Below are 43290 nucleotides of genomic sequence, written 5' to 3' on the forward strand. Positions count from 1 at the left end.
GGCTCTCCCCCAAATGTAGGGGCACTTTAATCGGATTAAAGTAATCTAACTCTTTGATTCCGCAATCAAAAGAGGGTTAAAGTGCCAAGAAAAGATATTATCCTAAATTTACCTGGCTACTCAATAGTCAAGGTGACGGGAAACAATCCTGTTTATATACAAGTGAGTTATAACCGAGTAGTACGATGTATTTACTGCAATGAAAAGCGTTTAAGAAAGAAGGATAGCTTTGAACGCAAGATACGTCATGAATCGATAGGATTGCGTTATAGTTATTTAATTATCAAGTCACATAAGTTTCAATGCTATGGGTGTAAGCGCTATTTTAATCAGCGTTTTCCTGGAATAGGTAAATACCAGCGAGCGACAGAAAGCTTGCGTAAAGAGGTGTTTCATCATCACACAGAGGGCGTTAGTCAAAAGGATTTAAGCCGTCATTTTCATACAGGCAAATCAACGATAGAACGCTGGTATCATTATGGATATGAACGACAAGAGAAGCGAATTACCTCCCCTTTATGCCCTAGGGTCTTAGGTATCGATGAACATTCATTTACAAAGAAGCAAGGCTATATCACCACGTTGTGTGATTTAGGTAAACATAAAGTATTTGATATTGTTAAGGGTCGTTCAGGGCGTGATTTGGAGGGTTACTTTAAAGCATTGGAAGGTAAAGAGAGAGTGCGAGTTATCTGTATTGATTTAAGCAGTAGTTACCGTGCGCTAGTGAAGCGGTACTTTCCTAATGCCAAGATTGTAGCTGATCGCTTTCATGTCATCCGATTAATTAACCAACTGAGCATGCAAACCTTTCATCAGATTGATCCGACCATGAGGTATCAAAGAGGCACGCTAATGGCATTGAAGACAAAGCCAGAGAATCTAACATCATTACGCCTAAGCAAGCGCGACCGTTATCTGGAACAACAACCCGCGATTGCTGCCATTTATGATTTTAAACAACAGTTACATGAACTATTAACTCGGAAGCATTGTACAGCCAAAGAATGCAAACGCTTATTACCGCAATTCTTGGAAATGGTTAAAGAGCTAAGACAAAGTGCTTTTCAATCGCTTAGAACTTTAGGAAATACATTATTTAAATGGAGGGAGGAAGTCGTTAGAATGCTTCGTTTTACGAAGAACAATGGAATAACCGAAGGGTTTCATCGAAAAATGAAATTGATTCAACGAAGGGCTTATGGTTTTAGAAATTTTGAAAATTATAGATTAAGAGTTAGAGTGCTTTGTGGATAAGTGAAGTGCCCCCGGATTTGGGGAAGACCCGATAAAACCAGATGAATAAAGGGTTTTCTTGTGGACGAACCATTGAAAAATAGACTCGAAATCGTCTAGTATGACGTCAGCCATGATTTACTCCCGTGTAAATTGTGGTTAGCTGGTAGCGGGGGATTGCCGTCCCTCCTATCAGCGCTTGTACAACTGCATTGAAATGTCGCAAAATGCCTAATAATCTTATGGTATTCCGTGGTGAGTTGCAACTGAAAATTTAGCGTGTTTTCAGGAACTCACTACAGGAAATACTTTTCAATCCTGGATTTCACCTAAACTTTTACTTATCGCGGAGAGTGGATAAGAAGAGCAAATTGGTTTTTATTACTAATTCGCCTGCGATTCGGTGTAGGTACCTGAAATGGTTTTGGAGTAAACGCACACTGAATCAACGGAAACGCTATCCTCAAGACCCTTTTGTTTAAGTTGCTTTGCACAGTAAAGAAAAATATCCTTCGCTATATTTTCGTACGAGATGACATACTCTGTCGCGTAAATCTTGATCCTGTGCTTTTCAACCAGTACTTCTATATCAGCATAAAGCGGATCCAGTTTATGCAACAGAAAAGAGTGATCTAACGCTTTAATTTTCTCTTTCATTAAATTTTTTAATATGTCTGTATCCAGGATAAACCCTGTTTCATCTAACTCATGACCTTTTAAACTAATATCAAAATGCAAGGTATGGCCATGTATTTGAAATTCGGGACACATGTCATTCAGGTCATAATGATCTTTTCCACGCGTCTGCGCACGTCCTTTCTTCCAATTTCTCTCTGCTACATCTATCTTAAATGTTTTAGTAATAATATAGGTCATGATTGCACCCCAAACAGCCAGGTTATTGCATGATAGCGACTTACTTATTGACTCCTTTATGGAAATCGCTTGCATCGATATGTTTAGAATATAAAGAACCCCAGCAATATTGATTATCCCAGTACCCTATTACTGTTTCTTTGGTATGATCAAAAAAAACAACTTCATTTAATTTTGTTTTGATTTCTTTACCATTGAGAACAAAGGTTTGCTGAGCCACCCCTTCAAAAATACTAATGTTTTTATTAGCAGTAGGCACAGCTCGTTTTATTTGATAATCACTGACTTTATGATTGTCTTCTTTACCTGCAGACATTTTAATGTTTGAAGGCATATTCTCTACTGTGGCCTTATTGTCATAACTAAGATAGAGGGGCTTCATAATGTCTTTGCATTGGTCCTTAGTCATTACTTTCTCATTCGCTGTATGTGTATGGCTAAAAACGATCTGTTTATAAAATGTTTGAGAATAACCAGGCACTACGATTAAGCTAAGGGTAATGGTAGTGAACAATCCTGTTATTTTTTTCATTTATACACTCCTTGTCCAATGAAGAGTAAGGATAGGCTGCCCGTGTCCAGAACCAATTTGATTCTTGAAAGGTGCTCTGCCCTGTCAAATTCGCTTTACGAGTCTATTGTTAAAATATAGTCTAATTTTTCAAATTAGCGCCCCAGTGCGGGTTTGAAGAAGCCGGGTAGCCTGGTCACCTGGGTTGCAGGCAACCAGGTTGCTTTACGCTGGTTGGGGAAGATCTTTGGTTCGATTACGCGAGTTAATTAATAAGCGATGATCTCTTTGATAGACATCATCCCAAAAATGTAACACACCCTCCTCGTTGACCCAGGCTGTAATATAAGTCACACGAATAGGAATAGGATTTGCCAACTTAAAACTGACCGTACGTCCAGACTCTAATAGTTGTTTAATATCTGGCAATTGAACCTTAATCGAATCCTCATGTTTAGCAATTTTTTCAAAAAGAGTTAACGGGTTTTCCAAACGGACACAACCTGAGCTAAAGAAGCGCTTTTCCTTGTTAAATAATTCTTTTGCAGGCGTATCGTGCAAATAGACCGAGTGAGAATTAGCGAAGTGAAATTTAATTTGTCCCAAGGCATTTTTTGAGCCGGGATCCTGGCGAAACAAATAGGTGCTTGGGTTAATAGCGACATCAGACCAGCGAATTTTATTTAATGGAATTTCATTTTTTAATGAATCCCTATGAAAAACCCGAATATGATGTTCTCCCAGATAGCCTGGATTAGTCAGTGCTTTTGGTATCAGATCTTGCCTGACTATGGTGGGCGGTACATTCCAATAGGGATTGATAATAATGTGAGTTATTTCAGAATCTATTTCCGGCGTTGCCCGTGTAGGCTTACCCACAATAACACGTGAGGTTATTTTGGTTTTATGCTTACTGACATAACGTAAACGATAGTCTGGAACATTAATCCATATGTATTTGGGGGTAACCTGTTTACTAAATGTTTTCCAGCGCTCGATGTTAATATAAATCTGCTGCAAACGCTTTTGTGGGGAAATATTTAAGGCGTTCAATGTATCCTTCCCCACAATACCATCAGCCAAAATACCATGCCTTTCCTGAAATACCTGGACAGCCTTTTCCAATTCTTTATCAAAATAGGAATCATTCATCGAGGCAGAGGTTGGGAGCTCCCCTGTCTTTTGTAATCGCTTGCGGAGGGTGATAACCGCATTATCTCGAGAACCAATTCGTAATGCCTTATCCGTTACAATTGTCTGCCAAGGCTTCTTTACCGCTTCAAGATAAAGAGGAATAAATTTTTCCAATTGCTGATAAGGTGTATCCTGGGGTAGATTAATTTTTTCTGCATATACGTTGATGCTTGTTAAAACCCATGCAAAGCAGGCTAGTCCACCCCCCTTTAGCCAGTGCCGCTTACCAAACTTAACCATCGGGCTTATCCTCTTATACTTACATTCTGATATTCGTTAAGACAGGGATTTTGCGAGGGCGCCAGGGGATTGTCAAACAAAATTGCAGTGAATAGCCTGTGATTTACGTAGCCTGGTTGCTTGCAACCAGGATTTCAATTAATCCTCTCCCTTTACTCACCAAAATGACAAGCCAGTGACTCATCCCCCCAATTTTTTGACAGCAAACCTTCACGACGCCCTCCAAAAGAAAATGCTCACTCAGTAAACCTGTTTCCTGCGGCAGAATCTATATTTTTCCTTATTTATTAAATGCTTTTATATAAATCACAATGGATTATTAATGAACTAAATGATATGATGCGCAATTTATTCACTTTGATCTAAATATGGCAAATACAAAAGAGCTTCTATTACTTGCTCAAGCAAAAAATTATGAAAAACTTCGTGAGCTGATGACAACGCATCAAAATACCGTGCACCAAATAGCTCTAATCTATGCCTTAGACGGAAAGCATGACAAGGTGGAAGAATATCGAATTGTGCATCAGGCTTCAGTCCATGAAATCGCCAAAGGCTATGCTGAGGCTGGTAACCATGACAAAGTGGAAGAATATCGGACCAAGTATCAGGCGTCCGTGCATGAGATAGCCCAAGGCTATGCTCAAGGAGGACACCATGATAAAGCGGAAGAATACCGGATCAAGTATCAGGCCTCAGTGCGATTAATTGCCAGAGAATATGCTCTAGCCGAAAACTATGACAAAGTGGAAGAATACCGAATTCGGCATCAGGTTCCGGTGCACTACATTGCTCGAATCTATGCCATAGCCGGAAACCATAGCAAAGTAGAAGAGTACCGAACCAAGCATCAGGCTTCAGCCCATGATATCGCTCTGGGTTATTCTGAAGCCGGGAATCATCGCAAAGTGGAAGAATACCGAACCCAGCATCAGGCTTCAGTCAATGTAATCGCTCTAGGTTATGCTGTGGCTCAAAACCATGACAAAGTGGAAGAATACCGAATTCAGCATAAGGTTTCGGTGAGCTACATTGCTCGAGTCTATGCCTTAGCCGGAAATCATAGCAAAGTGGAAGAATACCGCACCAAGCATCAGGCCTCAGTCCATGAAATTGCCCAAGGTTATGCTGTTGCTCAGAACCATGACAAAGTGGAAGAATACCGAACCCAGCATCAGGCTTCAGTCCATGATATCGCCCAAGGCTATGCTTTGGTCGGCAATCATGCCAAAGTGGAAGAATATCGAACCAGGCACCAGGCTTCAGTCCATGCAGTCGTCCAGGGCTCTGCTTCGCTCGGCAATCATACCAAAGAGGAAGAATACGGGCTTAAAAATCAGGGCTCTATCGCTTCTAGCGGTGAGAGTTATACAGAGATAAATAATCAAAAAATTTTTGTTTACAACAAATTTTCAGATGTCCTCGCCCCCCAAAACATCCCGAGTATCCAGGGCGGCATCCATACCAAGTATACGACAGGCACTCCTCATGGACGCTTGCCTAAATCACAAAGAGCAGCTAGTGATATTAGCTCTACGCATCACCAACTGCAATTGACGCCGGTCTGCGACATGAGCCCGGCCTCCGGTTCTTTTTACACCCACTCTATTGTGACTCCTGCTTTCGGTGCAAAGCTTATCACTCAAAAGAAAGACATGGAATTTGCTTCACCTACCCTATTTATTTGTGCTGGCCGCACACTGAATGCACTTGTCCCCCTTACTCAAAAGACTCGTTGTACGTTAATTTGTACTGAAGAAGAGAGCATCCAGTTATTACCTTACCTCTCCAGCCAGATTGATTTACTGGTAATCAGTAAAATTGAGAGTAAATACTATGGTGTGTATACCGAACCAGGAAGTATCACAGCGCGAAGGCTTGCGGCCTTTTTGTTTGCTTATTACGCCCACAGCCCTCAGTTTGCCCTTTTGGACGATAATATTGCCAGCCTATCTTTCTCACCGGAAATAATCCCCTCTGGCACCTGGGATTCAGTAATGGATTTTTTAGGGCTTCAAGCGGCACAACAAGCAAGCCTGAGTGTTGGAACCTTAGGGGGCCATAAAAAGAGACCTGGGGAACTGGGTTCCAAATTCTTTATGGTCAATATGCAAATCATCCGTCAAAAGCTTCAAGAGGAAGAAGATTTATTCTGCCTCTTTCCTGAAGCAGCACAAGCAAAAAAATGGGGTGAAGATTATTATTTCCAGATTGTTCTACATTATCTCTTTGCAGAACAAAATATTGCTGGCTATGGCATTCTCCCTTTAGAAAAAATCGGTTTATTCCGTTCCAAACAGCAGAAAAATTTATTTGCTGCCACAGGAAAAAAAGCGGAGCTATTTGAACTCCCCTACCCAATTAGGGCTGATACCTCCCCGTTTTACGGAATTATTGAAGCCGCTATTAAAAAATTAAATCAGATTATTGAAGAAAACTACAGGCATCATGAGGATTATGAAGGCTCCATGCAGGAGGTTGATTTATTAAGCCTCCATGCTAAAGCCAATGGGCAGCATCTTGATTTAGTGCCGTCAAGACCTTCATGGGTTCAAAGTGCCGCTGAGTTTAAAACCTGTTTTGCTCAATTCATTCATGGGTATGATTTTGCAAGTACCACCCTGCGCAGCTACCAAGTTGAAGCCATTCAAGCAGCAGCAAGCTATACAGGCCCTTCAAGGCTTGTCATGGCGACAGGAAGTGGTAAGAGTCTTATTCAATCTACACTGGCATTGATGGCTTATCATGCCGCAGCCGCAAATCAATCCGTCTTTATTGTCACCCCGCATATCGAACTCGTCATCCAGTTCTATCAGGATTTACTCCGGTATAATAACGCTTTGCAACAGGAGAATAATCCTCTTTCAATTCCACAGCAGCATATCATCACCGTTTCCAGTCATATGAAAAGTATCAGCGCAATAGCGCTGCTTAAAAACCAGCGCATTCACCAACAAAGAGCTATCATTATTTGCTGTGAAGATAGTTTTAAAAAGCTTCTGGAAAGCCAGTCCATGATTCATCAGGCAGCTTTAATTCTGTTAGATGAATATCATGAGTACACCGCAACTGTGAAAAACTTGATTGCAGAGCTTCCCTCTGACGCCCCAATGGTCATTGCCAGTAGTGCCACTCCTCCCACCCAGGATTTCATCAAAAATACGTTGTATTCATTTAGTCTTCAACAAGCACTTAATAGTCATTTTCATGCGCCCTTAATTGTAGATACCATTAATATTCCTTACTCACTGGCCAATCTAAACCTTATCATTAAATGGCTGCCGCAAATCCTGAGAAATCAGTATCACCCGGGATTTCAGGAGGGAGTTACTTTGGCTGAAACCAAAGGCCTTATTTATTTAAAATCCATTGAGTTGTGTAACAAGGCACAAAAAATATTGCGCGAGGCAGGGTTAAATGCTTATGCTATTCATAGCGATAATGCGCTTTCTCTTGAAGAGGTAAAACAATTTGTCCAAAGCAATCAACCAGGCATTCTACTCGCAGTAAGAAAACTTCGCTTTGGATTTGATTGTCCTGACTTGGCATGGGAGTTTATTTTACGTCCTCCCTCTCAACAGACAGCACGACAAGACATTGAGCAAATGCTGGGACGAGTGATTCGCCACTATCAAGACAAGCTTGGCTATGTGGTCACCTTTGAGGATATTTACAAGCAATACATCCATCCCCTTATCCAACAACAGGAGAAATTACCTGCACTTTCCACGGATTATCTAGCCAATGCTGATGCCAAGGAATACCATCTTCAAGATGATAGCTGTGTGGTGGTGGATAACGACCTTGTTGAAGCCCAAAAATATTCCGCCAGATTCTTCCAAACTTGCTCACCACAGACGCGAAATGATAACAAATCATGCTCTGGAGGGGTGTTAGAAGCCGTGGATGGAAAGCCACCTGAAATTGAAACCGTACAAATAGGTTCTTTTAGTCTTCCTATGTTGGAACTAAGGCCCAAAAGCCCTACTTTCTTCAGTACTCAAGCCCAGTCCAATTATTCGATGATGAGATTACTTGCTGAGTTATACCAATCGGGTAACGCTAAAATCGAGGGAACAAGCTTAATTTTTTCAATTGATGAAAATATCCGAGAACCAATGTATCAAGCCCTTCAACAGACTAAAACACTGGAGGCATTTGATTTTGAAATAATTCCCCAAAAAGAAACCATTATACTAAACCTGAAACATGGTAATACGGATGCTAAAACCCAATTTTCTCTTTTCAGTGCAACGCTCGTTCATGACTACCTTGAGCATGACAATGAACCAAGGCCTTCTCAATCAAAGCGTACTGCAAGTCCTCTTGGCAACACCAAGAAAGCTAGAATGGAAGAAGATGAGTCGATGGTAATGGCTTTTCGCACCCATTTGAACTTACGGGTTCGAGATAAAGAGAACGAAATGGTTGAGCCTTTCACTATGCCAGATGACCGCCCTTATTTAACCCGTTGTTCTTAAAAAGCCGAAGTTTAAAAATTGCCAGACCAAGGTGTGTTTACAATCATCCTGGTCAGGAGTAGAAAAAATAATTGTAAAGAGATAGAGGCCAAGGGATATTAATGTCTGGCGATCAATATCTGGAGGCCTCTATGCATCTCGAAGTACTATACGGCTAGTATTCAAGCTCTTATACCTTGCTTCATCCCCATTGCTATTGGTAATTGATTGGCAGCAGCCGTACCGATATTCTTTGCCATACGCTCAAATACACTTTGCTTATAGGTATAGTCAATTACCTGGTCAATCTTGACGATATTACGAGCAATCTGGCCGCTGCTGGCAAAACCATCAATTAATCCACGATCTTTTGCCTGTTGGCCTGTCCAAAAAAGCCCTGAGAAGGTCAGCTCATCAATTTTAAGACGACTGCCACGCCCTTCTTTCACTTTTGCGATAAATTGCTGATGTACATCATCCAACATCGTTTGCAGAAGTTGTTTATCGCCAGGAGCAACTGGTGAAAAAGGATCTAAAAAGCCTTTATTAATCCCTGCTGTCTGCAAGCGCCGGCTAACGCCAATTTTTTGCATGGCATCAGTAAAACCAAACCCGTTATACAGTACACCAATCGAACCAACCATACTGGCAGGGTTAGCATAGATTTCCTCCGCTCCCGCAGCAAGGTAATAAGCAGCCGAAGCACACATATCAACACACACAGCGTACGTTTTAATATCAGGGTATTTTTGGCGGTAGTATTGCAGTGTATTGTACATATAATCAGCTTGCACCGCGCTGCCGCCTGGGCTGTTAATCCGTATGATCAGAGCCTTCAAACCCGTATTTTTATAGGCATCGTCCAAAGCCTTCGCAAAATTCTCAGCGTTACCACTGTCTGTGTCGAATATCGTGCCATTCACATCAATCAAACCGACATGCGGTTTGGCACGTAAAACTTTATCCTCATCTTTATAAGTGGCAATAAGATAAATGACAAAGGCAAATAAGAATAAGTAAATGACTCTCTTCACCCAGCGCCAACGGCGTTTACTCTTTTGCTCCTTCATAAATTCAATAACAATCTGGTTTAACAAGGTTTGGGAATCTGGATTCTCAGTCATCGGATTATTATTCATAGTTAATACTTGATATTGTCAAAAGAGCCCTCATTTTACGGGGTACTGCATCATTTAAACAATCATTTCCTGAAAAAGAGAGGTCTTTTATGAGAATGGACAAGCTTACCTCAAAGTTCCAAATGGCTTTAGCCGATGCCCAATCACTGGCGTTGGGGAGAGATAATGGTTTTATCGAACCGGAACATCTCATGAAAGCACTGCTTGATCAGCAAGGCGGTAGTTGCCGGCCTTTGCTAACCAAGGCTGGCGTTAATTTATCACAACTGCGAACCTTAATAGACCAAGCTCTCGATAAACTGCCTAAAGTCTCAGGTACGGGAGGCGATATTCATATTTCCAACGCTCTCGGACGCTTGCTTAATCTCACCGATAAATTATCTCAACAAAGAAAAGATAGTTATATTTCCAGCGAAATATTTATCTTAGCGGCTATCAGCGAGGAAGGTACTCTTGCAAAACTATTAAAGCAGGCTGGTGCCGACAAGCAAGCGATTGAAAAAGCAATCAATGACATTCGTGGTAACGAAACAGTGAATGATCCCAACGCCGAAGAACAACGGCAAGCACTGGAAAAATATACGCTTGATTTAACGGAGCGTGCAGAACAGGGTAAGTTGGATCCAGTAATTGGTCGCGATGATGAAATCCGCCGTACTATCCAGGTGCTGCAACGGCGTACAAAAAATAATCCCGTCCTCATTGGGGAGCCCGGAGTAGGAAAAACAGCCATCGTGGAAGGCTTGGCACAACGAATTGTTAATGGCGAAGTACCCGAAGGATTAAAAGACAAACGTTTACTGTCTTTAGACATGGGCGCACTCATTGCTGGCGCTAAATTTCGTGGTGAATTTGAAGAGCGATTGAAAGCCGTCTTGAATGATTTGGCGAAGCAAGAAGGGCAAATCATTTTATTTATCGATGAACTTCATACCATGGTTGGTGCTGGGAAAGCAGAAGGCGCAATGGATGCAGGTAATATGTTAAAACCGGCTCTAGCCCGGGGTGAATTGCATTGTATTGGTGCCACAACACTGGATGAATACCGTCAATACATTGAGAAAGATGCAGCGCTTGAACGCCGGTTCCAGAAAGTGCTGGTTAACGAACCAAGTGTTGAAGATACCATTGCTATTTTACGCGGTTTAAAAGAACGTTATGAAGTCCATCACGGCGTTGAAATCACCGATCCTGCTATCGTTGCAGCCGCCACACTCTCTCATCGCTATATCAGTGACAGGCAATTACCGGATAAAGCCATTGATTTAATCGATGAAGCAGGTAGCCAGATCCGTATGGAAATTGATTCCAAACCGGAAAGCCTGGATAAACTTGACAGACGCCTCATCCAGTTGAAAATTGAGCGGGAGGCACTCAAAAAAGAACATGATGAAGCTTCCAAAAAACGCTTAGACGATTTACAAAAAACAATTCAGGAATTGGAAAAAAATTACGCTGACTTGGCTGAAATCTGGAAAACAGAAAAAGCCACCTTGCAAGGCGCAACTCAAATCAAGGAATCCCTGGAACAAGCCAAAATTGAACTGGAAACAGCAAGAAGAGCTGGCGATCTCGCGCGCATGTCAGAATTACAATACGGTCGCATTCCCGAACTGGAAAAGCAACTGAATCAGGTTTCAACCTCGGAACCCAGTGAAACAAGACTGGTACGTAACAAAGTTACCGAGGAAGAAATTGCTGACGTTGTTTCCAAATGGACAGGCATTCCCGTTTCTAAAATGCTGGAAGGTGAAAAGGAAAAATTGTTGCACATGGAGGAGGCCTTACATAAACGACTCATTGGTCAAAATGAAGCCGTTGATGCAGTAGCCAATGCCATTCGTCGGTCACGAGCCGGCCTGTCTGATCCGAACCGCCCTATCGGTTCCTTTTTATTTCTTGGTCCAACAGGGGTTGGTAAAACAGAGCTTTGTAAAGCCTTGGCTGCTTTTCTGTTCGATACAGTAGACGCCATGGTACGCATTGATATGTCTGAATTCATGGAAAAACATTCCGTGGCCCGCTTGATTGGCGCCCCTCCTGGCTATGTAGGTTATGAAGAAGGTGGTTATTTGACTGAGGCTGTACGCCGTCGCCCTTATTCAGTGATCTTGCTGGATGAAATTGAAAAAGCGCACAGCGATGTATTTAATATCCTTTTACAAGTACTTGATGACGGGCGTTTAACGGATGGCCAAGGTAGGACGGTTGATTTTCGTAATACCGTGATTGTTATGACCTCCAACATCGGCTCCTCTCTGATTCAAGATATGGGCGCCAAACTGAATTATGATCAGATTAAAACCGCTGTTATGGATTTAGTCAGTCAGCATTTCCGCCCCGAGTTCATCAATCGAATTGATGACTCCGTGGTATTCCATGCTTTAACGAAAGAACAAATTGCCAATATAGCAACTATCCAAATTGGTTATTTGCAACAGCGATTACAGCAGCAAAATATTACCTTGCAGGTGAGTCCCGATGCATTGGCCCACTTGGCTGAGGCAGGTTTTGATCCAGTCTATGGGGCAAGGCCATTAAAGCGGACTATTCAACAAAAATTGGAAAATCCATTGGCTCAGGCTTTATTAACAGGCCAATTTAAACCAGGTGATAAAATAAATGTCATCTGGAAAGATGAACAATTGCAGTTTACCTGAGTTTGACAAAAGCAAGGCGTCTCATGCGAGCACGCCTTGCTTTTGCATTAGAAAGTCTATTTACGTAACCAATATGAACTCAAGCCTATTTGCCTCTTTCAATTCATCCCATTGTTTCAGTAAATCAGCTTTCATAGCCTCAGCATCTCCCCAGGCATCATACTTAATCGTGGCTTCTCCAGGTAAGTTGACAAAAAAATTCAGAGCATCAAAGGCAAGGTCATGGGTCTTGGTATCCAGCGAATTATTCAAGCGCTCAATAACATGACGGATTGCACTATCAAGAGCAGGATAAGGTACAGTTTGACAAGCTTTTAAGGGTAAGATATGAGCGCCTAAAAGAACGTGTTGATTGTAGATAGTCAATCTCTCTATCATTTTTTCCTCAAAATCAACACTGCTTTCTTCATCAATAACTAAATCACGAGGCAAGAGTTTCTCGATATACCGCGTGGTACCACTTTCTAACTCCAGAGATTGTAAACACTTAATAATTTCATCTCGTTTGATGGATTCTTTAGTGGCCAGTTTTGTTTTTAATAGTTTATCTAAAGTCTTTAAACCGTCTCTAACCTCTTCATCATACTCTTTTAATGATTTAGCTACCGATTGGATAAAACTAACATAGTGTAGTTGCTCCTGTATCGGCGCTGCCACCAATTTAGCTTTAGCAATGATAAGATCAAGATTGGAAAAAAAATCAGTATCTTCTCTTATGTAGGTATATCGATCACTCACACCCTCTTGCATCAAATACTGCTTATAAGCCCCGCAACAGACAGCAACAGTTTGAGCATCAAAAACATTTCCTTTCTTGATAAGTGCTTCCCTCAAGGTAGTGTGTAAGGCGCAAGAATTGACAATAGAAATATTAAAATAATCCTCAATGCGAGATGCTTTGAAAAATTCATAAAGATTGATCTGTTCATGTTCGAGACGCAATAAGCGATACATGAAGGCTCCCATCAAGATAGAAACAGCCTTCTTTACCTCAGCCTCCGTGCGCGGCTTAAGATCATTTTTTAATTGGCTAATACAAGCAATTTGGGAAAGACGTAACTCCTTAGGTATAGGAGTAAAAACCCAGGATGTTTTCTTTTTGACGTTTTTACAATACTCGTCCTTTAACGTTTCAGCGATACTGCACAGGGCAGAATAACTAGCAACAAAATAGCGCGATGCAAATTTATTAAAATCACCTTCTAATTGATCTGTTGCTTTGCATAGCTCTTCAAAAGATGGTGGCTCATACCCCATATATTCTCCTTGGCATTTCTTTGTCCATCCACAGCCACTGTCCATTTATTTAGTGGAGCTGCTCCCAATTCCTTGCGCTGGGAGCTTCTATTTTTATAACAATCTGCCAAAGAATTTGCAATCAACGAATGCTTTATTTGCTATTTGTTAAAGCGCAAATCAATCTGTGAAACCAGATCTTGATGAATATTACCAAAGCCACGGTTAGACATAATCAATACAGCATCACCAGGCTGTACCGCATCAACCACAGCATTAACAATTGCATGGGTACTAGGTAACACCTGATGGGGACAAATCCAATCTTTCACCACATTCGCCAGACTAAATTGCTCGGGGTTCAACACAAAGGCACCATCTACAGGTGCTAAAGCCTCTGACATAGCACCAACGTGCACGCCTGTTCGCATGGTATAAGAGGCAAATTCAAGAACAGCGAAAATACGCTGATGCCTTCCACTCTGTTTAAGTGCCTTAATGGTCTTGTTTATTGCGGTAGGGTGGTGTGCAAAATCATCATAAACCGTGATCCCATGACGATTGGATTTTACTTCCAAACGCCGCTTAACCGGACTAAATTCTGCCAAGGCTTTCGCTGCTGTTTCTGCATCGACACCGGCAAAAGAACTTGCTGCAATTGCTGCCAAGCCGTTTTCAACATTAAACTGACCAATCAACGGCCAGTTTACTTCCGTCACGACCTTCCCCTGATGCCATACCCGGAAAGTCTGACCGCTATCATCAAGCAACTCAGCCCGCCAAGTCGCATTCCCACTAAAAGCCAACTCATTAACAGTGGAAAAAACGCCCCGTGCAAGAACTTCGTTTAAGGCAGCATCATCACGAGGCTTAATAACCACCCCTTTGGCAGGAATAGTCTTTAAATAATAATGAAATTGCTGCTGAATAGCAGCGAGGTTTTCGTAGATATCAGCATGATCAAATTCCAAATTATTCAAAATCGCCACTTCAGGCCGATAATGCATGAGTTTAGGTCGTTTATCAAAAAATGCACTATCGTACTCATCCGCTTCAATAACAAACCACTCCCCTTCTCCCAAATTAGCACTGGTATTAAAATTAGGTGCTACCCCACCGATTAGGAAACCAGGTTGTAAGCCTGCCTGATGCAAGATAAAAGCAAGCATGGATGTTGTCGTTGTTTTGCCATGTGTACCAGAAACAGCCATTACGCGATAACGAGGCAAAATATTTTCAGCTAACCACTGCGGACCTGACGTACAATTCTTACCGGCATTAAGTACTGCTTCCAGAACAGGCATGCCTCTTTTGATAGCATTACCGACAATCACACAATCGGCCTTCAATGCTTGTGTACTGTCCTCATAACCTTCGGTCCATTCAATACCTTTTGCCTGCAACAAATCACTGACTGGTGGATAACAATTCGCATCACATCCTGTCACTTTAAAACCAGCATCCCTCGCTAATAAAGCAAGAGCACTCATAAAAGTTCCGCTAACACCCAAGATATGTAAATGCATAAATAGTCCTATCACCAAAATGAAACAGTTAAAATATTACAAGCCAATAAACCAACACTTGCTAAAATTGAAGCGAGATTATCCACTTCCAGAGCATGTTTATAGATATGAGCTGTGATTAAAAATTGCCAAACAGTTAATACCAAAGTAAGAATCAAATACAAAATTCCAAAAAATAAAACGAATGTTGGATTGATAGTTGAATTAAAAATTGGTGCCACCAACAATAAAGGCATAGCAAATATATGAACAATTAAATGGCTTACCAAAAGCGCAGTTAACGTTTGGGCAAACCGATTGGTTTTCCGATAAACTTTTAATAATACAAAAGTATAAATAAAATAGGAACAAAGCAAACTCAGGCCAGCAAAAATTGACGTGATTAACTTAAATTCCTTTTGTACATCGGTGATGTACCATTGCAGAATAATCAAAGCAAGGAATAAAAAAGAAACCAGCCCCAGTAAAAAATGAGAATAAGGTGTGTTTGCCGGTGTTTCCTTAAAAATGCAAACTCTCCAATAACGCTTAAAAAGCATGTCCCACATACCTGTGTCCTATCAATAAATTTAAATACCTTTCCAGGCTCTGTTGACATTTTATTATCCTGGCCGAAATGCATTCATCTCCGCCTTTCGCTGCTCATTACTATTTCAACTCAAGCTAGCGAAATGTCAACGGACCCTACTATCTTAAAGTGAAAGAAAATCATCAAGTCTGGCGTTTCTTGATAATACTCACTTGTTGTACGACCGGTTGTCGCCAGGGACCGGAAATCTTGTAAGTATAGCCACTGATTCTCTGCATTCCCTGATTAATAATTTTAGAGGCTACCCAGGTGGCTATTCCTGCTATTGGGCCACCTGCAATTGTTGCAACAATGGGTAAACTTGCTGTTATGTGAGGAGAGACTTTTAAATTAAGATCATACAGTTGTCTTACTACATCAAGGTTTCCTTTCATACTGGCATAAGCGACAGGACCATCGATATAACTATCTTGTGTAGTCAGGACACCTTTTGCCAGAGTAAAACTTCCACTAAATTCATCAAAACTGTAACCTGCTTGTGAAAGATCACTGAAATCCAATTTCAAGCGTCTGGGTATAGTTTGTAAACTAAGAATACTTAACAGCTTTCCTAAGCCAAGTTTTTCCTCCGTTTCCGGGCTTAAATTGGTAATGCGACCATTTTTAAAACCGATCCCCATTTGCCCAACGACATTGACTAAGGAAAAATCATGAAAAGCACCAGGCCAGCTCCCTTGAAATCTTACATCTCCTCGATGCGCTTCTACCACTGGGCTAATTTCCCAACTGACCAAACTTTTTGCCAAATCATTAATGTGTAAATCAGCACGAAGTCTCGTTGTATTTATTTTGCCTTCGCGCTGCCACTGCCCTTTTGCGCTTAGTTGATAGTATGGCGATTCCATTTTAAAGGATTCAAGTTGCCATAAATTATTTGCTCTGGTTGTTTTTAAGGTGACGTCGCCTAGATTTAAACCATCAAATTGAAAAGAATGAATACTCAGATCAAGATTTGGCATCTCGGCAGGTTTAAGAGTCCAGGGAGTCGCTTCTCCTAATTTATTTGCGTCAGCCTGTTTGGTGAGACTTAATTTATCAAAAACTCCCGTTAAGCTATTGGTTGATGGCTGATATTTCAAGTTCGCAGCCAATCTTTCCTGTTCGAGGTGGATAGACCAGGAATTATTTGTTGATTTTATTGCTTTGACTGATAAATCCTTATAGTTTTCGCGCCATATCTTAGCTTCGCGCAATTTGAATTCAACATAATTAAGGACATCTATCAAGCCTTTTTTAGTTGTTAAATCCGACAATTTTTCCCAAGTAGCAAGCCATTCTTGTAAATCAAAAGTAGTCAGGGCCCCCACTATACGTAATCCTTTTTGTTTTTGCTCCATCGGAGGTTGGTTACTATCACCTACCAGAATTTCTCCTTTTTGTAAGAGGTATTCTTCTTTAGAACCAGAAAACCATAAATCACTACGTAGCCGATTATCATAATTAAAACGTAACCGGATTGCTTTTGGATTAAAATCAATATCGATTGTTAAGGGCGTTTTTACACCAGCCAACTTCCCTAAGGGTGAGGGTAAATCAATACTTAGCCCCTGCAGAGAAGTGTGAATACGCAAATGGTCCAAATCACTGGGATCATCGGTTAAGGTTAATAAACTTTCTAACCATAAAGAGCCATGCATTAAAGAAAAAACAGGTAAATTAAATTTACTACGTACCACATCCATTGTTGTTTTGCCTTTAATCCTAACTTCCGTATAAGGCTCAGGATGGCGAATTGATTTAATAAGAATTGCGACGGGATAACCCATAATAATCGCTTTTAAGTCGCTGTCTAAAATTCCTTGCTGATCAAATTGCAAAGTACCATTTAACTTATTCAATTGCACATCATCCAAAGTATGATGTACATCGACAGTGTTATTTATAAAGGCCAGATCGCCTAGCGCCAAAACATCATCGTTTTCAGGATAAAGTGGCGCCTCCAGCTGGAGATCGAGCTCCAGTGGGCCTTTCATTTTAAGCATGTTTAAAACAGATAATTTTTTATTTAAAGGAGACGATAAAATATAGGACTGTGCTTTACCTGAATCTGTTGTAATTTTGCTATGGATAAGTAAGGTTTCTTTGTCCAATCCAATATCATTGACACTCAAATTTCCTTTATCTATAACAATGCCCCTGAGATCTGCATGAACAATATCTGCTTCTAAAGCTCTTTTGTTTACCCGTAGATAACCTTCAATGTCTTTAGTTAACGGCCAGTTAGGAGCGAAAATTAAATCGACACCGGTTAAATAGCTTTTTATCGCAAATTCACCGGGTTGTTTATCAAAAGGAAAATCAGCAACCAAACCATTAACGCTCAGCTCACCACTGGCCGTTGCAATACGTTTAACATCACGTTTCAACCAAATAGCCAGTTTCGGTTTCAAATGTTTGACAGGCAAATAAGGTAGCCATTTATGCGCATCATTGGCTGAAAATTCAGCTGTCAAACGTAAACTACCTGCTGAGTTGGTTGATATTTCGTCCACTACTCCCTGAGCACTGAGTAATAGATTGGGATGCTTTAAGACAAGGCGCTCCATACTCAAGCGCATACCATGGCTTAATTCTTTCCAATCAAAAGCCGCATTAAGCGTTTCAAAGGTGATCGGCGGCTGACTTTTATCATCAATGACTGTTTTCTCACCATCGAGCTCTAAACGCCCTTCTGTGGGCTGCCAATGAATAACTCCTGAAAGATTATCTACGCCAAGACGGGTTTCCTGGGCCAGCCACCCCAATTTTGAGAAACGTGTCAAGATATAAGCAATACCACCGTCTTTAACATGCACTTGTGTATCATGAAACTGTCCATGGGGTTTCATAGCCAAAACTGTACTTAGATTATTTGGCCAGGGGATCGATGTAGAACACAACGATTGCAACAGAATATTTTTTATAAAAACAAAATAATCATGGTTGGATCTCTCATAACGAACCAACAAAGAATTTTCAGGCCACAGCGTATCCCCCAAACGTAATTTTATGTGGTCTCCAGCCAATTGCCAGCCTTCTTTGGTAGGGTTCCAGGCTAAATTTGCTTTTAACGATTGCACCAATTGATTTTTTTGCGTTTGAGTATCATCCCAGGCTAGATGATCCAAATCCAACCTTGCCTGAACATTTTCTAATTGCCCTGCGCCAACATCGGCCCATACCTCTATATCCCCCTTTCCACCTAACAGATGAATACGCGATTGAGGGAAAAAGCTTTGCCATTGTGCAAGCAAAAGATCATCAACGGAGAAAAAAGCATGGCCAACAGTCTTATTCAAGGCGCCGGGATCGAGGTACATTTCAGCAAGCAATTGAAAATCAGTCCGCGTCGTTTGCGCAAGATGTGCTTTACCTTTGATACGATAACGTCCAGAACGATTAGCAATGGTAAGATTAAATTCACGGACAGGAATTAATGTGCCATTCTGCAGATAAACCTGTGCAGAGAGATTTTTTATGATAATTTTTTGCTGACTCAGGATCCAGGCAAGAATAGGCTTATAAGTATCTGTATCCCAAGTCATTGTTGACTTATTAGGACCGGTTAAACCATCGACCTGCCATTGCCCATTTTTTTGACGTATGGTTAAGTGCAGCTCATCAAGAAACAATACACCTGGTTGAATTTGCCAGTGCCAAAGGGAACTAAAAATATTTATACCAACTAATAACTTATCAAGCTTGATGAGTTTCTGTTTGCCGTCTGAAATACTAACCTGCTTTAATTTGATTACTGGTTCAAACCAATACCATCCCGTCTCCATAGTATGAATACTAACGGGCTCCCCAAGCAGGGTTGATAAATGATGCTCTACTTCCTTCTTGTATTGCTTAGCCCAAGGGGTAAGCGCGCGGAAAAGGCTAGAAATAACCGCGGCAGTAATAATCAAGATGGCCAGAGGCATCCAGCATCGCTTTAAAAATTTAATCACCGCGTTTTGTTGAGTTAGTGGTAGAGTTTTTACTATACCACTGCTTTTGCGCGTACTCATCACTTTCTTTCTGCTCAGCACGTTCTCTTTTAAGGTTTTGTTGTTGCTCAACCCGCTCAATCAGTTTTTTTACAGCATCTTGCTCGGATTTTACCTGTAAATAAATTGTTTCGCATTTTGAACGTTGCTTTGCAAATTGCGCTAATTGTTGATTGAGTTGAGACAAAGCCATATCAAGCTGGGCAATGAAATCAATACGATTACGTACCCGACCGACTGTACACCCCGCATCGCCTAAATTACTCAGTTGCTGCATATAGTCGTGGCGATAACCGAGCAATTGTTCGTGTTTCATTTTGCCTGTTATAAATTGCTCGCGAGCACGAATTAAATCTTCCATCGCAGTGCGGGTTGCCTGTTCTTTTAATTCAAGAATCCGCAATAATCGGGTTATCCGCTGTTTCATGCGTTTTCCAGTAACTCAGCCAATTCTTGCAAAAGAGCTATACTAGTTGAAAAATCAACCTTTTCATCCATTCCTTGAGCAATGTAGTCTCTAATTTTTTCTCGATAAGCAATGGCTTTGTCCAATTGCTGATCACTACCTTTTGCATAAGCACCTAACAAAATCAAATCCTTATTTTTTTCATAAATCGAAAGGTATTTCTTCAATAATAGCATTTGTTTCATTTGAACTTCCGGAACAATGGCCGGCATAACACGACTAATGGAGGCCTCTAAATCAATGGCTGGAAATTGCCCTGACTCTGCCAACTCACGATCCAGGACAATATGCCCATCAAGAATAGCACGGGCCGCATCCGCAATCGGATCCTGTTGATCATCACCTTCGGTGAGAACCGTATAAAAAGCAGTTATCGAGCCACTTCCTGGTTTGCCATTACCCGCCCTCTCAACTAACTGAGGTAATTTTGCAAAAACCGAAGGAGGATAACCTTTTGTTGCCGGAGGTTCCCCGATGGATAAAGCTATTTCTCGTTGTGCCTGGGCAAAACGTGTTAAAGAATCGATGAGTAACAATACATGCTTGCCCTGATCACGAAAATACTCTGCAATGCTGGTTGCTACCATGGCTCCATGTAGACGCATTAAAGGACTCTCATCAGCTGGCGCTGCTACAACAACGGCCCGTTTTAACCCTTCTTCGCCCAAATTACACTCGATAAATTCTTTGACCTCTCTTCCTCGTTCACCAACTAAACCAACAACCACTAAATCGGCTGCTGTAAAGCGAGTCATAATACTAAGTAACACCGATTTACCCACACCACTTCCAGCAAATAAACCAATACGTTGGCCGCGCCCCACTGTGAGTAGACCATTAATTGCCCGCACACCGACATCTAAAGGTGTGTCTATAGCAGCTCGTTTTAAAGGATTAAAAGGCTGGCTCATCAAAGGATAAGTCTGGGGAGTATCCAGAGGGCCGCCCTCATCAATCGCAATACCTGCCCCATTAAGTACCCTGCCTAACAAATCGTTGCTTACGCCTACTTGTGCCACTTTGCCACTTGGAACAATTAACATGCCAGGTCCAATACCCTGTGTATGTCCTATGGACATCAAATAAGCATTTTCATTATCAAAACCGACCACTTCGGCCTCGACACGTTCTTTATCGCTAATTTTCACCCAGCAACGTGCACCTACTGGTAGATGAAAGCCTTGTGCCTCCAGGGTTAAACCGATTGCTCGACTCACGCGCCCACAATGAATCAAACCCCTATCTGGTTTTGTGCGCAGTATTTTTAAAGCGTTGGTTAATTGCGATTCATAAATTTTCATTGTGAGTCTTTATTGTTAGTTGACTCGGCCCCATCTTCAAGCAAATAGTTTTTGAATAATTTTTGCAAACGGGTTTTCAAGCGTCCATCAAGTTCGCCGTATTCATTTTTTAAATAGAAATCACCTCTCGATAAAGAGGGATCAGCAACCAGTAGCGCCGTCAATCCTGCCACCTGCTGTTCACCCAATTCATTCAATAACCACTCAACATCCAAGGGATTCATAACCAGCTCTCTATCGCCTTGCAAGGTAGAAAATTCACGTTTTATTTCTTCGAGTAAAGTTAATAATTTTTTTGGATGAATTGATAACTCAATACCAATACAGGCTTCACAAATCCAGGCAATGGTTTGGACTATTTCTTGACTCAAAGCATCATCCAGTAATTCGACCGGGTTTTGGATTAGAGTCAGCCAAGAGGCTAATTCTTGTCTTTTTTGTTGTAATTCCGCAGCCGCCTGTTGCATACCTTCTTCGTAAGCTGCTTTTTTAACTTCTTCTCGTAAACGTGCGCATTCCTTCGCAAACTCTTCCTTTTCATCAATTTCGATGACTGGCTCTGGTTCTGGCATTTTCATCTGCCAGACATCAAAAGCATCCTTATCCTTTTCTTCATACAAGGGCTGGAAATCGTTATCCACACTAGTCCTCTTAGCATCTATAGATCGATACAGTTCCATAATTATTTTGATAACAAACCCGTTGGCTCTGTGAGCTTGTTAATTAATTCGCTACAAATAAAACAATGACGTTTAATTGACGGGCATTGCGACACGGTATACATAGAGATACGCGAGCTGCGAAGCGCAGGAAATGACCATCAGTTCATTTTTGGTAGAATTAATTAACAAGCTCTAGATCATCTCGTCGCCACCTTTGGTACCCAGAGCAATTTTACCTTCATCTGCCAGGCTCCTGGCAATGGCCAGGATATCCCGTTGGGCTTTTTCTACATCACTAACCTTTACTGGTCCTTGCATCTCCAAATCGTCGCGTAACAAATCTGAAGCCCGTTTTGACATATTAGTAAAAATCTTTTCTTTGACTGGTTCTGTTGTACCCTTCAGTGCCAACATCAACTGCTCAGTAGATACGTCACGCAATAAAGTCTGTACACTGCGATTATCCATATCCACTAAATTTTCAAAAACAAACATTTTGTCTTTAATCTTGTCGCAAAGATCTTCATCCCATTCATGAATTTTCTCAAGTACTTCAGTCTCTACCGAACCCTCAAGAAAGTTAATCACATCAGCAACACTTTTAATGCCTCCGACTGACGCTATTTTTCCAACTTTCTGACCACTTAATTGCTTTTCAATAACATGCCCAAGCTCAGAAATAGCTTCAGGTTTAACCGTATCAATCGTACACATCCGTAATAAAACTTCAGCTCGTTTTTCCGATGAAAAATAACTCACCACTTCAGCGGATTGTTCACTGTCCAGATGGATAAGAATGGTGGCGATAATTTGTGGATGTTCATTACGGATCACGTCAGCAATAAGACGAGCATCCAACCATTTAAGTCGATTAAGCCCACTATCTTTATCAGATACTAAGATCCTGTCAATAAACGGAATTGCATTTTCCTCACCCAAGGCATTGATCAGTACCGTACGTAAATAATTTTCAGCATCTACTGTCAAACTGGTTTGATCTTCAATCGCAGTTAAAAACTCACCCAACACACCTTGCATTTTTGCTTTACTGACACTGCTCATTGTTGAGATAGCCATACCAACTTTTTGCACTTGACGCGGCTCTAAGTGTTTCAGTACTTCAGCCGCATTTTTCTCTCCCATCCCCAACAACAAAATTGCAGCCCGTTCAATGCCATCCATAGTACTATCCCCGCTCAACCCAAGTTTTAACGACTTGTGCTACCCGTTTTGGCTCTTTATCTACCACCTGACGAAGTAATGACAATTGTGATTCATAATCATTAGCATGAGGCAACATCGCTTGACCCTCGTGAGTAAGTTCCGCAGCCTTCTCCTCTGGGTTTTCTTCCCGACGTACGCCAGATAAGTTCTTGAACAATGGCCTGAGAAGACCAAACACCATCGTCAGTACAAATAATGCAGCACCAACTTGTTTCATTATTGACCAAAAAGAATCTTTTTGCCAAAATTTTTCTTCTGGTAACGGCGGGACCGGATCAGGTTTGACGAAATGACTATTGAGTACATTCAAGCTATCACCCCGTTTGGCATTTAAACCAATTGCGTTGGCAACAAGGACTTTAATTTGCTCAATTTCAGCTTGTGTTAACGGTTTAACTTCCATTTTTTTAGTCTTGGGATTCAAGGTCGGCTTATCATCTACCAAAACAGCAACCGTTAAACGTTTAATTGTTCCTGGTTGATTTTTAGTATGACTAATTGTCTTATCCAATTCAAAATTCTTTGTACTTTGTTTGCGATAGTCACTCGCTTGTACATCAACATCAGCGTTACTTACCTGCGTGCTATTCTTGGCATTGGGGTTATTGTTTTTATTTTGCTGCAAGTTCGCATTGGCTGGCGCTGTATTTGATAAGGAACCTGGAACACCACTGGCATTACCCCCTACATTACGTTTTTCTTCCATACTTTGTTCACTGCGCAGTGATTGCAATTCAGGATTGTACATTTCCTGGGTTTGCTCAAAAGAAGTAAAATCCAGATCCGCTGAAACCTTCGCCCTAACTCGCCCATAGCCAAGTAAAGGCGTTAAGATATCCTGAATTCTTTGTACGTATTGTTGTTCAAGAGTTTGACGATAATCCATAAAGCGTTCGGTATTGGTAAATAATGTTTGCCCTCCGCCCTCACTTAGTAATTGGCCATTTTGATCAACAACAGTGACTCGATTGGCAGAAAGACTTGGAATACTGGAGGCGACTAAATTAATAATCGATGCAATGGTTTGTTTTTTTAATTCAAGTCCCGAATAAACATCAATAAACACCGAAGCACTGGGTTCCCGATTATCCCTGACAAAAGCAGATTCGCGAGGAATAGCCAAATGTACTCGAGCAGATTTGATATCATGAAACTGACTAATAGTACGCGCTAACTCTGTCTCTAACGCTTGTTTATAGCGAGCATTTTCCATAAATTGGCTGCTGTTAAAAACATTGGAATTGGTGGAAAATGCTTCATAACCTGCTCCCTTACCACGTGGCAGGCCTTCCGCAGCTACTTTCAAGCGCGCTTCCTGCGCCTCATCAGCTTGTACCAGTATGGTGCCATGGCTTTTATCAATTTTGAATGGGATATTATTTCGTTGTAAAAGTTCCACAATATCAGCCGCGTCTCGTGGTCCTATTTCACTATAAAGAGGTAGATAGGTAGGTTCACGGGACCATAAAACCACTCCAACACCAATTGCTACACTTGCAGCAAGCCCTAACATCAAGCCCAATTGCCTTGGGACAGAGAGACTTGCAAATCTTGCTGCGGCAGTTGAAGCACTGTCAGCCAATGCCATGATTAACTCCTGTATCTCCAATAGGTGGCTGTTCTTTTTCTAACAGTTCCATCATTATATGCCCGCTATATAGGCATATTCATAATATCTTCATAAGCTTGTACTAATTTGTTTCTTACCCTTAAAGTCGCTTCAAAACCCAAGCTTGATTTCTGTGCGGCGACCATGACCTCACCAATACCGACACTTTTATCACCCAACTCAAATTTGGTTCTTAAATTGTCTGCATTTTGGTGCAATTGATTGACTTCGCCCAAGGCATGTTTAAAAACATCACCAAACGAAGTCTGGGTTGCATTCTCTACACTACTACCTTCAGCTTTAGCTGCCAATACACGCATTTGATTTAGCAAAGAGACGGCATTTATATCGCTCATTATCGTTCTCCTCTATCCCTGCTTAACTGAGTTCCTATACGACATATCCCTCTTCGCGCATTTTTGCTAATTTATAACGCAATGTACGCTCACTCACCCCTAAAACCGCTGCAACTTTTTGACGGTTACCATCATATTCTTTCAGTGTTTGTTCGATTAACTCAAACTCGTGATTCTGAAGATTTTTACTATCAACCTTCTTAACAACCCTTAGTTCATCACCCCCTCCTTGCATTGGTAATTGCAAATGGGGCACTTCAATGATGCCTTGGGTTTGAAGTACTAATGCGCGCTGTACCACATTATCCAGTTCACGAGCATTACCAGGCCAGCTGTATTCAAGTAGAGCTTGCTTGGCTTCATCACTCAAACTTGGAATTAGCGGTTGGTTATTCTGACAATGACGACGAATCAGGTAATTTGCCAACGGAATAATGTCACAAATTCTTTCTCTTAATGGCAACCAGTGGAGAGGAAAAACATTTAAGCGATAATACAAGTCCTCTCGAAAACGGCCTGCCTTAACTTCATCAAGCAATTTTCTATTACTGGTAGCTAATACGCGTACATCAAGATTAATCAGTTTATTAGCCCCTATCCGCTCGACCTCTTTTTCTTGCAGCACCCGCAATAATTTTGCCTGCAGACCCAAATTCATTTCACTGACTTCATCCAGTAATAAAGTACCACCTTGCGCCTGTTCAAATTTCCCAGGAGTCGACTTGTAAGCACCGGTAAACGCTCCCTTTTCATAGCCAAATAAAGTCGCTTCTAACATTTGCTCAGGTATTGCTGCGCAATTAATAGCAATAAAAGGATGTTGCTTACGTGGAGAATGATCATGGATGAAGTGCGCTAACACTTCCTTTCCTGTACCACTTTCACCGCTGATCATCACCCCAACATCTGATTGCGCAACTCGCAACGCCATTGACAACAAGGCCTGGCTCTTCGGATCTTGAGCCACTGGCTGACTATCATCGTCTAAGATAACAGGTTTGATGTAGCGATTAATTTTTTCAGTAAGCGCGTGCGCACTAAAAGGTTTTTGCAGATAATCAACCGCACCATGACGCATTGCAGCAACGGCATCTTCAACTGAGCCATGCGCTGTCATCAAAATAACAGGAACGCCTGGATTTCGACGTTGAATTTCAGCAAGAAGTTGTTGCCCATCTATCTTATCCATACGCACATCACTTAAAATAATTGCGGGGCTATGGCGCTCCAGCATGGCCAATGCTTCTTTACCATCTTTCGCTGCCAGATAAGAGTGTCCTGCCAGATTCATTGTTTCTGCCAGTGCTTCACGTAAAACGGGATCATCTTCAACAATTAACACGTCACTCATGAGTTATCCTCGGGTAAAATACCATTATCCTGGTAGATTAATCGTTATACAACTCCCTTGCCCTGGTAAAGAATCTAACATAACCTCTCCACCGTGCGCTCTTACAACTGCGTAAACAACAGCAAGCCCCAATCCTGTTCCCTGTGCTTTCGTGGTGAAAAAAGGAGTAAAGGCCTGACCTCTTACATCATCAGGCATCCCGAGACCATTGTCGATCATTTTAAATTGCACGCCACCATTGGCCTGATCCTCAATGGTGAGACTGATACAATTTGCCTTGGCTTGCAAGGCATTGATAACGAGATTTAACACAGCCCCGATAAATGATTCTCTATGCAAAAGCAATTCATCTTTCTGTGATTGATTATCAATCGTGAAACTTGCAGACTCAGCCTGAATAAAAGGCTGAGCTCGTTCAGCTAACTGATTACAACAATCTTGTAGTGATACCGAAACAAGCTCAATCATTTCACCTTTGGCAAATAACAACAACTCTTGAATTTGCTGTTCTATACTGGCATGGCAACCTTGTAACCGTGTAATCCACTGTAAACAACGGCTATCACTCTGTGGCTGCGCGGCTAAATGCTCTGTGTAGAGTATTGCTGATGACAAAGGGGTCCTAATCTGGTGAGCAAGCTGGGCAGTCATTCTACCCATAGCCATTAAACGATGCTGATTTGCCCTGGATTGTTCATAATCACGGCTAGCTGTCACATCGGTTAAGGTAATTAATTGTCCTGGTAAACTTTCGAGCGAAGAAATGGCTACGTGTAATCTATGACCATTCACTAAAGAAACTTCATGACCATCATCGGCGCGAGGAGCAAAAACTTGCTTAATTACCCTAAGCCAGGCAATTCCCTGTAGTCCCGTTCCTAACAGGTCCTCAGCAGCTTTATTGAGCCAGACAATGTAACCTTGCGCATTCAGCACAACAAGACCAGAAGGCAGACAAGCTAAAATGTCTTGAGCAGGTAAGCTGACTGCTGCTTGTGTTTCGTTTAGAGAAACCTCAGTGCAATGCATACATTAGTACCTTGATTAATTGGAAAACCCATAGCAAAGTTTAAGCCAAAACTAAAATATAAATAAAATCAGATAATTAATCTATAAAAAACGAATTAAAGTCGCTATTTTGACATTTATAAAAGGTTTGGCGTCAAATTAAACTTGCTTCAACTTTATAATAAAGACAAGATTATACCATATACTGTAAACTGCCTCTGAACCCGGCTTAGATCTCACTCTTGAAGTTACAAAAATTGGGGACTCAATGCAAACTATACATCAATTACTAAATTACATCTTACATATAGATACTTATCTTATTGCTTTTGTATCAGCGTATGGTATTTGGACCTATCTGGCATTGTTCGTCATTATATTTTGTGAAACAGGGTTAGTGATAACCCCTTTTCTACCAGGTGATTCTTTGCTTTTTGCTGCAGGCAGTCTTGCAGCACAGCAAAGTACGCCTTTGAGTATTCTGCCTTTATTCAGTCTATTAGTAATCGCATCGATTGTCGGGAACCAAATAAATTATTTGGTAGGAAAAGCTATTGGCCCACGGGTATTTTCTGCAAATCATTCTCGATTATTGAATAAAAAATACTTAATTGAAGCCCATCAGTTTTATGAAAGGCATGGAGGGAAAACAATTATCCTCGCTCGCTTTATTCCTATCATTCGCACCTTTGCTCCTTTTGTGGCTGGAGTCGGCTATATGACCGTCTCATTATTTTCCATCTACAATCTGGTTAGTGCTCTGCTTTGGGTAGGCAGTTTGCTCAGCTTAGGATATTTTTTTGGTTCTATTCCGATTATCAAGGACAATTTTGCCGTCGTTATTTATGGCATTATTGCCCTCTCCCTTCTACCACCCGTTTTGGCTTTCCTTTATCGTAAGATAAATGCTGCCACCCACAAACTTGTTTAGGGGCTATTTGCTGCCCGCTACTCGATTATCAAGCCATAGGCAAATGCAGGTTGGCCGCCTCTCCCAACAGCTTGTCGGGCCAAGGCCTAACCTGCATGTCTCAAAATCAAGTCATTACTAATTAAGGCGAATGTAAACAGCCCCTAAATAATCTCAGAATTTACTTCTTCCCTGCTTTTTCATCCAGTTTCCGCAAGAATGCCATTTTTTCCGCAATTTTACTTTCAAGGCCTCGTGGAACTGGTTGATACCAGTGAGGTTCCCTCATTCCTTCCGGTAAATAGTTTTCCCCTGCAGCATAAGCATCCGGTTCATCATGAGCATAACGGTACTCATGGCCATAACCCAAATCTTTCATCAATTTGGTCGGTGCGTTGCGCAGATGAAGTGGTACTTCCCGCGATTTGTCCTGCTTCACGAAAGCCATCGCTTTATTATAAGCAACATAGCCAGCATTACTTTTAGCTGCAACTGCCATATAGATAACCGCCTGAGCAAGGGCCAGCTCTCCTTCAGGGGAACCCAAACGCTCGTACGTTACCGCAGAATCATTAGCAAGCTGCATAGCTCGTGGATCAGCTAATCCAATATCCTCCCAAGCCATTCTCACAATGCGTCGCGAAAGATAATAGGGATCTACTCCGCCATCAAGCATACGGCATAACCAATAAAGCGCTGCATCAGGATTGGAGCCACGAACTGATTTATGTAAGGCGGAAATCTGATCGTAAAAGTTTTCTCCACTCTTATCAAAACGACGTCTTGTCGAACTCAGTGCATTTTTAATTAATTCAGCAGTAATTTTGACTGTCCCTTGAACCTGCGCAGCTGTATTGACTTGCTCTAAAAGATTTAAAAGCCGACGGGCGTCTCCATCAGCGGAAGCAACAAGATGAGCCTCAGCGTCAGCTTCAAATTGCAGATGGCTAAGTACTCTCTCCTGAGCACGAACTAATAAACGTTTAAGCTCCGTCTCTGTTAAGGGCTTTAACACATAAACCTGGGCGCGGGACAATAAGGCAGAGTTGACTTCAAAAGAAGGGTTTTCTGTTGTTGCGCCAATAAAAGTGATGAGACCTGACTCAGTAAAAGGTAGTAAAGCATCTTGTTGCGATTTATTAAAACGGTGAATTTCATCAATAAAAAGTAACGTTTGTCGTTGTTGCATTAAATGCTGGTTGGCTTCCTCAACCGCAGCACGTATATCTTTAACACCAGAAAAAACAGCAGAAAGTGCTATCCACTCACAATCAAACGCCGCTGCACTTAGTCGTGCCAAGGTTGTTTTTCCTACACCAGGTGGTCCCCACAAAATCATGGAATGCGGCTTACCGGATTCAAAAGCAAGCCGTAATGGTTTCCCTGTTCCTAACAAATGCTCTTGCCCGATTACCTCATCCCAATGTTTGGGTCTTAATAACTCTGCGAGAGGAGCATTCGGTTGGGTATTAAATAAATTCATTGTTGTACTACATCTGTTCCTTTAGGCGGCTTAAATTGAAACAACCTGGCAGCAACTTTAGGGTTGGTTTTTACGTTCTTCAAATTGACAACGGTGTGTTGGCCAAGTTGATCAAACATTTCAATAGCAATTAATACATTACGATTAAAAATCAGCTTCATTCGCTGAAAATTGGCTTTATGGGATTTAGATCGCAAATCATAAGCTTGCTTATCACCAGCCGTCGTTGCAGTGACATCAAAATCACGGGTAACCGTATCATCATAACCACTTAAAAACAGAGCTGCCGTACCACCCAAGCTTTTTTCCTGTTTTTTAACGGTTACTTGCTCCAGGTCAACATCATAAACCCAAAGCTTTTTTCCATCAGCAACGACCAATTGCTCCATAGGACTTTTAGTTTGCCAGCGAAAACGTCCGGGACGCTCAAGAGCCATAGTTCCGGAAGAACGTGAGATTTCTTTTTCTTTGGTTTTGATGACTTGACTGAAACTGGCAGTCATACTGCGAATAGCATTGAGTTTTGTCTGTAAAATATCCCCCACCGACTCGCAACAGGCATTACCGGCAAATACAAGCGATAACAATAAAACTAATTTTTTCATAGTTAATCCTCATTGGCTGTAGACACTAATACATCTCTGAACCCCCCATCCAAGGGTCCTACAATTCCGGTCCGCTCCATTTCTTCGACTAGTCGTGCAGCTCGGTTATAACCTATTTTCAAGCGACGTTGTACAGAAGAAATACTCGCTTTGCGTGTTTGAATCACGAACTCAACAGCCTGATCATAAAGAGGATCTGTCTCTTCTGTCTCTTGTCCTTCTTCGCCGAAACCACCCTCAGAACCTTCACCAACTGTTTGGATAATATCATCAATGTATTCAGGCTCACCACGTGCACGCCAATCATCAGCGACGCGATGCACTTCTTTATCATCAACAAATGCTCCGTGTACACGTAATGGGGCTCCGCTTCCAGGCGCTAAATAAAGCATGTCCCCATGGCCAAGTAACTGTTCAGCCCCTTGCTGATCAAGAATGGTGCGAGAATCTATTTTTGAAGAGACCTGAAAAGACATTCGAGTAGGGATATTTGATTTAATTAGCCCCGTTAACACATCCACAGAAGGCCGTTGTGTTGCCAGAATCAAATGGATACCCGCTGCACGGGCTTTTTGGGCAATACGAGCGATTAGTTGCTCTACCTTTTTACCTACCACCATCATCATATCGGCTAGTTCATCAATGATGACTACTACATAAGGCAACGCTTGCAAGAGAGGTGCAGTTTCATCTACAGAATCAACCGGTTTCCACAAAGGATCAGCCAAGGGCTCCCCTTTTGCCTCAGCTTCCGCAATCTTGGCATTAAAACCTGCCAGATTTCGAACCCCTAAAGAAGCCATTAAACGATAGCGCCGCTCCATCTCACCGACACACCAGCGTAAAGCACTGGCAGCTTCTTTCATATCAGTCACTACGGGCGTTAATAAGTGTGGGATCCCATCATAAACTGATAATTCGAGCATTTTGGGATCAACCATAATTAGTCGTACTTGTTCAGGAGTTGATTTAAACAAGAGGCTCAAAATCATTGCATTGATCCCTACTGATTTACCAGAACCAGTTGTCCCAGCTACAAGTAAATGAGGCATTTTTGCCAAATCAACTACCATTGGATGGCCTGCAATATCAACACCCAAAGCCAGGGTTAATGGTGAATGGGATTGCTGGTAAACATCCGCTGATAACACTTCGGACAAAGAGACCATATCCCGTTGTTGATTCGGTAACTCTAGACCAACGACTGTCTTACCCGGAATAACCTCAACCACTCTCACACTGGTAACCGATAAAGAGCGAGCTAAATCCTTAGCCAGTGCTGACAGTTTACTCACTTTAATCCCGGCTGCCAGTTGTAATTCAAAGCGAGTGATTACTGGCCCGGGATGGACAGCAACTACATCTGCCTGAATACCGAAATCCAATAAATGCTGTTCGACTTCTCGCGATACTGTTTCCAACTCCTGGTGGGTGTACCCTCCCATCACCTTACCGGGTCGTCCTTTATCAAGCAGGCTAAGTGCTGGTAAACTACCCGTCGGCGCTTGTGCAGGTGGCTTGGCAACAGCGCGAACTGGCTCTTTTACAGATTTCAAAATAGAGGGAGCAGGTATACTGGGTGTAATCACGGGAGAGGGTGTTTTGATGACTGGGTCAAGAGGCTCCAGGGAAGGTATATTCGCTACGACAGGCTTCTCTTTTTTTCCACCTATTAATGGACGTGTTGGTTTACTGCTCTTAACAACAGTTGATTTTTCTCGTTCTCTGAAACGCCTAACCACTGCTCGTATGAAACGAGAGCCTCTAACCAGGCCACGAAAACTGCGATTTAGTACGGTAGCGGAATAAAAGCCAAGTAATTCTGTAGCTCCAATCCAGGAGAGTCCCGTTAACAGGGTAATACCCACTAGTAAAATAGCAAACAGCAATAAAGCAGCCCCCTGGGCGTTCAACGCATAATCAAAACCACCGGAAACAAAACTGCCAAGTATGCCACCTGCACTATGCACTGCATCAATTGGCGCAATAGATGATAAACTTAGCAACCCACAACTGCCAATCATCAGAAAAACCAATCCACTGCCACGTAAAAACATGGCTGGCCGATTCACAATCCGCAAGGAACGCAGATCTTTTAAAATTAGCCAGGCAACATAGGCAAAACAGAACGGTAAAAGGTATGCGAGATAACCAAAAATAAAATAAAGTCCGTCAGCAATATAAGCACCAACCTGACCACCTGCATTGCCTATCCCGGTATTTCCTTTATTGGCATGTGACCAACCTGGATCAGTGGTTTGATAAGTACTAAGCGCGAGTAAAATGAAGAAAGCACAGGTTAATACCAAAATAAAGCTGCCTTCACTAACACGTTTCAGCAAGAAATTTGGCATAGCCTGCTTCGGGGTGCTGGCCTGATTACCCGTTTGTTGTTTTCGCATAGGTATTTTAATGTGCCTTATTTTGTCATACTATTTGCCATCTTAACATAATTCATAAGGAAGGCAGAGATGATAAGCGAAAGCAATCACCATCGCCTGATAATTCTTGGCTCAGGCCCCGCCGGGTATACTGCAGCGGTCTACGCCGCCCGTGCTAATCTTAAGCCGGTACTCATTACTGGTATGCAGCCAGGTGGCCAATTAACCACAACAACTGATGTCGATAACTGGCCTGGCGATGTAGAAGGCTTACAGGGTCCGGCGCTAATGGATCGCATGCAACAGCATGCTGAGCGCTTTGACACTAAAATTATCTTCGATCATATTGTAAAGGCAGATCTACAGCAACGTCCTTTTGTCTTGCAAGGGGATAGTGAAACATATACCTGCGACGCGCTGATTATAGCAACCGGGGCATCTGCCCGTTACCTGGGTCTTCCCTCAGAAAAAGCCTACCAGGGACGTGGGGTTTCAGCCTGCGCAACCTGTGATGGCTTTTTTTATCGTAACAAAGCTGTTTGCGTTATAGGCGGAGGCAACACCGCCGTTGAAGAGGCCTTATACCTGTCAAACATTGCTGCTTCTGTTACCCTTATTCATCGCCGTGATAGTTTACGTGCCGAGAAAATTCTCCAGGATCAACTCGTTGAAAAAACACGTACAGGTAATATAAAACTCTTATGGCATCATACCTTGGAAGAAGTGCTTGGTGATGATATGAAAGTCACGGGAGCCCGTGTACGCAATGTTCTCGATGATAGCTGCCATGATCTGACTGTTGATGGCGTTTTTATTGCGATTGGCCATGATCCCAATACTGGTTTGTTTAAAGAACAACTTGCCATGAAAGATGGCTATCTTACTATCCGCTCCGGTTTGGAAGGCATGGCTACTGCTACCAGTATCAATGGGGTTTTTGCCTGTGGTGATGTCGCTGATCATGTTTATCGCCAGGCCATTACTTCAGCAGGTTTTGGTTGCATGGCTGCTTTAGATGCTGAAAAATATTTGGATAGTTTAGGTTCTATTACAAATTCATAATTTCAATCGCACACACCTTGATTTTTTATTTATTCAAGTGACATTTAGATCTTGAATACTGAGGATGCCCTTGGGGAAAATCAAGGTAGAATCACTGTTGCTAATAGAGTAAATCTTAGTATCGGGCTGGACCATTGATTAGGCCTGCCCCCCCATATAGCTGCTGCGTATTTATGGAATGACGTTCGTTTAGCGATATAAAACAGGATCCTGTTTTTTATATTAAACTCACATTAATACCAAAAGCAGGAGGCCGACCATTCCCTCTTCAACATCCCGGACAAATCAAGACATAAATTTCCCTGATCCTGAGAGTAGTGATGCCCAGGGCTTGCTGGCAATTGGCGGGGATTTGTCACCAGAGCGCTTGTTAGCGGCTTATAAGCAAGGTATTTTTCCATGGTTTGAACCAGGGTGTCCTATTCTTTGGTGGTCACCCAATCCTCGTTTGATTTTAAAACCCCAAGCATTTAAAGTGTCCCACAGTTTAAAACAGGCCCTTAAAAAACCTTATCGCTTCACTGTTGATACAGCCTTTAGTGAAGTCATTTTCGCTTGTGCTAACAGTGAGGGAAGAGTAAATAATACCTGGATTACTGACAGCATGAGAGACGCCTATACCCTCTTACACCAAATGGGTTATGCACATTCTTTTGAAATATGGTTAGATGAGCAGCTAGTTGGTGGCTTATACGGTATCAGTCTAGGACGAGCTTTTTTTGGTGAATCCATGTTCCATCGACTTCGGGATACTTCAAAATTAGCCTTGTACTATCTTTGCCATACTTTGGCGGCCTGGAACTTTGATTTTATAGATTGCCAATTACCTACCGAACATCTGCAAAGTTTAGGTGCAGTAATTATCAGTCGCCGTGAATTTTTGCACCATTTACAGGAAACATTAGAATACCCTACTCGGCAAGGGCTATGGACAAAAGAGGTTGCCTAAAGAAAAATATTGACTTAGAGGAAAGACTGGATTGCCATTTTTCTTATTTTAGTGCACTATTTGCGCCTTATTGAGTTTCATTTTTGAGGACCCATGGCAAAAGAAGATCATATTGAGATGTTTGGTACTGTAGTTGATACCTTACCAAATACTATGTTTCGTGTTGAACTTGAAAACGGTCACGTTGTCACTGCTCATATTTCTGGCCGTATGCGCAAAAACTATATTCGCATATTAACTGGTGATAAGGTCAAAGTAGAGTTAACACCCTATGATCTAAGCAAGGGTCGTATTATTTTCCGAGATAAAAATTAACTCATAGATCCGAGCTGCCGTCTTTTGAGTCTTGCATACCACTGATTCACATTGGGCGTAGTTCTATGCGTCTGTCTTTATCAATCAGTAACAAATGATTAGCCGGCACATCACCCCATTGGTCACTGATATTGGTTAATTTCTCCGAAGTTACCAAGATACACTCATGTTTATGATTTTCCTTTAGCTTATGGAAGTGAGCCCTGCCAGCAAAACAAGCGCCATTAAAATAGTGCAGTGACTCAGGAGAATCATCTTTATCAGTACAATAACGACTAGCCACTATCCTCTCACCATCAGTAAGGCAGATATTAAAATAGGAAGGGCCTTTCGTACCAAACTGCTGAACCAATTGATTCACTTCATACAGAGTGTCTTCTAATGTATCTGCTACAACTGACAATTTACTAAGATCTCTCCCCTTGGCCAATTGTAGAAAAAGGCCAAATAAATGTTCCGAATCCGTTTCTCCTTGAATCCAATGGTAAATATCATCCTCCAATAAATGCCGTAAATGGCGTTTAACGACAATAAAATCGTTAATCCCTCCATTATGCATTAGCATCCATCGTCCATGAATAAAGGGATGGCAATTATAGTTAGTCACACCGCCGGCACTGGCAGCACGCACATGAGCAAAAAAACAGGGGGATTTAATTTTTGCAGTCAAATAAAGCAAATTCCTATCATTCCACGCTGGTGAAATGGATGTAAACAACGCAGGTTCTGTACTGATAGAGGGGACATACCAACCCAGCCCAAAACCGTCACCATTTGTAGGGATTGTGGATTCCCGAGCATGTAAGCTTTGCATTATAATAGAATTAACTGGTTTAACCAGTACATCTTCCAGCACAACATCATGTCCACGGTAGGCAACAAAACGGCACATAAGCGCGCTCCATTTTATTTTTAACTATAGCAAGAAAAGTTAACTCCTGTGGTTAGAAATTGTTGATATTACTACTATCTTGGCGTTTCGGCTCCACTATCAGGCTTAAAACACAACGAAGCGCACAACCTACACCTGCTACCTGGAGTGATTGTGGCTTAAACATCTAGCCCGAGCCCCTGGCTCGACATGCACAGTTATGATAATGGAAATGTAACCAGTAACCAGTACCTAGTGTCCAGCAATCATCATTTGTTCAATCAGTATAGAGCCGCAGCGAGTTGAGATATTTGGATTAATATCTGTACCAACAGCAGTAATCATTTTAAACATATCTTTCAAATTACCAGCAATTGTTATCTCCTCGACAGGGTATTGAATAACACCATTATCTACCCAGAATCCACTTGCCCCACGTGAGTAATCGCCAGTTAAGCCATTTACACCTTGCCCCATTAACTCAGTCACCAACAAGCCAGTACCCATTTTATGTAATAAATCCTGCAAATCTCCTGCAGTGGGATCAAGCGTTAAGTTATGAACTCCACCGCTATTAGCAGTTGTTTTCAGACCTAAGCGACGAGCTGAATAACTACTTAATGCATATTGGCATAAACGTCCATCTTCAACAAAGACATTATTTCTTGTTGGCACACCCTCACCATCAAACGGTGAACTTCCTAATGCTTTTAAAAGATAAGGTTGCTCATAAATTTTAAAACCGGCAGGAAAAACCTGCTTTTCCAAGGCATCCAATAAAAAAGAATTCTTACGGTACAAATTTGAACCACTAATAGCATTAATAAAACTTGCCAGCAAACCACTCGATACACGCGAAGAAAACAACACCGGTATTTTTTGCGTTTTCACCTGTCTTGCCCCTAAACGGCTGGTAGCGCGCTCAACTGCCTTTTGCGCCAAGGCTTCCAGTGAATTTAAACCTTCTGCATACCTTGCCGTCGTATAATCGTAATCTCGTTGCATGCTCTCCCCTTCTTTTGCAATGAGAGAGCAACTGACACTATGACGAGTACTTTGAATTACGCCTTCCCCGCCATAACTATTGGCAAAACCATTGCAGAAAGCATAGGTGGAAAAATTAACACCATCAGAGTTGGAAATCCGTTTATCCAAGGCCAATGCATGAGCTTCACAAGCAAGTGCTTTTTCTATTGCCTGAGGCGGCTTGATTTCCCAAGGATGATAAAGATCAAGATCAGGATGATGATTTTTCATCAATTCTCGATCAGCAAGTCCAAAACAAGGATCTTCGGCACTCACTTTGGCGATATCACAAGCAGCAGCGACTAAGGCATCCAAAGCAGCAGGTGAGGTATCTGTACTGCTTGCACCACCTTTACGATGTCCAATATAAACAACGAGACTTACTCCTTTATCCTCACTAAAAGCAACTGTCTCAACTTCCCCCATACGAACATCGACTGAAAAACCACTATCATGGTTAACTGAAACCATCGCATCCGTTGCACCCTGCGCACGAGCGCGATCCAGGACGTCATGCATTAATTCTAATAAATTGTTGGTTGACTTAAGCGCTACTCTATTGTTATTTTCCGGTAATGTTTTCATGGTGGGTCTACCGCTATCAAGTTTGTTCATAAGGATACAAGATTAATATGCCCAGGCAAACCATTGCTCTTGTAAAATGGCTTACACAAGCCTCTAAATTTATAACTATTGCTCTATTTTTGTTGTTTTTTACTCATTATGTGATTGCTAGCAATGGTTGGCGTCAATTGGCACCCGGCATTGAGTATCAAGATCTCGAGGGTCGCTTTTTGACACCTTGGTCCCATATCCACGCCTTTCGTATTAACCTGAAAGACAATGAGCTGTCCCTGGTTACCGCCAAAGATTTATCACGTGAACATGCCTCAGTTAATGAATATGCCCAGCATAGTAATGCGCTCTTGGCTATCAATGGGGGGTTCTTTGATGGTAATTATAAACCGCTAGGCTTACGAGTTTATAACAGGCGGCAAAAAAATCCTGCTAAAAATATCAGCTGGTGGGGAATTTTTTACGTCAAGCATCAGAAAGCTTATTTAAGCAATATCAGGCAATACAGTCCTGATCGACAAATCGACTTTGCCATACAAAGTGGCCCCAGATTGTTAATTAATAATCGTATTCCACCTCTTAAACCAGGTAGGGCAGAACGCTCTGCCTTAGGTATCACCCAAGATGGGCGTGTTATTATTCTCGTTACCGATAATATGCCTATGTCTACTACAGAATTAGCGCAACTGATGAAAGCAGCTCCGCTCAATTGCGAAAATGCACTTAATCTGGATGGTGGTAGTTCGAGTCAATTACGTGCTCAAGTCGCATCCTTTCAATTAGACGTACATGGTTTTTCTAATGTCAGTGATGCGGTCATTGTTAAAGCAAGAAAAAAATAATCCTCTCAAAAACAACTAACCATAACCCGTTAATTTAGCGTTAAACAATTGCTTCTAATTTAGAGCACTCATTGGAAAATTGTGCTTTTTGATACCATAATTTAGAAGATGCATTCGGATAAAGTAATGAAAAAATTTTTTGTAGGTCTGAAGAAGACTAAAAAAACCCCAGTAAAAAGTGAAGTACCCACTCAACAATCTCCTTTTTTAGAAGAATCAAAACAAAAGGAGACTGAAAATAGAGATTTCTTTTCTGATCCAAGAATGAGGGACTTAAGCGACATTGGAGAGAAAAAAGCCTTAGGTTATTTGCCATTAGCCAGAATACGCGAAGCGGGTTACGATGTATTTCAAACCTCCCTTTTATTGAAAAAGAAAGGCTTGAAGATCCTGGTCATTCCAGCTGCCTTACCTGAAGAAATCTATGCTTATAACCCCGAGACAAAGAAATTTATCCATATGGCTGATAAAAAAATGTATGATGTTGTTCCCAAAGGAAAATTCTATAGCATCCAATCAGGAGCCCTCGTTGCCTATGACATAGAAGCAGTGGATCTTTTTTTGCAGCAAAATGCAAAACTTATCGATGATGAAAATCAATCTGAAACAATTGACGAACATAAGTGGCCAATGAATGCAGCCGATTTTGTTGAAATGCTGTTTAGAAAAACGGCCCAATCCAAAGAAATGAACAACTTAATCCATACAATTTATGAGGAAATGCCCACCGTTATCACTAGCTTTAAAATGGAATAATACCAAGTAATTCTCAGCCATATAGCCCCAGTTAGCTCTCGAGTTTGACAAAGCGCTTTAATTTTCCTGTTTCAGGATGGCGCTTTAATTGAGGAACAATCTTTATTTCAATCAGAGGATTTTCTATACCCATTTGCCGATAGGCAGTAACCAGATCTTTTTGCATTTTCTCGGTAACAAAATTTTTTCTGGCCGTTAACCAAATTTCAGCACCTTGAATGGTTTGAAATACTTGATACTCTTCTACTTGCTCTTCCGGAAAAATTAGATTTTCAAATACTTCCGGAATAACACAAATGCCATTGGCATAGGAAAAACTATCGTCATTACGCCCTTTAATGGATTGCACTAATCTCAACGGTGCCCCACAAGAACATGAATCTGCCAGAATCCTAATGCGATCATCAATTTCATAGCGGAATAAAGGCATGCTTTTATGAAATAAATTAGTCACCAATACTTTCGTTGCTTCACGCCCATCTGGAACTGGTTGATTATTTTCATCAACCGCCTCAAAAATGATGAGATCCTCATTTAGATGGAGATGATTGGTATGATCACAGCTTTGCGCGTGTGGACCAGCATCGGATGACCCCCACATATTGGTCACAGGAACATTCCACGCTTTTTTAATGGTCTTTAACATATCAGGGAACAACGGCTCTGAATTAACACTAACGCGGCGAGGAAAAATTTTTAATTTTCCGCGACAAGCTTCTTGAGCCAAACGATAAATTTCCGTCGTGTAGCCAATTAAATGGCTCGGCTTCTGGATATTAAGTTGCTCAACCATATTGGTAATAGGCATCGTAGCCGGTAACAGGAGGACTTTCATTTGTGGTATGAGAGGAATCGTGAATACAAATCGGCTCAGATGAACCGGCTTGGCTGCAGTAATTGCTGCCATGAGTACAGGGCTATTATCCTTTTGCGAAGAGAACTCATCACGATATTGAAAACGAAAAAAAGCAGCCACAAACAAGATAAACTCTTCAATATTCCACCCAAATACCCCCCTGACTCCCGAAGAGCCTCCCGTAGCGGTAAAATGATAGGCATTATCCAATAACTCCGGTTCAATTTGGTTATGGAGAAATTGACGGGCCCTTTCCAAAGTTAATTTTCTATCAGTGACAATCTCATCCCAATGCGTCATGGCTTCTTTTTTGGTCATGACAGGCAATTTAGCCAAATCACTCAAAGTAAAATGGGATGGCTCAATATGAGCAAATTTGCTCGCATAATACGGTGAGTTTTGTTTTGCATAAGCTAATAAAGCTACTAAAGCGCGTTGCTGCTCTGCCTTGACCTCTTCTTTACTCCAGCTTAACCGAGAAGAAAGTTGTGGCAATAAATCTTGTATGGCATCAATTTCTTTATTCAATGTCGAAGCATAGAGATTGGACATGTTAGCAATCGCCTTGATTTATTATAAAAATGACTATAGCCCTTAGATAAATAAAAATCCTCTATCGCTTGGCAAATTCCTTTCTGGAATACAACTTTCCTAAAGTTTCTCTTTATCAATTGATCATTTTTTCCATAATAATCCCCTTTTCTAGTGGGGGAATTCCAGTGAAAACTATTTTTCAAGCAGTTATTGATGGTGATTTAGATGAAATTCGTAAACTACGTGCCCAAGGTCAAATTGATATTAATGCGCTAAATGAACAGGGTGATTCAGCCTTAACTATCGCCATAAAAAAAAGAAATCTCGCAGCATTCAGATTATTACTTGACTTCAAAGGACTCGACCTGAATCAAGAAACCTATACTTCCAAATTTGAAAATAAGCCTTATCCTTCGACTCCTTTACTATGGAGTACAAAGCTTAACCAGCCAGATATGGTTAAGGAACTCTTAGCCAAGGGAGCCGATCCAGCCAAGCAATTAGGATACTTTAAAGTGACTCCGTTAATGTTCGCAGTTTCCAATGACTTTCTAGCGTGTGTAAAACTACTTATAGAAACAGGTAAAGGAGTTGATTTGAAAAATGCTAGAGGAACTACGGCTCTTGATCTAGCAGCACAAGAGGGTAAATCCGCTGCTCTGAAACTTCTTGTACCCCATGTAACACATGGTGAACTGTTAACAGCCGCCAATCTTGCAGACCAAAATAAACATCCTGAAATAGCTCAATTGTTGCGTAATTGGACCAGTCCTACTTCTGAACAAAAAAATCAATCAACCAGTTCACAGGCTGTACCCAAAGTAAGAGCTCAAAAATTGATAGACAAATCGACTAGTCCTGACAAGCACTATAACACCCTGATAAAAACAGTAAAAACCCTCGAGGAAAAATTTAAAGCTCAAGAAGAGGTCGTTAAAATACTCCAGGAAGAATTGAAAGCTGTAAAAGAAGCACAACAATTACTGACAACAACAGCACAACCAGTCCCAGACCTCGTTCAAGCCACAACAGAAGCAATGCATGCCCTTGGACCAATACTACGAGCAACAGCAGGGAAGGTAGAGCCAGCCCCAGTAACAGAAGCATCAATCGCAGGAAGAATACCGCCAGACCCTGGTATGATACAACCTGTATCTACAATACAACCGATGACAGCAAACATATTAAAGCCAACCCCGGGAAGATTACAATCAACCACGAGTTCGGCGCAACCTGCATTGAGTACAGGCCCTCTACTAAACCCAGGTGACGCACGGCCTCAAATCTCGAATCACACAAGATCGTCATTTTTTGCTCTGGCAAATAGGCCGTTGCCGCATAATGAGCTGTCAAACCCGGCAAACTATGCTTTGACCCCATCACAATCCAAGCCAAATTAACTCGGCTCTTATGATTATTCTTCCTGCTGTAGAAATCAGGGTCTGTTGCCATTTCGCTAGCTGAAGTCGAAAAGTGTTGATTTATGGGCATCGAAGCGTAGGAAATCAAAACTTTTCAGCCAAGGTAGTAGAAATGGCAACAGACCCTAAGATAAGATGGAGGGGAAACAGGGAGGTTCATATGCCTGCGCCAGAATCAGCTACATGCATCATTGATTTAATCGTTGCAAAAAAGGAAAAGGCTTATATCGTCTATGAAAATGAACAATTCATTGCTTTTTTAGACCACCGTCCCCTCTTTCCTGGCCATACCCTGCTTGCGCCGAAAAACCATTTTAAGACCTTATATGACTTGCCAGATTCATTGATTAGCCCTCTTTTTATGTTAACTAAAAAAATTGGTGTTGCAGTGGAGAAAGCCACAGAGGCAGCAGGAAGTTTTATTGCCATGAATAACACGATTAGCCAAAGTATCCCACATTTGCACGTCCATATTGTCCCTAGAAATAAGCAAGATGGTTTAAAAGGCTTTTTTTGGCCAAGAACCAAGTATCAAAATGAAGAGCATATGCTTGCAATACAAGAAAAAATTAAATCCCAGCTGCTCTAAGAATAATTTGAACTCGATTTTTACACTAAAATAAAAGTTAACCTGAGGATGAAAAATCTAAAAATACTTACATGTCTAATATTGCTGCAATAAGATGGTTACCACAAGGCAAAGAGAAACCGCCCCTTATCCAATATATGCTAATTAATTCCGTATTAGATTATCTTATTTCCCCCACAGAAATTTCTGTAACTGATTTGAAGAAAAATATTAATGACCTATTTATTCATATTGATAAATTTTCACAGCCTAATATTCCGTTGATAGTCCACTATAAATCAATAACTAAAAGCTTTGGCAAACACCGCAAGGATTCCGCGAAATTTCATAAACTGATAAATAAAATCTTGCGTAAAAGAAAATTATTAAAAGCTAACAGCCGCACAATCTCATTGCTTAAAAGAGAAAATCGAGTTATTGTCAATTCTGGTGTATGAGCAAAATATCATCAAGCGGCCTTCCAGTCCGATTGTTCAACAACCTGCACTCCGTCTTCAAA

The 43290-nt window shown here is 41.5% G+C and carries 34 protein-coding genes; 12 read left to right on the top strand and 22 right to left on the bottom strand.

Annotation, left to right across the window (positions count from 1 at the left end):
• Positions 1 to 81 precede the first annotated feature (81 nt).
• Positions 82 to 1257: an ISL3 family transposase gene (locus Lfee_RS15135; protein WP_058447810.1), complete on the top strand. Its 1176-nt coding sequence runs from the start codon at positions 82 to 84 to the stop codon at positions 1255 to 1257.
• A 363-nt stretch (positions 1258 to 1620) separates the two neighbouring features.
• On the opposite strand, the gene Lfee_RS15140 is transcribed toward Lfee_RS15135, so the two are convergent.
• The 3 genes from Lfee_RS15140 to Lfee_RS15150 all read right to left on the bottom strand — a co-directional run bounded on the left by Lfee_RS15140 (position 1621) and on the right by Lfee_RS15150 (position 4057).
• Positions 1621 to 2112 carry a 6-pyruvoyl trahydropterin synthase family protein gene (locus Lfee_RS15140; RefSeq protein ID WP_058447811.1) on the bottom strand — a complete coding sequence of 164 codons (492 nt, stop codon included), beginning with the start codon at positions 2110 to 2112 and terminating at the stop codon, positions 1621 to 1623.
• A 40-nt stretch (positions 2113 to 2152) separates the two neighbouring features.
• Positions 2153 to 2644: a hypothetical protein gene (locus tag Lfee_RS15145; protein ID WP_058447812.1), complete on the bottom strand. Its 492-nt coding sequence runs from the start codon at positions 2642 to 2644 to the stop codon at positions 2153 to 2155.
• 204 nt (positions 2645 to 2848) lie between these two features.
• Positions 2849 to 4057, bottom strand: a complete 1209-nt coding sequence (locus Lfee_RS15150; protein WP_058447813.1) for a L,D-transpeptidase family protein — start codon at positions 4055 to 4057, stop codon at positions 2849 to 2851.
• A 368-nt stretch (positions 4058 to 4425) separates the two neighbouring features.
• Here Lfee_RS15150 and Lfee_RS15155 point away from each other — a divergent pair, with 368 nt between their 5' ends.
• Complete coding sequence (locus Lfee_RS15155) at positions 4426 to 8538, top strand: DEAD/DEAH box helicase family protein (RefSeq protein WP_058447814.1); 4113 nt, start codon at positions 4426 to 4428, stop codon at positions 8536 to 8538.
• A 161-nt stretch (positions 8539 to 8699) separates the two neighbouring features.
• Here Lfee_RS15155 and Lfee_RS15160 read toward each other — a convergent pair whose 3' ends face one another.
• Positions 8700 to 9656 carry a S49 family peptidase gene (locus Lfee_RS15160; protein ID WP_058447815.1) on the bottom strand — a complete coding sequence of 319 codons (957 nt, stop codon included), beginning with the start codon at positions 9654 to 9656 and terminating at the stop codon, positions 8700 to 8702.
• A gap of 89 nt (positions 9657 to 9745) precedes the next feature.
• Between Lfee_RS15160 and clpB the strand changes: the two genes are divergently transcribed.
• The gene (gene clpB, locus Lfee_RS15165; RefSeq protein WP_058447816.1) at positions 9746 to 12316 is read left to right on the top strand and encodes an ATP-dependent chaperone ClpB; all 2571 of its coding nucleotides are present in this window, start codon (positions 9746 to 9748) and stop codon (positions 12314 to 12316) included.
• Between the two features lie 60 nt (positions 12317 to 12376).
• Here the strand turns inward: clpB and Lfee_RS15170 are convergent, their stop codons facing one another.
• The 12 genes from Lfee_RS15170 to Lfee_RS15225 all read right to left on the bottom strand — a co-directional run bounded on the left by Lfee_RS15170 (position 12377) and on the right by Lfee_RS15225 (position 27636).
• Positions 12377 to 13573, bottom strand: a complete 1197-nt coding sequence (locus tag Lfee_RS15170) for a hypothetical protein (protein WP_058447817.1) — start codon at positions 13571 to 13573, stop codon at positions 12377 to 12379.
• A 140-nt stretch (positions 13574 to 13713) separates the two neighbouring features.
• Positions 13714 to 15078, bottom strand: a complete 1365-nt coding sequence (gene mpl, locus Lfee_RS15175) for a UDP-N-acetylmuramate:L-alanyl-gamma-D-glutamyl-meso-diaminopimelate ligase (RefSeq protein WP_058447818.1) — start codon at positions 15076 to 15078, stop codon at positions 13714 to 13716.
• An 11-nt stretch (positions 15079 to 15089) separates the two neighbouring features.
• Positions 15090 to 15626, bottom strand: a complete 537-nt coding sequence (locus Lfee_RS15180; RefSeq protein ID WP_058447819.1) for a hypothetical protein — start codon at positions 15624 to 15626, stop codon at positions 15090 to 15092.
• A 163-nt stretch (positions 15627 to 15789) separates the two neighbouring features.
• On the bottom strand, positions 15790 to 19659 hold the full coding sequence (locus Lfee_RS15185; RefSeq protein ID WP_064088332.1) for a YhdP family protein: 3870 nt from the start codon (positions 19657 to 19659) through the stop codon (positions 15790 to 15792).
• Complete coding sequence (gene fliJ / locus Lfee_RS15190; RefSeq protein ID WP_058447821.1) at positions 19592 to 20065, bottom strand: flagellar export protein FliJ; 474 nt, start codon at positions 20063 to 20065, stop codon at positions 19592 to 19594. The genes Lfee_RS15185 and fliJ overlap by 68 nt, the downstream gene beginning before the upstream one ends.
• Positions 20062 to 21405: a flagellar protein export ATPase FliI gene (gene fliI / locus Lfee_RS15195; protein ID WP_058447822.1), complete on the bottom strand. Its 1344-nt coding sequence runs from the start codon at positions 21403 to 21405 to the stop codon at positions 20062 to 20064. Before fliI ends, fliJ begins: the two co-directional genes overlap by 4 nt.
• Entirely contained in the window at positions 21402 to 22046 is a 645-nt protein-coding gene (locus tag Lfee_RS15200) for a FliH/SctL family protein (RefSeq protein WP_058447823.1), read from the bottom strand. Before Lfee_RS15200 ends, fliI begins: the two co-directional genes overlap by 4 nt.
• Positions 22047 to 22259: 213 nt before the next feature.
• Positions 22260 to 23249 (bottom strand): flagellar motor switch protein FliG, encoded by a 990-nt coding sequence (fliG, locus tag Lfee_RS15205; RefSeq protein ID WP_058447824.1) that lies wholly within the window; start codon positions 23247 to 23249, stop codon positions 22260 to 22262.
• A gap of 4 nt (positions 23250 to 23253) precedes the next feature.
• Entirely contained in the window at positions 23254 to 24879 is a 1626-nt protein-coding gene (fliF, locus tag Lfee_RS15210) for a flagellar basal-body MS-ring/collar protein FliF (RefSeq protein ID WP_058447825.1), read from the bottom strand.
• Between the two features lie 65 nt (positions 24880 to 24944).
• Positions 24945 to 25256 carry a flagellar hook-basal body complex protein FliE gene (gene fliE / locus Lfee_RS15215; protein ID WP_058447826.1) on the bottom strand — a complete coding sequence of 104 codons (312 nt, stop codon included), beginning with the start codon at positions 25254 to 25256 and terminating at the stop codon, positions 24945 to 24947.
• A 34-nt stretch (positions 25257 to 25290) separates the two neighbouring features.
• On the bottom strand, positions 25291 to 26607 hold the full coding sequence (locus Lfee_RS15220; RefSeq protein WP_058447827.1) for a sigma-54-dependent transcriptional regulator: 1317 nt from the start codon (positions 26605 to 26607) through the stop codon (positions 25291 to 25293).
• 24 nt (positions 26608 to 26631) lie between these two features.
• Complete coding sequence (locus Lfee_RS15225; protein ID WP_058447828.1) at positions 26632 to 27636, bottom strand: sensor histidine kinase; 1005 nt, start codon at positions 27634 to 27636, stop codon at positions 26632 to 26634.
• Positions 27637 to 27883: 247 nt separating this feature from the next.
• Here Lfee_RS15225 and Lfee_RS15230 point away from each other — a divergent pair, with 247 nt between their 5' ends.
• Positions 27884 to 28546 carry a DedA family protein gene (locus Lfee_RS15230; protein WP_058447829.1) on the top strand — a complete coding sequence of 221 codons (663 nt, stop codon included), beginning with the start codon at positions 27884 to 27886 and terminating at the stop codon, positions 28544 to 28546.
• Between the two features lie 160 nt (positions 28547 to 28706).
• On the opposite strand, the gene Lfee_RS15235 is transcribed toward Lfee_RS15230, so the two are convergent.
• From Lfee_RS15235 to Lfee_RS15245, 3 genes are read right to left on the bottom strand one after another with little or no spacing between them, the layout of a single operon-like run.
• Positions 28707 to 30008, bottom strand: a complete 1302-nt coding sequence (locus Lfee_RS15235; protein WP_058447830.1) for a replication-associated recombination protein A — start codon at positions 30006 to 30008, stop codon at positions 28707 to 28709.
• Positions 30005 to 30613 carry an outer membrane lipoprotein periplasmic chaperone LolA gene (gene lolA, locus Lfee_RS15240; RefSeq protein WP_058447831.1) on the bottom strand — a complete coding sequence of 203 codons (609 nt, stop codon included), beginning with the start codon at positions 30611 to 30613 and terminating at the stop codon, positions 30005 to 30007. The genes Lfee_RS15235 and lolA overlap by 4 nt, the downstream gene beginning before the upstream one ends.
• A 2-nt stretch (positions 30614 to 30615) precedes the next feature.
• Positions 30616 to 33015, bottom strand: a complete 2400-nt coding sequence (locus tag Lfee_RS15245) for a DNA translocase FtsK (RefSeq protein ID WP_058447832.1) — start codon at positions 33013 to 33015, stop codon at positions 30616 to 30618.
• A 69-nt stretch (positions 33016 to 33084) separates the two neighbouring features.
• Between Lfee_RS15245 and trxB the strand changes: the two genes are divergently transcribed.
• From trxB to infA, 3 genes are all read left to right on the top strand, one after another.
• Positions 33085 to 34056 carry a thioredoxin-disulfide reductase gene (gene trxB, locus Lfee_RS15250; RefSeq protein WP_370446988.1) on the top strand — a complete coding sequence of 324 codons (972 nt, stop codon included), beginning with the start codon at positions 33085 to 33087 and terminating at the stop codon, positions 34054 to 34056.
• A gap of 259 nt (positions 34057 to 34315) precedes the next feature.
• Positions 34316 to 35005, top strand: coding sequence for a leucyl/phenylalanyl-tRNA--protein transferase (gene aat / locus Lfee_RS15255; RefSeq protein WP_058447833.1), 690 nt, complete (start codon positions 34316 to 34318; stop codon positions 35003 to 35005).
• Positions 35006 to 35098: 93 nt separating this feature from the next.
• Positions 35099 to 35320, top strand: coding sequence for a translation initiation factor IF-1 (infA, locus tag Lfee_RS15260; protein ID WP_058447834.1), 222 nt, complete (start codon positions 35099 to 35101; stop codon positions 35318 to 35320).
• 46 nt (positions 35321 to 35366) lie between these two features.
• Here infA and Lfee_RS15265 read toward each other — a convergent pair whose 3' ends face one another.
• Both Lfee_RS15265 and pmbA read right to left on the bottom strand, forming a co-directional pair.
• Positions 35367 to 36212 carry a class II glutamine amidotransferase gene (locus Lfee_RS15265; RefSeq protein WP_058447835.1) on the bottom strand — a complete coding sequence of 282 codons (846 nt, stop codon included), beginning with the start codon at positions 36210 to 36212 and terminating at the stop codon, positions 35367 to 35369.
• Positions 36213 to 36443: 231 nt separating this feature from the next.
• The gene (pmbA, locus tag Lfee_RS15270; protein WP_058447836.1) at positions 36444 to 37802 is read right to left on the bottom strand and encodes a metalloprotease PmbA; all 1359 of its coding nucleotides are present in this window, start codon (positions 37800 to 37802) and stop codon (positions 36444 to 36446) included.
• 47 nt (positions 37803 to 37849) lie between these two features.
• On the opposite strand from pmbA, the gene Lfee_RS15275 reads away from it, so the two are divergent.
• Positions 37850 to 38635: a phosphodiester glycosidase family protein gene (locus tag Lfee_RS15275; protein WP_058447837.1), complete on the top strand. Its 786-nt coding sequence runs from the start codon at positions 37850 to 37852 to the stop codon at positions 38633 to 38635.
• Between the two features lie 126 nt (positions 38636 to 38761).
• Positions 38762 to 39391 (top strand): hypothetical protein, encoded by a 630-nt coding sequence (locus tag Lfee_RS15280; protein ID WP_058447838.1) that lies wholly within the window; start codon positions 38762 to 38764, stop codon positions 39389 to 39391.
• Between the two features lie 31 nt (positions 39392 to 39422).
• Here Lfee_RS15280 and Lfee_RS15285 read toward each other — a convergent pair whose 3' ends face one another.
• A complete protein-coding gene (locus Lfee_RS15285; RefSeq protein ID WP_058447839.1) occupies positions 39423 to 40799 on the bottom strand; it encodes a phenylacetate--CoA ligase family protein in 1377 nt (458 codons plus the stop codon).
• Between the two features lie 167 nt (positions 40800 to 40966).
• Between Lfee_RS15285 and Lfee_RS15290 the strand changes: the two genes are divergently transcribed.
• From Lfee_RS15290 to Lfee_RS15300, 3 genes are all read left to right on the top strand, one after another.
• Positions 40967 to 42181, top strand: coding sequence for an ankyrin repeat domain-containing protein (locus Lfee_RS15290; RefSeq protein WP_058447840.1), 1215 nt, complete (start codon positions 40967 to 40969; stop codon positions 42179 to 42181).
• Between the two features lie 181 nt (positions 42182 to 42362).
• Entirely contained in the window at positions 42363 to 42791 is a 429-nt protein-coding gene (locus tag Lfee_RS15295; protein WP_058447841.1) for an HIT family protein, read from the top strand.
• Between the two features lie 71 nt (positions 42792 to 42862).
• Positions 42863 to 43228, top strand: a complete 366-nt coding sequence (locus Lfee_RS15300) for a hypothetical protein (RefSeq protein ID WP_058447842.1) — start codon at positions 42863 to 42865, stop codon at positions 43226 to 43228.
• Positions 43229 to 43290 lie beyond the last annotated feature (62 nt).

Source organism: Legionella feeleii (assembly GCF_001467625.1).
GTDB lineage: Bacteria > Pseudomonadota > Gammaproteobacteria > Legionellales > Legionellaceae > Tatlockia > Tatlockia feeleii.

Excerpts from the sequence above, each read along its gene's own strand:
- Lfee_RS15140 (WP_058447811.1), bottom strand. The coding sequence starts at position 2,112 with ATGACCTATATTATTACTAAAACATTTAAGATAGATGTAGCAGAGAGA.
- Lfee_RS15145 (WP_058447812.1), bottom strand. The coding sequence starts at position 2,644 with ATGAAAAAAATAACAGGATTGTTCACTACCATTACCCTTAGCTTAATC.
- Lfee_RS15150 (WP_058447813.1), bottom strand. The coding sequence starts at position 4,057 with ATGGTTAAGTTTGGTAAGCGGCACTGGCTAAAGGGGGGTGGACTAGCC.
- Lfee_RS15155 (WP_058447814.1), top strand. The coding sequence starts at position 4,426 with ATGGCAAATACAAAAGAGCTTCTATTACTTGCTCAAGCAAAAAATTAT.
- Lfee_RS15160 (WP_058447815.1), bottom strand. The coding sequence starts at position 9,656 with ATGAATAATAATCCGATGACTGAGAATCCAGATTCCCAAACCTTGTTA.
- clpB (WP_058447816.1), top strand. The coding sequence starts at position 9,746 with ATGAGAATGGACAAGCTTACCTCAAAGTTCCAAATGGCTTTAGCCGAT.
- Lfee_RS15170 (WP_058447817.1), bottom strand. The coding sequence starts at position 13,573 with ATGGGGTATGAGCCACCATCTTTTGAAGAGCTATGCAAAGCAACAGAT.
- mpl (WP_058447818.1), bottom strand. The coding sequence starts at position 15,078 with ATGCATTTACATATCTTGGGTGTTAGCGGAACTTTTATGAGTGCTCTT.
- Lfee_RS15180 (WP_058447819.1), bottom strand. The coding sequence starts at position 15,626 with ATGTGGGACATGCTTTTTAAGCGTTATTGGAGAGTTTGCATTTTTAAG.
- Lfee_RS15185 (WP_064088332.1), bottom strand. The coding sequence starts at position 19,659 with ATGAGTACGCGCAAAAGCAGTGGTATAGTAAAAACTCTACCACTAACT.
- fliJ (WP_058447821.1), bottom strand. The coding sequence starts at position 20,065 with ATGAAACAGCGGATAACCCGATTATTGCGGATTCTTGAATTAAAAGAA.
- fliI (WP_058447822.1), bottom strand. The coding sequence starts at position 21,405 with ATGAAAATTTATGAATCGCAATTAACCAACGCTTTAAAAATACTGCGC.
- fliG (WP_058447824.1), bottom strand. The coding sequence starts at position 23,249 with ATGGATGGCATTGAACGGGCTGCAATTTTGTTGTTGGGGATGGGAGAG.
- fliF (WP_058447825.1), bottom strand. The coding sequence starts at position 24,879 with ATGGCATTGGCTGACAGTGCTTCAACTGCCGCAGCAAGATTTGCAAGT.
- fliE (WP_058447826.1), bottom strand. The coding sequence starts at position 25,256 with ATGAGCGATATAAATGCCGTCTCTTTGCTAAATCAAATGCGTGTATTG.
- Lfee_RS15220 (WP_058447827.1), bottom strand. The coding sequence starts at position 26,607 with ATGAGTGACGTGTTAATTGTTGAAGATGATCCCGTTTTACGTGAAGCA.
- Lfee_RS15225 (WP_058447828.1), bottom strand. The coding sequence starts at position 27,636 with ATGCATTGCACTGAGGTTTCTCTAAACGAAACACAAGCAGCAGTCAGC.
- Lfee_RS15230 (WP_058447829.1), top strand. The coding sequence starts at position 27,884 with ATGCAAACTATACATCAATTACTAAATTACATCTTACATATAGATACT.
- Lfee_RS15235 (WP_058447830.1), bottom strand. The coding sequence starts at position 30,008 with ATGAATTTATTTAATACCCAACCGAATGCTCCTCTCGCAGAGTTATTA.
- lolA (WP_058447831.1), bottom strand. The coding sequence starts at position 30,613 with ATGAAAAAATTAGTTTTATTGTTATCGCTTGTATTTGCCGGTAATGCC.
- Lfee_RS15245 (WP_058447832.1), bottom strand. The coding sequence starts at position 33,015 with ATGCGAAAACAACAAACGGGTAATCAGGCCAGCACCCCGAAGCAGGCT.
- trxB (WP_370446988.1), top strand. The coding sequence starts at position 33,085 with ATGATAAGCGAAAGCAATCACCATCGCCTGATAATTCTTGGCTCAGGC.
- infA (WP_058447834.1), top strand. The coding sequence starts at position 35,099 with ATGGCAAAAGAAGATCATATTGAGATGTTTGGTACTGTAGTTGATACC.
- Lfee_RS15265 (WP_058447835.1), bottom strand. The coding sequence starts at position 36,212 with ATGTGCCGTTTTGTTGCCTACCGTGGACATGATGTTGTGCTGGAAGAT.
- pmbA (WP_058447836.1), bottom strand. The coding sequence starts at position 37,802 with ATGAAAACATTACCGGAAAATAACAATAGAGTAGCGCTTAAGTCAACC.
- Lfee_RS15275 (WP_058447837.1), top strand. The coding sequence starts at position 37,850 with ATGCCCAGGCAAACCATTGCTCTTGTAAAATGGCTTACACAAGCCTCT.
- Lfee_RS15280 (WP_058447838.1), top strand. The coding sequence starts at position 38,762 with ATGAAAAAATTTTTTGTAGGTCTGAAGAAGACTAAAAAAACCCCAGTA.
- Lfee_RS15285 (WP_058447839.1), bottom strand. The coding sequence starts at position 40,799 with ATGTCCAATCTCTATGCTTCGACATTGAATAAAGAAATTGATGCCATA.
- Lfee_RS15295 (WP_058447841.1), top strand. The coding sequence starts at position 42,363 with ATGCCTGCGCCAGAATCAGCTACATGCATCATTGATTTAATCGTTGCA.
- Lfee_RS15300 (WP_058447842.1), top strand. The coding sequence starts at position 42,863 with ATGTCTAATATTGCTGCAATAAGATGGTTACCACAAGGCAAAGAGAAA.